This is a genomic window from Vibrio kyushuensis (genome assembly GCF_050337325.1).
In the GTDB taxonomy this organism is placed as follows: Bacteria; Pseudomonadota; Gammaproteobacteria; order Enterobacterales; family Vibrionaceae; genus Vibrio; species Vibrio kyushuensis.
In genome coordinates, this window is record NZ_JAKJSV010000015.1 from 1 (window position 1) to 57,671 (window position 57,671).

General features: G+C 44.1%; 58 protein-coding genes (1 of these 58 running past the window's edge). 37 read left to right on the forward strand and 21 right to left on the reverse strand.

The genetic code is table 11. The features are described from left to right. Positions 1-623: 623 nt before the first annotated feature. Positions 624-1,169 carry a gamma carbonic anhydrase family protein gene (locus L4D20_RS22490; RefSeq protein WP_428803820.1) on the forward strand — a complete coding sequence of 182 codons (546 nt, stop codon included), beginning with the start codon at positions 624-626 and terminating at the stop codon, positions 1,167-1,169. Position 1,170: 1 nt separating this feature from the next. Here the strand turns inward: L4D20_RS22490 and L4D20_RS22495 are convergent, their stop codons facing one another. From L4D20_RS22495 to tsaC, 4 genes are all read right to left on the reverse strand, one after another. Then, positions 1,171-1,437 (reverse strand): DUF1488 family protein, encoded by a 267-nt coding sequence (locus L4D20_RS22495; protein WP_428803821.1) that lies wholly within the window; start codon positions 1,435-1,437, stop codon positions 1,171-1,173. Next, positions 1,437-2,270 carry a shikimate dehydrogenase gene (gene aroE, locus L4D20_RS22500; RefSeq protein WP_428803822.1) on the reverse strand — a complete coding sequence of 278 codons (834 nt, stop codon included), beginning with the start codon at positions 2,268-2,270 and terminating at the stop codon, positions 1,437-1,439. Before aroE ends, L4D20_RS22495 begins: the two co-directional genes overlap by 1 nt. 108 nt (positions 2,271-2,378) lie before the next feature. Then, on the reverse strand, positions 2,379-3,296 hold the full coding sequence (hemF, locus tag L4D20_RS22505) for an oxygen-dependent coproporphyrinogen oxidase (RefSeq protein WP_428803823.1): 918 nt from the start codon (positions 3,294-3,296) through the stop codon (positions 2,379-2,381). Positions 3,297-3,344: 48 nt separating this feature from the next. Then, the gene (gene tsaC / locus L4D20_RS22510; RefSeq protein ID WP_428803824.1) at positions 3,345-3,902 is read right to left on the reverse strand and encodes an L-threonylcarbamoyladenylate synthase type 1 TsaC; all 558 of its coding nucleotides are present in this window, start codon (positions 3,900-3,902) and stop codon (positions 3,345-3,347) included. 201 nt (positions 3,903-4,103) lie between these two features. Here tsaC and purE point away from each other — a divergent pair, with 201 nt between their 5' ends. Together purE and L4D20_RS22520 are read left to right on the forward strand one after the other, a co-directional pair. Beyond that, entirely contained in the window at positions 4,104-4,589 is a 486-nt protein-coding gene (gene purE / locus L4D20_RS22515; protein ID WP_248010715.1) for a 5-(carboxyamino)imidazole ribonucleotide mutase, read from the forward strand. 3 nt (positions 4,590-4,592) lie between these two features. Continuing rightward, positions 4,593-5,723, forward strand: coding sequence for a 5-(carboxyamino)imidazole ribonucleotide synthase (locus L4D20_RS22520; RefSeq protein WP_428803825.1), 1,131 nt, complete (start codon positions 4,593-4,595; stop codon positions 5,721-5,723). 84 nt (positions 5,724-5,807) lie between these two features. On the opposite strand, the gene L4D20_RS22525 is transcribed toward L4D20_RS22520, so the two are convergent. The 4 genes from L4D20_RS22525 to L4D20_RS22540 are packed head-to-tail and all read right to left on the reverse strand — an operon-like array spanning position 5,808 to position 9,180. Then, entirely contained in the window at positions 5,808-6,368 is a 561-nt protein-coding gene (locus L4D20_RS22525; RefSeq protein ID WP_428803826.1) for a DNA topoisomerase family protein, read from the reverse strand. Positions 6,369-6,402: 34 nt separating this feature from the next. Then, the gene (locus tag L4D20_RS22530; protein ID WP_428803827.1) at positions 6,403-6,879 is read right to left on the reverse strand and encodes a DUF494 family protein; all 477 of its coding nucleotides are present in this window, start codon (positions 6,877-6,879) and stop codon (positions 6,403-6,405) included. A 2-nt stretch (positions 6,880-6,881) separates the two neighbouring features. Beyond that, complete coding sequence (gene dprA / locus L4D20_RS22535; RefSeq protein ID WP_428803828.1) at positions 6,882-7,994, reverse strand: DNA-processing protein DprA; 1,113 nt, start codon at positions 7,992-7,994, stop codon at positions 6,882-6,884. 10 nt (positions 7,995-8,004) lie between these two features. Further along, complete coding sequence (locus tag L4D20_RS22540; protein WP_428803829.1) at positions 8,005-9,180, reverse strand: LysM peptidoglycan-binding domain-containing protein; 1,176 nt, start codon at positions 9,178-9,180, stop codon at positions 8,005-8,007. Between the two features lie 139 nt (positions 9,181-9,319). Here L4D20_RS22540 and def point away from each other — a divergent pair, with 139 nt between their 5' ends. The 5 genes from def to L4D20_RS22565 all read left to right on the forward strand — a co-directional run bounded on the left by def (position 9,320) and on the right by L4D20_RS22565 (position 15,241). Further along, complete coding sequence (gene def, locus L4D20_RS22545) at positions 9,320-9,838, forward strand: peptide deformylase (protein ID WP_428803830.1); 519 nt, start codon at positions 9,320-9,322, stop codon at positions 9,836-9,838. A 75-nt stretch (positions 9,839-9,913) separates the two neighbouring features. Next, positions 9,914-10,861, forward strand: coding sequence for a methionyl-tRNA formyltransferase (gene fmt / locus L4D20_RS22550; protein ID WP_428803831.1), 948 nt, complete (start codon positions 9,914-9,916; stop codon positions 10,859-10,861). Positions 10,862-11,001: 140 nt separating this feature from the next. Further along, the gene (gene rsmB / locus L4D20_RS22555) at positions 11,002-12,303 is read left to right on the forward strand and encodes a 16S rRNA (cytosine(967)-C(5))-methyltransferase RsmB (protein WP_428803894.1); all 1,302 of its coding nucleotides are present in this window, start codon (positions 11,002-11,004) and stop codon (positions 12,301-12,303) included. A gap of 87 nt (positions 12,304-12,390) precedes the next feature. Further along, positions 12,391-13,767, forward strand: coding sequence for a Trk system potassium transporter TrkA (gene trkA, locus L4D20_RS22560; RefSeq protein ID WP_428803832.1), 1,377 nt, complete (start codon positions 12,391-12,393; stop codon positions 13,765-13,767). 28 nt (positions 13,768-13,795) lie between these two features. Beyond that, positions 13,796-15,241: a TrkH family potassium uptake protein gene (locus L4D20_RS22565; protein ID WP_428803833.1), complete on the forward strand. Its 1,446-nt coding sequence runs from the start codon at positions 13,796-13,798 to the stop codon at positions 15,239-15,241. Positions 15,242-15,262: 21 nt separating this feature from the next. Here the strand turns inward: L4D20_RS22565 and trhA are convergent, their stop codons facing one another. Both trhA and L4D20_RS22575 read right to left on the reverse strand, forming a co-directional pair. Then, positions 15,263-15,922 (reverse strand): PAQR family membrane homeostasis protein TrhA, encoded by a 660-nt coding sequence (gene trhA / locus L4D20_RS22570; RefSeq protein WP_428803834.1) that lies wholly within the window; start codon positions 15,920-15,922, stop codon positions 15,263-15,265. 89 nt (positions 15,923-16,011) lie between these two features. Beyond that, positions 16,012-16,806, reverse strand: coding sequence for a sporulation protein (locus L4D20_RS22575; protein WP_428803835.1), 795 nt, complete (start codon positions 16,804-16,806; stop codon positions 16,012-16,014). 346 nt (positions 16,807-17,152) lie between these two features. Here L4D20_RS22575 and L4D20_RS22580 point away from each other — a divergent pair, with 346 nt between their 5' ends. The 6 genes from L4D20_RS22580 (at position 17,153) to L4D20_RS22605 (ending at position 22,164) form a co-directional block, all read left to right on the forward strand. Further along, positions 17,153-17,320, forward strand: a complete 168-nt coding sequence (locus L4D20_RS22580) for a hypothetical protein (RefSeq protein ID WP_428803836.1) — start codon at positions 17,153-17,155, stop codon at positions 17,318-17,320. 125 nt (positions 17,321-17,445) lie between these two features. After that, the gene (locus L4D20_RS22585) at positions 17,446-17,712 is read left to right on the forward strand and encodes a YihD family protein (RefSeq protein WP_428803837.1); all 267 of its coding nucleotides are present in this window, start codon (positions 17,446-17,448) and stop codon (positions 17,710-17,712) included. Between the two features lie 270 nt (positions 17,713-17,982). Beyond that, entirely contained in the window at positions 17,983-19,401 is a 1,419-nt protein-coding gene (gene ccoG / locus L4D20_RS22590) for a cytochrome c oxidase accessory protein CcoG (protein WP_428803838.1), read from the forward strand. 57 nt (positions 19,402-19,458) lie between these two features. Further along, a complete protein-coding gene (locus tag L4D20_RS22595; protein WP_428803839.1) occupies positions 19,459-20,445 on the forward strand; it encodes a serine/threonine protein kinase in 987 nt (328 codons plus the stop codon). A 37-nt stretch (positions 20,446-20,482) separates the two neighbouring features. Beyond that, on the forward strand, positions 20,483-21,082 hold the full coding sequence (locus L4D20_RS22600; RefSeq protein WP_428803840.1) for a thiol:disulfide interchange protein DsbA/DsbL: 600 nt from the start codon (positions 20,483-20,485) through the stop codon (positions 21,080-21,082). 128 nt (positions 21,083-21,210) lie between these two features. Further along, positions 21,211-22,164 (forward strand): DUF2860 domain-containing protein, encoded by a 954-nt coding sequence (locus L4D20_RS22605; RefSeq protein WP_428803841.1) that lies wholly within the window; start codon positions 21,211-21,213, stop codon positions 22,162-22,164. A 36-nt stretch (positions 22,165-22,200) separates the two neighbouring features. On the opposite strand, the gene L4D20_RS22610 is transcribed toward L4D20_RS22605, so the two are convergent. Beyond that, a complete protein-coding gene (locus L4D20_RS22610; protein WP_428803842.1) occupies positions 22,201-23,724 on the reverse strand; it encodes a YifB family Mg chelatase-like AAA ATPase in 1,524 nt (507 codons plus the stop codon). Between the two features lie 466 nt (positions 23,725-24,190). On the opposite strand from L4D20_RS22610, the gene ilvG reads away from it, so the two are divergent. The 6 genes from ilvG (at position 24,191) to acuI (ending at position 31,724) form a co-directional block, all read left to right on the forward strand. Beyond that, positions 24,191-25,837 carry an acetolactate synthase 2 catalytic subunit gene (gene ilvG, locus L4D20_RS22615; RefSeq protein ID WP_428803843.1) on the forward strand — a complete coding sequence of 549 codons (1,647 nt, stop codon included), beginning with the start codon at positions 24,191-24,193 and terminating at the stop codon, positions 25,835-25,837. Between the two features lie 11 nt (positions 25,838-25,848). Then, positions 25,849-26,133, forward strand: coding sequence for an acetolactate synthase 2 small subunit (gene ilvM, locus L4D20_RS22620; protein WP_428803844.1), 285 nt, complete (start codon positions 25,849-25,851; stop codon positions 26,131-26,133). Between the two features lie 11 nt (positions 26,134-26,144). Beyond that, positions 26,145-27,095, forward strand: coding sequence for a branched-chain amino acid transaminase (locus tag L4D20_RS22625; protein WP_428803845.1), 951 nt, complete (start codon positions 26,145-26,147; stop codon positions 27,093-27,095). Positions 27,096-27,112: 17 nt separating this feature from the next. After that, positions 27,113-28,969: a dihydroxy-acid dehydratase gene (gene ilvD, locus L4D20_RS22630; RefSeq protein WP_428803846.1), complete on the forward strand. Its 1,857-nt coding sequence runs from the start codon at positions 27,113-27,115 to the stop codon at positions 28,967-28,969. Positions 28,970-28,973: 4 nt separating this feature from the next. Next, positions 28,974-30,521, forward strand: a complete 1,548-nt coding sequence (ilvA, locus tag L4D20_RS22635) for a threonine ammonia-lyase, biosynthetic (protein WP_428803847.1) — start codon at positions 28,974-28,976, stop codon at positions 30,519-30,521. A 222-nt stretch (positions 30,522-30,743) separates the two neighbouring features. Beyond that, positions 30,744-31,724, forward strand: coding sequence for an acrylyl-CoA reductase (NADPH) (gene acuI, locus L4D20_RS22640; RefSeq protein WP_428803848.1), 981 nt, complete (start codon positions 30,744-30,746; stop codon positions 31,722-31,724). A 133-nt stretch (positions 31,725-31,857) separates the two neighbouring features. On the opposite strand, the gene L4D20_RS22645 is transcribed toward acuI, so the two are convergent. After that, positions 31,858-32,802, reverse strand: coding sequence for a LysR family transcriptional regulator (locus tag L4D20_RS22645; protein ID WP_428803849.1), 945 nt, complete (start codon positions 32,800-32,802; stop codon positions 31,858-31,860). A 165-nt stretch (positions 32,803-32,967) separates the two neighbouring features. After that, entirely contained in the window at positions 32,968-33,153 is a 186-nt protein-coding gene (locus tag L4D20_RS22650; protein WP_428803850.1) for a hypothetical protein, read from the reverse strand. 150 nt (positions 33,154-33,303) lie between these two features. Between L4D20_RS22650 and tusA the strand changes: the two genes are divergently transcribed. Further along, the gene (gene tusA, locus L4D20_RS22655) at positions 33,304-33,552 is read left to right on the forward strand and encodes a sulfurtransferase TusA (RefSeq protein ID WP_428803851.1); all 249 of its coding nucleotides are present in this window, start codon (positions 33,304-33,306) and stop codon (positions 33,550-33,552) included. A 58-nt stretch (positions 33,553-33,610) separates the two neighbouring features. Here the strand turns inward: tusA and L4D20_RS22660 are convergent, their stop codons facing one another. Together L4D20_RS22660 and L4D20_RS22665 are read right to left on the reverse strand one after the other, a co-directional pair. After that, the gene (locus L4D20_RS22660; RefSeq protein WP_428803852.1) at positions 33,611-33,868 is read right to left on the reverse strand and encodes a hypothetical protein; all 258 of its coding nucleotides are present in this window, start codon (positions 33,866-33,868) and stop codon (positions 33,611-33,613) included. A gap of 165 nt (positions 33,869-34,033) precedes the next feature. Beyond that, entirely contained in the window at positions 34,034-34,588 is a 555-nt protein-coding gene (locus L4D20_RS22665; RefSeq protein WP_428803853.1) for a TMEM165/GDT1 family protein, read from the reverse strand. A gap of 442 nt (positions 34,589-35,030) precedes the next feature. On the opposite strand from L4D20_RS22665, the gene glyQ reads away from it, so the two are divergent. The 4 genes from glyQ to L4D20_RS22685 all read left to right on the forward strand — a co-directional run bounded on the left by glyQ (position 35,031) and on the right by L4D20_RS22685 (position 39,657). After that, a complete protein-coding gene (gene glyQ / locus L4D20_RS22670) occupies positions 35,031-35,951 on the forward strand; it encodes a glycine--tRNA ligase subunit alpha (protein WP_428803854.1) in 921 nt (306 codons plus the stop codon). 2 nt (positions 35,952-35,953) lie between these two features. Beyond that, the gene (glyS, locus tag L4D20_RS22675) at positions 35,954-38,020 is read left to right on the forward strand and encodes a glycine--tRNA ligase subunit beta (RefSeq protein ID WP_428803855.1); all 2,067 of its coding nucleotides are present in this window, start codon (positions 35,954-35,956) and stop codon (positions 38,018-38,020) included. Between the two features lie 218 nt (positions 38,021-38,238). Further along, on the forward strand, positions 38,239-39,486 hold the full coding sequence (locus L4D20_RS22680) for a valine--pyruvate transaminase (RefSeq protein WP_428803856.1): 1,248 nt from the start codon (positions 38,239-38,241) through the stop codon (positions 39,484-39,486). Between the two features lie 42 nt (positions 39,487-39,528). Then, a complete protein-coding gene (locus L4D20_RS22685; protein WP_428803857.1) occupies positions 39,529-39,657 on the forward strand; it encodes a hypothetical protein in 129 nt (42 codons plus the stop codon). 166 nt (positions 39,658-39,823) lie between these two features. On the opposite strand, the gene L4D20_RS22690 is transcribed toward L4D20_RS22685, so the two are convergent. From L4D20_RS22690 to dnaA, 6 genes are all read right to left on the reverse strand, one after another. Continuing rightward, a complete protein-coding gene (locus L4D20_RS22690; protein ID WP_428803858.1) occupies positions 39,824-40,213 on the reverse strand; it encodes a hypothetical protein in 390 nt (129 codons plus the stop codon). A 122-nt stretch (positions 40,214-40,335) separates the two neighbouring features. Continuing rightward, positions 40,336-40,770 (reverse strand): Hsp20 family protein, encoded by a 435-nt coding sequence (locus L4D20_RS22695; protein WP_428803859.1) that lies wholly within the window; start codon positions 40,768-40,770, stop codon positions 40,336-40,338. Between the two features lie 471 nt (positions 40,771-41,241). Continuing rightward, a complete protein-coding gene (gene gyrB, locus L4D20_RS22700; protein ID WP_428803860.1) occupies positions 41,242-43,659 on the reverse strand; it encodes a DNA topoisomerase (ATP-hydrolyzing) subunit B in 2,418 nt (805 codons plus the stop codon). A gap of 18 nt (positions 43,660-43,677) precedes the next feature. Further along, on the reverse strand, positions 43,678-44,757 hold the full coding sequence (recF, locus tag L4D20_RS22705) for a DNA replication/repair protein RecF (RefSeq protein WP_428803861.1): 1,080 nt from the start codon (positions 44,755-44,757) through the stop codon (positions 43,678-43,680). A 17-nt stretch (positions 44,758-44,774) separates the two neighbouring features. Continuing rightward, positions 44,775-45,875, reverse strand: a complete 1,101-nt coding sequence (dnaN, locus tag L4D20_RS22710) for a DNA polymerase III subunit beta (protein WP_428803862.1) — start codon at positions 45,873-45,875, stop codon at positions 44,775-44,777. Positions 45,876-45,948: 73 nt separating this feature from the next. Continuing rightward, the gene (gene dnaA / locus L4D20_RS22715) at positions 45,949-47,355 is read right to left on the reverse strand and encodes a chromosomal replication initiator protein DnaA (RefSeq protein ID WP_428803863.1); all 1,407 of its coding nucleotides are present in this window, start codon (positions 47,353-47,355) and stop codon (positions 45,949-45,951) included. 366 nt (positions 47,356-47,721) lie between these two features. Between dnaA and L4D20_RS22720 the strand changes: the two genes are divergently transcribed. The 12 genes from L4D20_RS22720 to L4D20_RS22775 all read left to right on the forward strand — a co-directional run. Next, the gene (locus L4D20_RS22720; RefSeq protein WP_428803864.1) at positions 47,722-48,468 is read left to right on the forward strand and encodes an amino acid ABC transporter substrate-binding protein; all 747 of its coding nucleotides are present in this window, start codon (positions 47,722-47,724) and stop codon (positions 48,466-48,468) included. Positions 48,469-48,593: 125 nt separating this feature from the next. Beyond that, entirely contained in the window at positions 48,594-49,265 is a 672-nt protein-coding gene (locus L4D20_RS22725; RefSeq protein WP_428803865.1) for an amino acid ABC transporter permease, read from the forward strand. After that, positions 49,262-49,999 carry an amino acid ABC transporter ATP-binding protein gene (locus L4D20_RS22730; RefSeq protein ID WP_428803866.1) on the forward strand — a complete coding sequence of 246 codons (738 nt, stop codon included), beginning with the start codon at positions 49,262-49,264 and terminating at the stop codon, positions 49,997-49,999. Before L4D20_RS22725 ends, L4D20_RS22730 begins: the two co-directional genes overlap by 4 nt. A 228-nt stretch (positions 50,000-50,227) precedes the next feature. After that, positions 50,228-50,362 (forward strand): 50S ribosomal protein L34, encoded by a 135-nt coding sequence (gene rpmH / locus L4D20_RS22735; RefSeq protein ID WP_004735800.1) that lies wholly within the window; start codon positions 50,228-50,230, stop codon positions 50,360-50,362. 45 nt (positions 50,363-50,407) lie between these two features. Further along, entirely contained in the window at positions 50,408-50,731 is a 324-nt protein-coding gene (rnpA, locus tag L4D20_RS22740) for a ribonuclease P protein component (RefSeq protein WP_428803867.1), read from the forward strand. Next, on the forward strand, positions 50,698-50,955 hold the full coding sequence (yidD, locus tag L4D20_RS22745) for a membrane protein insertion efficiency factor YidD (protein ID WP_428803868.1): 258 nt from the start codon (positions 50,698-50,700) through the stop codon (positions 50,953-50,955). The genes rnpA and yidD overlap by 34 nt, the downstream gene beginning before the upstream one ends. A 2-nt stretch (positions 50,956-50,957) precedes the next feature. Beyond that, entirely contained in the window at positions 50,958-52,580 is a 1,623-nt protein-coding gene (gene yidC, locus L4D20_RS22750) for a membrane protein insertase YidC (RefSeq protein WP_428803869.1), read from the forward strand. 170 nt (positions 52,581-52,750) lie between these two features. Continuing rightward, positions 52,751-54,112, forward strand: coding sequence for a tRNA uridine-5-carboxymethylaminomethyl(34) synthesis GTPase MnmE (gene mnmE, locus L4D20_RS22755; RefSeq protein ID WP_428803870.1), 1,362 nt, complete (start codon positions 52,751-52,753; stop codon positions 54,110-54,112). A gap of 49 nt (positions 54,113-54,161) precedes the next feature. Beyond that, positions 54,162-54,599, forward strand: coding sequence for an FMN-binding protein MioC (mioC, locus tag L4D20_RS22760; RefSeq protein ID WP_428803871.1), 438 nt, complete (start codon positions 54,162-54,164; stop codon positions 54,597-54,599). A gap of 495 nt (positions 54,600-55,094) precedes the next feature. Then, the gene (mnmG, locus tag L4D20_RS22765) at positions 55,095-56,993 is read left to right on the forward strand and encodes a tRNA uridine-5-carboxymethylaminomethyl(34) synthesis enzyme MnmG (protein ID WP_428803872.1); all 1,899 of its coding nucleotides are present in this window, start codon (positions 55,095-55,097) and stop codon (positions 56,991-56,993) included. Then, complete coding sequence (gene rsmG / locus L4D20_RS22770) at positions 56,990-57,622, forward strand: 16S rRNA (guanine(527)-N(7))-methyltransferase RsmG (protein ID WP_428803873.1); 633 nt, start codon at positions 56,990-56,992, stop codon at positions 57,620-57,622. The genes mnmG and rsmG overlap by 4 nt, the downstream gene beginning before the upstream one ends. 14 nt (positions 57,623-57,636) lie before the next feature. Then, positions 57,637-57,671 carry the 5' portion of a ParA family protein gene (locus tag L4D20_RS22775; RefSeq protein WP_428803874.1) on the forward strand. 739 nt of this gene lie beyond the right edge of the window, so 35 of the gene's 774 nt are visible here — the first part of the coding sequence; its start codon is at positions 57,637-57,639; its stop codon lies beyond the right edge, outside the window.

Genomic DNA, 57,671 nt, shown 5'->3' on the forward strand with positions numbered 1-57,671 from the left:
TCAATCTGAGCCATGATCAAACTCTTCAATTTAAGATTTTGTCGGCTCAATGAATACTGACTTCAAAACTAATATTTACCGAAGTAAATATGTAACTTTAAAGCTATTACCATTCCAACAGAATGGTAATGAATTGACTGTGCCAAATAACCGAAGTTATTCGTATTGGTCACTCAGTTCATTGAAGCCCAAGTGTTTCCGAAGAAACTGTTTTTACCAAGGTAAAAACATTTTGGATTTTCATCAACGAGTGCCCACACAGATTGATAGGTTTAAATTGTTAAAGAGCGTTGCTTGTTGAGTCATTCTTCCTAAGAAGAAGCTCTCTAAGCGGACGGTCATTCTAGCGATTTAAGTTTTAGTGTCAACCACTTTTTCAAATCTTTTTTAAGCACTTAGCTTAAGCTATCAAACCTTGCTAACTGGGCGCTTCAGAACCGAAGTAGTGATGCTTTCCCGTGTCAGCGAGGGGGCATTATAGAGATCGCGCTCACGTTGGCAAGTGCTTTTATTAGGTTTTTTTGCTTTTTTTAACTGCTTGGGTGTTTTTCAATCAACAAGTGTGTTTTTTGCTACTATTTCCGTCACATTTCCCGTTTAATCCTTATGAATAAGGAGAAATTATGAGTTCAATACGCAGTTATAAAGGCATTCGCCCTGAAATAGGTGACCGTGTCTATATAGATAGTAGTGCAGTTTTGGTTGGAGACATCAAAATTGGCGATGATTCGAGCATATGGCCTTTAGTCGCCGCTCGTGGAGATGTGAATCACATCCATATCGGTCAGCGCAGCAATGTTCAAGATGGTAGTGTCTTACATGTAACCCATAAAAACCCAGAGAATCCAGCAGGCTTTCCATTGATTATCGGCGATGATGTCACTGTTGGTCATAAGGTGATGCTACACGGCTGCACTATTCACAATCGAGTTTTAGTGGGTATGGGTGCAATTGTACTTGATGGTGTGGTAATTCAAGATGAAGTGATGATCGGCGCAGGCAGCTTGGTGCCACCGAATAAGGTGCTGGAAAGCGGTTATCTTTATGTGGGTAGCCCAGTAAAACAAGCACGCCCTTTATCTGATAAAGAACGCGCCTTTTTGCAAAAATCTTCTGATAATTATGTTCAGAATAAAAATGACTATATAGAAGAAGTAAAACCGGTGTAACTCAGGCCTTAATCTCAATAGAGCCTGAAGTATCAAACTCTTCTTGCTCTATTAACTCTTCTGCTAGTTCCTCAATATCAAATCGATACTCTTTGAAGATCTCTAATGCCAGCTGCGTTGAAACTATCTTTTTATCCGATAACCGCTCTAGTTGCGATACAGAGATTGAGCATTCAATTAACGCACCTGATTGTTGAGCCGAAAAACTGATCACCTTTTTCTCTTCATTCCAGTCTTGGATATCAGGAAATAAAATAGATTGATTCATTACATACCTTCTAGATTTTTGCGCAATTCTCTTAAGATCTGCTTAGAACCGGGTCTCAGACCTCGCCACAACATAAAGCTTTCCGCGGCTTGACCTACCAACATACCCAAACCATCGTAGACTTGTACAACACCGTGGTCACTCGCCCATTGATTAAAGGTTGTTTTCCCCGATCCATACATCATGTCATACACAACACTGAGTTCAGAAAAAATATTAGAAGAGATAGAAGGCAACTCACCACTTAAGCTTGATGAGGTCGAATTTATAATGACATCAAATGAGTCATCTATTTTTTCCATCTCAATCGCACTGATATTTCCATATTGGGAAAACATCTCGGTAAGATTGTGAGCTTTTGAATGGGTTCTATTAGTAACAATAATCTCAGCGGGGTTCTGATCGAGTAAAGGCTTAATAACACCTCTTGCCGCACCGCCCGAACCAATAAGTAAGATACGAGCGCCTTTTAACGGCACCTGATATTGAAGTAAGTCCTGAACTAAGCCTTCACCATCGGTGTTATCACCGATAATTTCTCCATCATCTAATTTTTTTAACGTATTAACCGCGCCAGCCAACTGCGCTCTCTCTGTTAACCGTGTAGCAAACTGATACGCGTCTTCTTTAAATGGCACTGTAATGTTGCAGCCTTTGCCGCCTTCAGAAAAGAAATCTGTTGCTGCCTGTTTGAAGCCACCTTTAGGAGGACAAGCCGTAATATAGGTGAGCGGTTGATTGGTTTGTCGAGCAAATAGAGTGTGAATGAAGGGAGATTTACTTTGTGCTATGGGATTGCCGAAAACGACGTAACGATCTATTTGCTGAGTCATATCCTTAACCTATCAGATAAAAAAGGGTCATATCAAAAGGCGTTTGCCTGATGTTATGACCCTATCACTATCTATATAGAGAAGAAAGCCTCTATATATAGGTAACAATTACCAATCGCGAGGTTTTAGGTAGTGATCGTAGAGCTCAGCTTCAGGAGAGCCACTTTCAACTTGGTAGGAATACTCCCAACGAGCGAGTGGTGGCATCGACATCAAAATGGATTCCGTACGGCCCCCACTCTGTAAGCCAAACAAAGTGCCACGATCGTACACTAGGTTAAATTCAACATAGCGCCCTCGACGGTACAGTTGGAATTGGCGCTCCCTGTCCCCAAATAAGGTCTCTTTTCTTCTTTGGACAATGGGAACGTAGGCGGTAATGTAACCCTCACCTACTGCTTTCATGTACTCAAAGCACTTATCAAACTCCCAGTGATTAAGATCATCAAAGAATAAACCGCCCACACCACGAGTTTCATCTCGATGTGGTAAGAAGAAGTATTTATCGCACCACTCTTTATGTTCCGTGTAGACTTCAGAACCAAACGGTTCACAGATTTCTTTAGCAGCGTTATGCCAATACTGGCAATCTTCTTCAAATGGGTAAAACGGTGTTAAATCAAAGCCACCACCAAACCACCAGATCGGGTCTTCACCCTCTTTTTCTGCAATAAAGAAACGAACATTAGCGTGAGAGGTAGGAATATAAGGATTCTTTGGGTGCATCACTAATGACACCCCCATTGCTTCAAATCTTCGCCCCGCGAGTTCAGGTCTATGAGCCGTAGCGGAAGCTGGCATTTTTTCGCCTAATACATGAGAAAAATTAACGCCGCCTTGCTCAAAGACATTTCCGTTACGCATTACGCGAGTACGACCACCACCTGCTAATCGCTCGGTCGGGCCTTTTTCCCAGTCATCATGTTTAAATAACGCTGTACCGTCGACTTGTTCTAATTCAGCACAGATCTTGTCTTGTAACGATAATAAAAACTGCTTTACCTTATTCTTATCAATACTTGCCATTATTTATTCCTACGCTGCTTTCGTTATCTTTATCATTGAATCGTTTTATTAGCCTTGTCTTAATACTTTAGAGGTCTTGGCATCGCGAATTTCACTCGGCTTATCACGCCCACCTGTTTTGCCATCTAAAATAGAAAATAGCTTATCACCCAATTGTACCTCGACCTCTTCAGATGTCATGCATGGATCAAGGCCAGTAAGGTTAGCACTGGTTGAGGTAATAGGCTTACCAAATGCGAGACACAACTCTTGCACTAATGGATGGTCAGTAACACGGACCGCAATAGAATCGAATTGCCCCGACACCCATGAAGAAGTTTTATCACTAGTTGGCATTATCCAAGTTACAGGCCCTGGCCAGGTTGCGTGTACCGCCATCAGTTGCTCTGCACTAAGCTGGCTTTCATCAATGTACGGCAATAACTGCTCGTAATTGGCAGCAATGAGAATCAAGCCTTTTTCAACCGGACGCTGCTTTAATTCCAGCAATTTTTGTATCGCTTCAGGGCTATCAGGGTCGCATCCAACACCAAAGACACCCTCGGTTGGGTATGCGATAACTTCTCCTTGCTGCAAGGCTTGGTTCACTTGCTCAATATTCTTCACGATGACTTCCTAGTTCTTATTTATCAGCGGTGATTATCATAAGTGTACAAATAATCACTATCAGTGCCTAAAGCTATTTGTTTATAAAATGTATCAATCTTCTACCAAGAGCAACGCAATCGTTTGCTTGATGCGATTTTCCCCGTATAATGCGCCCAAAATATCCGCTCACCAAATTATTGAAGCTTGAAGGAGTTTGAGATGAAAGTCGGCATTATTATGGGTTCTAAGTCAGATTGGCCAACAATGAAACTAGCAGCAGAAATGCTGGATCAGTTTGGTGTTCCTTACGAAACTAAAGTCGTTTCTGCGCACAGAACTCCTCAACTACTGGCGGACTACGCGACAAGTGCAAAAGAGCGCGGCATTAAAGTCATTATTGCTGGTGCTGGCGGTGCAGCTCACCTTCCAGGTATGGCAGCGGCATTTACAAGCGTTCCTGTATTAGGTGTACCAGTACAATCTCGCGCTTTAAAAGGCATGGATTCTCTACTATCTATCGTTCAAATGCCTAAGGGAATTGCGGTTGGTACGCTTGCTATCGGTGAAGCTGGCGCTGCAAATGCTGGTATTTTGGCCGCTCAAATTATTGGTACACACGATGAGAGTGTTATGGCTAAAGTAGAAGCGTTCCGTACAGAGCAAACGGATACTGTATTAGCAAATCCAAACCCTGCTGAGGACTAAATCATGCATGTATTGGTATTAGGTGCCGGGCAACTTGCTCGAATGATGTCACTGGCTGGCGCACCACTTAATATTGAGATATCCGCATTTGACGTGAACAGTGAAGACATTGTTCACCCTCTAACTCAGGCTGTGATAGGTCATGGGTTGGATAATGCGATTGCACAGGCCGATGTAATTACCGCTGAATTTGAGCACATCCCACATGATGTTCTTGATGTCTGTGAAAAAAGCGGAAAGTTTCTACCAAGCACTGAAGCCATTAAAGCTGGTGGTGACCGCCGAATAGAAAAAGCACTACTCGATGACGCTCAGGTGAAAAACGCGCCGTATTACATCATTAATACTCGCGAAGATTTTGATGCAGCAATTGCGCATGTCAAACTACCAATGGTGCTAAAAAGTGCGCTTGGTGGTTACGACGGTAAAGGCCAATGGCGTCTAAAATCTCTCGATTGTGTTGAGACAGTTTGGCAAGAGATGGCTGAATGTATCGCCGCCTCTCCAACCCAAGCTATCGTTGCTGAAGCATTCATAGGTTTTGACCGCGAAGTCTCATTAGTGGGTGCTAGAGCAAAAGATGGCAGTGTTTCAGTTTATCCACTCGCTGAGAACGTTCATACCGACGGTGTATTGAGCTTATCAACGGCCATCGATGATCTTGAGCTACAAAGCCAAGCCAAGCAGATGTTTACCGCTATTGCCAATCGCCTCGATTATGTGGGTGTACTTGCTCTTGAGTTTTTTGATGTGAATGGCCAGCTTCTAGTTAATGAGATAGCACCACGTGTGCATAACTCAGGACACTGGACTCAACAGGGTGCGGAAACTTGTCAGTTTGAAAACCACCTTCGAGCAGTAACAGGGCTTCCACTCGGTAGTACCAAATTGATACGCCCAACGGCAATGATCAATATCCTTGGCGAAGACTGTGTACCTGAAAGCCTACTTTCAACCGAAGGTTGCCATGTACATTGGTATGGAAAAGAGAAGCGTGCAGGAAGAAAGATGGGCCATATTAATGTATGTGCTCACTCTCAAGCAGAGCTTCAGCATACCTTATCTTCACTCGCTGATATTCTCGATAAAGATGCCTATCCTGCCATTCATGAATTGGCACAAAATATCAATTAATTAAGCTTATAAAGACGAATAAAAAATGACGCATTCGCGTCATTTTTTGTTTTCAAAATTTAGAATGCAAACATATCGCATGAGTTATGACTGAGTATGATGGCAGCGTCTATCAGCGCATTGAATTTTAATCCCACTCGCCAGCTTCTTCTCCACCAACAATGGGAAACCACACTCTTCACATCGACCTTTTACCGGAGGTAAGTTCACCGAAAATTTGCATTTAGGGTAGCATTCACACGCATAGAATAATTTGCCAAATCGAGTTTTACGCTCAATTAGATGACCTTTTCCACAATCAGGGCAAGCATATTGTGGCGCATTTTCATCTTCTTGCTCATCTAGCGATTCAATATGGTTGCATTCAGGGTAATGACTACACCCGATGAACATACCATATCGCCCCTGACGTAAGACAAGCTCATGCTCACACGATGGGCAAGCGACACCGAGCGGTTTGATTATATGGCCATCGTTTTGATGTAATGGACGAATATAGTCACAGCTTGGGTATTGATTGCACCCAAGAAAAGGGCCGTGTTTACCATGACGAAGCTGAAGTTCGCCATCACAATTAGGGCACGCTTCATGCTCTATTGCATGCTCATGACCTGAAAATAGTGTTTGATCGATTTTACTGCTCATCGGACTCTTAATCAGTGGTTAAATGAAAGAAAACTTAATGCAAAATACCTTGCTCAGTTGTGTATAACAGCTCTTCCATTAGCGTATAAGCATTTTCATTCCCTGGTACGTTAAACAGCACCATCAGAATAATCCACTTTAAGTCATCCAATTCAAATTCGTTCGTCTCTAAACCCATCACACGATCAATGACCATCTCACGAGTTTCAGTCGTCAGTACTTTAATGTGCTCTAGAAAAAGTAGAAAACCTCGGCTCTCTAAGTCTATCCGCTGCATCTCTTTTGCCGTATAAATACGGGTGGATGTCGCGGCACTGGTTGTAATTGCTGAGTGCTCGTCACTTTGTTGTAACGCCGCTAACTCTTCCAACCAATGAAGGGCTTTATAAATATCTTTTTCGTGAAACCCCGCTCGAAGAAGCTCGTCTTCTAGCTCATCTTGGTCCACTTGCAATTCTGCATCGCTATGGATATAGGTTTCGAACAAATACATCAGTATGTCCATCATCATAGCTAGCCCCTCCCATTACGAATATAGCCACCGGAAACTGCAACAACATGCCCTGAAAGCTCAAGCTCCAAGAGCTGCATCATGACTTCATGAACAGGTATATTGGTCCTGCTCGCGAGAATATCAACTGGCGTAGCCTCTATTCCTACGTTAGCTAACAGTTGAGGAAATGGCAATTCTTCTTCGTTATCTATTTTATCAAATAAATCCGCCTGAGTATTGGCTCTTTGATTAATAGACCAGTTTACCAAGGTATCAATTTCATCTAACACATCTTGTTCACTTTGAACTAAACACGCACCGTTTTTAATCAATGAGTTACCACCGTGACTCACTCCGCTATAAATAGAACCAGGAATAGCAAATACGTCTCTTCCCTGCTCTGCTGCATACCTTGCGGTAATTAATGAGCCACTTTTTTCCGCCGCCTCAACAACCAGTACGCCCACCGATAAGCCACTAATAATCCGATTTCTCCTAGGGAAGTGAGCCGGTCTTGGCTTAATGTGAGGTGCAAACTCTGAAACTAGCGCACCAGAATCAACTACTCGATGAGCCAGGTTTCGATGCCTTGCCGGATAAACTTCATCTAAACCAGAGCCTAATACAGCCACGGTTTGTCCTCCTGCATTCAATGCTCCGTCATGTGCATAACCATCAATACCTAGCGCGAGACCACTAGTAACAACCAACCCATGTTCAACAAAGCTTGTTGCGTATGATCTTGCTGTATTTAGCCCTTCAGTACTGGCATTTCGGCTACCAACCATGGCTATTTGTGGTTGAGCTAAACAATCAAGACGACCTTTAACAAACAAAACGGGAGGTGGAAATGAGATTTCTTTCAGTAAAGGTGGGTAAGTTTCATCAAGAGGGGTCAATATATGATGGCTAGTGCTTTGCGTCCATTGAAGGCAAGTATCAACATCACGCCGCGAGCCTTGTTTGAAATAGCTAACCTGAGAGGGAGATAAGCCAATCGATTGAAGGGATGTTATGTCACGCTCGATGAGTTTATGCGGCGCATCGATGGCAATTAAGCGAGCTAAGGTTTTACTGCCAATTTTAGGGGTAAATGATAATGCCAACCATGCTGCTAGCTCGCTCTCTGACATTAATGGCTCATTAGCTGTCTGGGTGTTCAGCAGCTATGGTATTAGTAGTTTCGACTAAACTTGCTTCTACAACGCCATTTGAATCCTTTAGCATCTCTTGGTTGAGTTGATAATCAGGTGAGACTAACAGTGACTCTTTGCTGATTGGGGCCTCACTGACCGTAATAAGTGCTAGGCTGAAGTATTGATATGGGCGAATCACCATCAAACTGCCAATGGCACTATCAGGCAACCGAACCGCTGGACGCTTAGAGTTATCTTTATAACTGAATTGACCTTTCTTCTCGTATACTGCTGCACCCGACTCAAGCAGCTTAAACATACTGCCCTGTTTAATTTGATCCTCTGAGCCTTTATCAATAATCACTATCTGATTTTTTACTGAGTATTCGCTGCCATTAAGCGCACCTAAAATATTTGCAGTGATCTCCACTGGCGATGGTGAAGGGTAAAATGTCATCGTCAAGCTCTCTCCATCAACAATAATATCGGGGAGCGCAATATCGTTTAACCAAATCTCTTGTCGCTGATTAATGAGCTTCAATTGCGTTAAATCTGAATCCGTTTGATGAAATTTTGCGCTCGCGATTCGTTTAAGCGCCACCATCGTCTTATCATCACGCTTGTATTCATTCGCTACTCGGTAGATGCCCCAGTCTACCTGTTTTTGACTACCCTCAGTATTTTGAGAGCCACTAATAAAGAGAGACTCTTCAGAGGTGAGAAATTTCTTACCACTGCTAGCACCAAGCACTTTACTGCTATTGTTCAATGCCTCTAAATCCAATAAGCGATCAGACTTTAGATAGGGAATCACAAGACTCTCTTTTACCGTCGGAACGGCTTGTTTTTCTAACATCCTCACTTTAGGGCTAAGCTTTACCATCGGCTTTAAACTAAGCACTGGCTGCCCATTTATCCAATACAGCGTCAGTCTATCGCCGGGGTAAATTAGATCAGGGTTATCGATGTAGGGATTATTTTTCCATAACTTTGGCCACAGCCACGGGCTATCAAGGTAGAGCTCAGAAATATCCCACAACGTATCGCCCTTCACCACCGTATAAGTTTTAGGTGCCCCTTCTTTTACACTAAGTGGCTGACTGTTCGTGGCGAAGGCAGAGAGCGAGTAAGTCATTAATGCAGAGAAAAAAAGCATGTATATAAGATGGATTGCACGTGGCATAGCCTAATTCCCTTAGTCTTATTTGTAATCAAAAACGCGATTATTCACGTTTGGATGCTGTCATTTAGGGTCTAAAATGTCTAGAATTGAGCCAACGAGATTTAGGCCGATTCGGCACAGTTCAACATTTAGAGTGTATATGTCTGTATTACAAGTATTAACGTTCCCAGATGACCGCTTACGCACTGTCGCTAAGCCTGTCGAAAAGGTAACACCAGAGATTCAAAAATTCGTCGATGACATGATTGAAACCATGTACGAAGAAGACGGAATTGGCCTTGCCGCAACACAGGTTGATTTCCACCAACGTATCGTCGTAATCGATATTTCAGAAACACGTGATGAGCCAATGGTACTTATCAATCCAGAGATCACTGAAAAGCGCGGTGAAGACGGCATTGAAGAAGGCTGTCTATCGGTTCCTGGAGCACGCGCTTTGGTTCCACGCGCCTCTGAAGTATCAGTAAAAGCACTAAACAGAGAAGGTGAAGAGATCGCTTTCGAAGCCGATGACCTTTTGGCTATCTGTGTACAACACGAACTTGACCACCTAAAAGGCAAGTTATTTGTGGATTATTTATCTCCGTTAAAGCGCAAGCGTATCCAAGATAAGCTAACTAAGATTAAACGCTTTAACGAAAAACAAGCCAACAAATAAAATGGTCTAGAGGTCATCACCTCTAGTACCCGCTATTTATAACTAGCGTCCATCACTTATAAAAGGAAGCCTACCTTGAGCCAGTCTTTAAGAATTGTCTTTGCAGGTACTCCAGATTTCGCCGCCCGTCACATGGCGGCGTTGTTGTCTTCGGAGCATGAAGTCATTGCGGTTTACACTCAGCCCGACCGCCCAGCCGGTCGTGGTAAGAAGCTAACCGCTAGCCCAGTTAAAAACATTGCACTTGAACACGATATTCCTGTTTTTCAGCCTGAAAACTTCAAGTCAGATGAAGCGAAGCAACAGCTTAAAGATCTCAATGCCGATCTAATGGTTGTGGTGGCTTATGGTCTATTGCTGCCACAAGCTGTTCTTGATACGCCAAAACTTGGCTGTATTAATGTTCATGGTTCGATTCTTCCTCGTTGGCGTGGCGCGGCTCCGATTCAACGCTCAATTTGGGCTGGAGATAAAGAGACTGGCGTGACCATTATGCAAATGGATATCGGTCTCGATACGGGTGATATGCTGCAAATCGCGACACTTCCAATTGAAGCTAGTGATACCAGCGCCTCTATGTATGAAAAGCTTGCCGAGCTTGGTCCTGATGCGCTTGTTGAGTGTATTGCGACAATTGCCGACGGCTCCGCTATTGCTGAAAAACAAGATGATGAACAAGCCAACTACGCGAAGAAGCTAAGCAAAGATGAAGCGCGTATTAGCTGGAATGATGATGCCACGCACATCGAACGCTGTGTTCGTGCTTTCAACCCTTGGCCAATGAGTCACTTTGAAGCCGCAGAGAATACGATTAAAGTTTGGCAAAGCCGCTTTGATGGTGAGTCTAGTGATAAAGCTTCAGGCACCATTTTGAAAGCCGATAAAACTGGCATCTATATCGCAACAGGCAACGGCGTTATCGTACTTGAACAGCTACAAGTTCCAGGTAAAAAAGCCATGTCGGTGCAAGATATTCTCAACTCTCGTGCAAGCTGGTTTGAAGTGGGTAGCGTATTGAGTTGATCACTCATCAAAAACCGTTACACCTCAAGCAACAAATTTGTTTTATCAATGACTTAATAAAAACAGCCTGAACTCAGGATAGGTAAGTCAGTACATTTTAGGAGGCAGAGATGCCTCCAATAACTTTTAAGGTATTCACCATGAATGTTCGCGCAGCCGCAGCTAACGTACTTTTCCAAGTCGTCGACAAAGGCCACTCGCTATCTCACGCTCTACCAGCCGCTCAAAAAACCATACGTCCTCGAGACCACGCGCTGCTACAAGAGATTTGCTATGGCGCATTACGCTACTTACCTCGTTTAGAGACGATAGCTAATGAGCTGATGGAGAATTCACTTAAAGGTAAAAAGCGTGTTTTTCACCACCTTATCCTAGTCGGAATATATCAACTTGGATTTATGCGCATCCCTTCTCACGCTGCTGTTGGGGAAACGGTCGAAGCGACCAATACACTTCGTGGTCCTAGTTTAAGCGGGCTCATCAATGCTGTATTACGTAACTACCTTCGCAACCAAGAAGAGCTAGATGCCATTTCGCTTAGCCACAATGCTGGAAAATACTGCCACCCTAGTTGGATCCTGAAAATGCTACAAGAGAGCTACCCTGAGCAGTGGGAAGCTATTACAGAATCCAATAACAGCAAAGCACCAATGTGGTTGCGTGTTAATCGCCAACACCACACTCGTGATGAATATCTTGAACTACTCAAAAATGAAGACATAGAGTTCACTACTCACCCTGAAGCCGCTGATGCGATAAAATTGGCGGTTCCGTGTGATGTGAGCAACTTACCTGGTTTTGAAAAAGGTTGGGTTTCAGTACAAGATGCCGCAGCGCAGCTTGCTGTTGACTACCTAGAACCACAAGAAGGCGAATTGATTCTTGATTGCTGTGCAGCGCCAGGTGGTAAAACAGCACACATCCTTGAGCATACTAAAGACACTGAAGTCGTCGCGATTGATTGTGATGCCAAAAGGCTTGATCGTGTTTACGATAACCTTGACCGATTGCAACTAAATGCGGATGTTATTTGCGGTGACGCACGTTACCCAGAAGAATGGTGGCAAGGTGAACAATTTGATCGTATTTTGCTAGATGCACCCTGTTCAGCAACCGGTGTTATTCGTCGTCACCCTGACATCAAATGGCTACGTAGAGCAACCGACATTGATGCACTTGTTGAGCTTCAAAGTGAAATCATGGATGCAATGTGGAAGCAATTGAAGCCAGGCGGCACTATGGTTTACGCAACCTGCTCGATTCACCCAAAAGAGAACAGCTTACAAGTCACTGACTTTTTGGCACGTACAGAAAACGCAGAATTAACAGGTTCTGAGCCATCAGCACCCGGTCGACAAATTCTTCCAAGTGAAGATGACATGGATGGCTTCTACTACGCTGTGCTAAAAAAGCGGTCGCCTAGTCAACTGACGAATCAATAATTTAATAGCTTAGTAAGACCGAATTGAATGAAAGCATCCAATGATGCTTTCATTTACGACTTAGAGCAGTAATAAAGAGAACATGGCATGAAAATCATTATTCTTGGCGCGGGTCAGGTGGGCGGCACACTGGCAGAAAATCTAGTCGGTGAAAATAACGACATCACCATCGTCGATAAAAATGGCGATCGCCTCCGCGAGCTTCAAGATAAATATGATTTACGTGTTGTAAACGGCTACGCCAGTCACCCAGATGTACTGCGTGAAGCGGGTGCACAAGATGCAGACATGTTGGTTGCGGTCACCAATATGGATGAAACCAATATGGCAGCATGCCAAGTCGCCTTTACTCTGTTTAATACACCCAACCGAGTCGCTCGTATTCGTTCTCCTGAATACTTAATAGAAAAAGACGCTCTGTTTAAATCTGGTGCGGTTCCGGTCGATCACTTGATTGCTCCAGAAGAGCTTGTCACCAGTTACATCGAACGCCTCATTCAATACCCCGGTGCACTGCAAGTGGTAAGTTTTGCTGATGAGAAAGTCAGCCTAGTTGCGGTAAAAGCCTACTATGGCGGGCCGCTAGTTGGTAACGCCCTTTCTGCACTGCGCGATCACATGCCACACATTGATACCCGTGTAGCGGCTATTTTCCGCCAAGGTAGACCAATCAGGCCGCAAGGCACCACGATTATAGAAGCAGATGACGAAGTATTCTTCGTTGCTGCAAGTAATCACATTCGCTCAGTAATGAGTGAGCTGCAACGCCTAGAAAAGCCTTATCGACGCATCATGATTGTGGGTGGCGGTAATATCGGTGCTGGTCTGGCGAAACGTCTAGAGCAAGGCTATAGCGTTAAGCTAATCGAGCGCAACTACAAGCGTGCTGAGAAGTTATCAGAAGATCTTGAAAATACGATTGTTTTCTGTGGAGACGCAGCCGATCAAGAATTGCTTACCGAAGAGAATATCGATCAAGTCGATGTATTTATTGCACTGACTAATGAAGATGAGACCAACATCATGTCAGCCATGCTCGCTAAGCGAATGGGTGCAAAAAAAGCGATGGTACTTATCCAGCGCAGTGCCTATGTAGATTTAGTACAAGGCAGTGTAATTGATGTGGCGATCTCTCCTCAGCAAGCAACGATTTCAGCACTATTAACACACGTTCGTCGTGCAGATATCGTTAACGTATCGTCACTTCGTCGTGGCGCAGCAGAGGCTATTGAAGCCATTGCTCATGGTGATGAAACAACCTCGAAAGTCGTTGGTAAAGCCATTGGCGACATTCGATTACCACCGGGTACCACAATTGGTGCGATTGTCCGTGGTGATGAAGTACTGATTGCCCATGATAGAACCATTATCGAGCAAGATGACCACGTTGTTATGTTCTTAGTGAACAAAAAATACGTCTCTGATGTTGAAGCACTCTTCCAACCAAGTGCTTTCTTCCTCTAATCATTTTGGCGACTAGGAGCATCATCACATGGTAAACCTACGTCCTATCTTATTCGTTATCGGGCTGCTTTTATCAAAGTTAGCCCTATTTATGTATATTCCAACGATTGTCGCCTTCTTTACTGGGACTGGTGGGTTCATCGAGTTTGGCCAGTCCCTTCTCATCACCCATGTTGTTGCTTTCTTATGTCTAACACTCGGACGTACTGCTAAATTCCAATTGAGCGTTCGAGATATGTTTCTTATCACCAGTCTTGTTTGGACAATAGCCAGTGCCTTTGCCGCATTACCTTTTGTCTTTATCAATCACATCAGCTTCACCGATGCTTACTTTGAAACCATGTCAGGCATTACTACGACTGGGTCAACAGTACTGAGTGGCCTAGATAGCATGGCACCGAGCATTTTGTTGTGGCGTTCTATACTGCAATGGCTGGGCGGTGTTGGGTTTATCGTTATGGCAGTGGCCGTTTTGCCAATGCTCAATGTCGGTGGTATGAAATTGTTCCAAACGGAATCATCAGACTGGTCAGATAAAAGCAGCCCGAGAGCGAAAACGGTGGCGAAGAATATCGTCGCGGTTTATCTCACTCTAACGTTACTGTGTCTGATTGGTTACCTTCTTACTGGTATGTCATTGTTTGATGCGATTAACCATGCCTTTACCACACTATCAACAGGCGGTTATTCAACCTCTGACGGCTCGATGAACAGTTTTTCTAACGGGTCACACTGGGTCGCTACTCTGTTTATGTTTCTTGGTGGATTACCATTTTTACTCTTTGTCACCGCACTTAAAAAACGCAAACCAGAAGCCCTATTAAAAGATGCTCAAGTGAGAGGCTTTAGTTATCTGTTTCTTGTTTCAAGCGTCGTAGTGGCCGCATGGCTCGTTATTCGAGATGGATACGCCATCTTAGATGCTTTCCGAGTGTCGATGTTTAACATCGTTTCGGTGGTCACTACCACTGGGTTTGGACTAGAAGACTTCACGGCGTGGGGCGCATTGCCAACCACTCTATTTGCATTTTTAATGATGGCTGGAGCGTGTTCCGGTTCTACCTCTGGCGGGATAAAAGTATTCCGTTTTCAAATTGCCTTTGCGCTACTCAATAAACAGATGATGAAGTTGATTCACCCTTCTGGCGTGTTTGTACAACGCTACAATCAGCGCCCAGTGAACGATGATATCGTTCGCTCAGTGGTGGCGTTTGGTCTGATGTTTTTTATTACCATTATATTTATTGCTGCGGGACTCAGTGCGATGGGACTTGACCCGATTACCAGTATTTCAGGCTCTATCACCGCGGTTGCCAATGTTGGTCCAGGCATGGGCTCTGTGATTGGCCCAACAGGAAATTTCGCCCCACTGCCAGACGGAGCAAAATGGTTACTGAGCTTCGGCATGTTAATGGGTAGATTAGAGATTCTTACCCTACTGGTTCTATTCTTTCCTGCATTTTGGCGACGTTAATATCCTGGTAAAACAAGAAAGTTAAGCTGAAACAGGTGTAACGTAGAGATAGATAGATAGAAAGTGGCAGACACTCCCGCCTAAAACAAACAGATGCCAAATAGCATGGTTGTAAGGGATACGCTTGATGACATAGAACACGACGCCTAACGAATAAATAAGCCCGCCCACAGCAAGTAGTATCAAGCCACCCATTTCTATATTTAACGCCAGCTGATAAATCACAACCAGCGACAACCAACCCATCGCTAAATAGGTGATCAGAGAAGCCTTTTTAAAGCGATAGACAAAAAACAGCTTCATAATGATGCCAACCAAAGCGATCAGCCAAATCACGATCATCAAACCGATTGCGAGTGGCGTTCTTAAACCGACCAATAAATAAGGGGTATAAGTACCTGCAATAAGGAGATAAATAGCGCAATGATCGAACGTTTTTAACCAACGTTTCGCTTTAGCGTAGGAGATAGAATGGTAAAGAGTAGAGGCAAGAAACAGGATGATGATGCTGGCACCATAAAGCCCCATACTGACAAACGTCAGTGTATCGGCTTGAGCAGCCATTGATTTTTGCAGTAATAGAACGAGCGCCACAATACCAAATAACACACCAAGACCATGGCTCACTGAGTTTGCGAGCTCTTCACGAGATGTATATTCAGTGCTAACCGAAGCTGTCATCACACCACCAACCTAGAATAATAATATCATTGGTTGGCAGTATGGCACATTTAAGCTTACACGTGTACGCTTAAATTATTAACTGTTCTCTAACAGCTACTTTCTAGGTATTCAAGAACCTGCTTTCCCGCCAATTCAGGATTGGTATCGAGAGGAATAATAAGCTCTCTTTTTAACTGTCCTAGCCCAAGAAGGCTCGCCAGCATTCCCTTCGCCCCTTCTCGATTTCTATCGACTTCAAACCAAAGCTTGATCGCATCACCTGTATGATGAGCAACGATTTCAACCTCTCGCCAACGACCATGATAAGGCCCCGTTGTCGGTACAAACTCGAATTCTTGCACAAAGGGCAACTCAAAGCCTTTTACCGCTTCACACTCTACCTGTCTAATTCGTAGACCTTGCTCTTCTAGCGCAGTAAAAATGCCATCCATTATCGGATCAGGTCGCACGGTGAGAATATCTTTGTCTGTTGGGTCGATAGCCATAGAAATATCTAAGCCAGTTTCGAGCCAAACTTTGGCATCACCAATGGTCACAGGCGTATTCAGTGGTACATCTAACTCAACATTAAAGTCTCGCTCTTCACCCGGTTTAATGGTGAAAGCATAGGGAAGACTCCAATTAGCTAAAGTATAAGTTTGATTAACACGGCGAGTACGTTCACCTTTCCCTTTTTCACCTTGATCGACAGGCACCTCTTCTACATAACGACAACAGAGTTTTAGCTCAATATTATCAATATCTTGCTCACTTGAACCGCCATATACATGAATGGTCACATTCACCCCTTGTCCGGGTAATAGCACTTCTTGTTGTAGTACCGAGTCGACCTTTGCCGAACCAATACCGAAACTTGCGAGGGTTTTCTTGAAAAACGACATACACACCTCCTTGATGAAGGTTCATAGTAACCATGAACCTTGTCTTAACTCAATCGAGCAACTGTGATTTCAACCACTGTTTCGATCGGTATTCGTAGACCAAACGGTAAGATTACATTTCGATCACATTATTATCATAATAACAAATCAAATCTACTGTTTAGATATCGACCAATGAAATGGTTGGTGCTAATCTAGTTTTGATATGTTCGCATATCATTACTCCTGAGTCGTTATTTGGATTGGCGAAAGCCAGAAGAGCCACCCTTCAAGCAATTGAAGCTCAACTCATAGCGATTTAGGCCATTAGATTGGCAATGGATGTGCCTGACCGTTAGGTAAATAAATGCGCCCAACACCCGTCAGGTTTGCGCACTCGAACCGTAGTGCGTCTCGTCGACGTAGTGGCTTTGCTACTGCTCCGACAGCTAAACCAGCAGCACCCGCTATGACGTTGGCGGAAAAGACAGCTCGCACAGTGTCAGATCCAACCAAAGAAATTAAAGCGGCTTAATAAAAAGCGCAGTGCTCACTGCGCTTTTTTACGCTTATAATTTATCAATCAAGCCTATCTAGCCTAGTAAAAGCCGCCATATTTGCTACATTGCCCATTCATAATGATAACAACGAGAGAAAAAAGTGAAGTGTCATCGAATTGAAGAATTACTTGAACTGCTAGAGCCTGAGTGGCAAAAAGATCAACAATTGAATCTATTACAATTTATTGTGAAGATTGCCCAAGAAGCGGGCTATGAAGATAAGCTAGAAGACCTCACTGATGACGTCCTCATCTATCATCTAAAAATGCGTAACAGTGAAAAAACGGAGATGATCCCGGGTCTAAAGAAAGACCAAGAAGATGATTTCAAAACGGCGATTTTACGCGCTCGGGGCATCGTTAAATAACGCCAATTATCTTTCCAAATTAAGCGACCTACTTAGGTCGCTTTTTTATTATTAGTCCTAAGTGTTTCATCTGTTATAGATTTTTTGTTATGAACTGTGGCTAATGTTAAACAATTAAATAGGCTATACACTGTATAATAACGCCCCTATAAAGACAGTGTTGGTACTGATTCATTTTCATACGCATCAGGCCATCCAAATAAATTGCAGTGTCGATAGAGTGTGAACATCAGAATTCGCACCTAATAGCCCCAGAAAAAGGATGACTTAATGAGTCAGGATAAGATCGATATTAAAGACGTGACCCCTAAAACGTTTAATCCCAAAACCCATAAAGGGAAGAAGGATCGATTTAACCCAAGTAGCGGAATTTATGTGCGCGAAAGTAAGGGGGCATTTCAAAAACTGCGTCGCTACGGCGGATGGTTTTTATTGGTTCTGTTCTCCATTATCCCTTGGATTCCTTACGGTGAACGCCAAGCCGTACTGCTCGATATTGCCGCGCAACAGTTTAATTTCTTTGGCACGACTCTTTATCCGCAGGATCTTACCCTACTCGCACTACTATTTATGATTGCTGCGTTTGGCCTATTCTTCCTGACCACCTTTTTAGGGCGAGTCTGGTGTGGCTATCTCTGCCCACAAACAGTATGGACCTTTATGTACATTTGGTTTGAGGAAAAGCTTGAAGGCAGTGCCAATAAAAGGCGTAAGCAAGATTCAGGAAAACTCACCTCAAAGTTAATAATGAGAAAAGCCCTTAAGCACTGCGCATGGATAGCCATCGCTTTAGCTACAGGCTTTACCTTTGTAGGATACTTCATTCCCATTAATGAGCTAATCGTTGGCTTCTTTACCTTTAGCGGTTCGTTCTGGCCAGTATTTTGGGTTCTATTCTTTGCTGGCTGTACCTACGCAAATGCAGGTTGGATGCGCTCTATCGTCTGTTTGCACATGTGTCCTTATGCCCGTTTCCAGTCAGCAATGTTTGATAAAGATACCTTTATTGTCGGTTACGATGCCAAACGTGGCGAAGATAGAGGCCCACGAGGTCGAAAAGCCAACCCTAAAGATCTCGGTTTAGGCGACTGTATTGATTGCGACTTATGCGTACAGGTTTGCCCAACAGGCATTGATATTCGTGACGGCCTGCAATACGAATGCATTAACTGCGGTGCCTGTATTGACGCATGTGACAAAACCATGGAACGCATGAAATACAAGAAAGGGCTGATCAGCTACACCACTGAGCATCAACTTGCCGGCCATAAGACCGACATAATGCGACCGAAGCTGATTGGATATGGCTTGATATTTATCGTCATGATCGGCTTATTCTTCGCTCAGATCGCGAGCGTTGAGCCTGCCGGTTTAAGTGTCATTCGAGATAGAAGTCAGCTATTTAGAGAAAATAATGCTGGTGAGATTGAGAATACGTACACCCTGAAAGTCATCAATAAAACTCAGCAAACTCAAAGCTATGACTTAGATGTTTCAGGCCTTGGCGATGCCACATGGTATGGTCGAAACACAATCCACGTAAAACCCGGTGAAGTACTGAACCTACCGATGAGTTTGGGTATAAATCCTGATAACTTAACCTCTCCTGTTACCACGATTCAGTTTATACTGTCAGACAGTGATGGTTTCAGAATAGAAGTAGAAAGCCGCTTCATTGGCGAGCTCTAACCGATATTCCCAAATTCAAATATTATGGAAAAGGCTCAGTAATGAGCCTTTTTAATTATGACCGAACAAGCATTTAACTTTAATGCACTTACTCCCGACTTCATGTGGTACGCACTAGAAAGTATTGGGATTCGTGCCGAATCTGGCTTTTTGCCACTCAACAGCTATGAAAACCGCGTTTATCAATTCACCGACGAAGAGCGCCAACGCTATGTGGTGAAATTTTACCGCCCAGAGCGTTGGAGTGAGCTTCAAATTCAAGAAGAGCATGACTTCACACTTGAATTGCACGACGCTGAAATACCCGTGGCCCCACCGTGCCGAATAAACGGCCATACAATGCATCAATACAAGGGCTACTTATTTGCTCTGTTTGTTAGTGTTGGTGGTAGGCAGTTCGAGGTCGATAACTTTGATCAGTTAGAAGGCGTGGGACGATTTTTAGGTCGAATTCACCAAGTAGGCCAGCAGCGAACTTTTGCTCATAGACCAACGATCAGTCTGGATGAATACCTTTATCAACCGAGAAAGCTATTAGAGAACTCGTCTTTTATTCCAATGCACTTAGAGAAAGCGTTCTTTAGCGATCTCGACCTACTAATCTCTCGCCTTGAAGAGCAGTGGCAACCCCAAGTCGATATTATTCGACTTCACGGAGACTGCCATCCTGGTAATATTTTGTGGCGAGATGGACCGATGTTTGTGGATCTGGATGACTCTAGAAATGGTCCTGCGGTTCAAGATTTATGGATGCTGATCAACGGCGATCGGGCCGATAAAATGGCCCAGTTAGATATCATTTTGGAAGCTTATCAAGAGTTTTGCGACTTTGATCACTCACAGCTGAAACTTATTGAGCCTTTGCGCGGTCTACGAATGGTCTACTATATGGCTTGGTTAGCAAAAAGATGGCAGGATCCTGCTTTTCCACTCGCTTTCCCTTGGTTTAATGATCCAAAATACTGGGAAAGCCAAGTCTTAGGTTTTAAAGAACAAATTGCGGCTTTGAGTGAACCTTCACTATCACTCACACCACAATGGTAATGGGCAATTGCCTGATAAATAGAATATGGAGATACCAATGAAGAAGCTGTTTGCACTTTTCGCGACACTGATGCTTAGCCTGACTACTCACGCGGCTCAATTTGAAGAAGGACAGCACTACAAAGTGCTGGATTTGGAGCCATCAAAAAAACCAATTGTGACTGAGTTCTTCTCATTCTACTGCCCTCACTGTAACTCTCTTGAGCCTGTGATTGAGCAGTTAAAAGAGCAACTTCCTGAAGGCGCAAAGCTACAAAAGAACCACGTTTCTTTCATGGGTGGATCGATGGGCGCTCCTGTTAGCAAAGCTTATGCGACCATGGTTGCACTAAAAATTGAAGATAAAATGGTCCCTATTCTGTTTAATCGCATTCATAACATGGGCAAGCCACCTAAAAACGAAGACGCACTACGCCAAATCTTCATTGATGAAGGTATCGACGCTAACAAGTATGACGCTGCCTATAATGGCTTTGCGGTAGATTCGATGGTACGTCGCTTTGATAAGCAGTTCCAAGACAGTGGTTTAACTGGTGTTCCGGCTGTGGTTGTTAACCATCGCTACCTTGTTCAAGCGCAGTCAATCAAAACAACGACTGAGTACTTTGAATTAGTGAACTACTTATTAACTAAATAGCTAATCTAGTTATTAAAATCAATCTAAGGGGAGCAATAATTTGCTCCCTTTTTCTTAAAAATAAATCATATACTCCCACAAAGCATACAGTATAGTTATGACACTCAATCAAGGTGACGGAGAACCTGATGAAAGCTAACTATTTACTACTAACGACACTATTAATAGCCACGCCAAGCCATGCGAAACTCTCAGACAGCAATGGTTTTAGTGGTGAAATATCACTCAACAGTGTCTACGCTTCGCAAGAGTCTCACCTTAGTACCGATGCTGATGCCACCCTCGAGAGCCTAGATCAATCAACAAAAAGCAGTGACTCCTTTATCGTCGCACCCTTAGGCAATCTTGCTTACACTTTTGGTCAATCAAATCAGCAGATCTATTTTGGTACGACTCGTGATGATATTGCAGTGGGTACTCTCGCACTTCAGTTGGGCTACAAATACCAACTGCCATCATCCACTATTATCGATCTTGCGTATCTACCGACTGTCATGGCTGGTAGCGTTTGGCAAGACCCGTATAATACTGATAATGATCGGAAAGAGACGGATGTTGATGGTAATGCCTATCGATTAAAACTCTCTAAAATTGCTGGCAGCCGAGTTTCAATTGATATGGCCTATGGAGATAAAGATGTAGAGCAAGATACGACGGATATTTCTGAACTCGCACGCGATGCGGAAACCTATTTTATTAAGGGACAGGTCGGTATTCCTCTTAGCCAAACAACAATTATTTCCCCTTCCATTGCCTATACAAAACAAAAATCAAAAGGGGAAGCAAACAGCTTTGATGGTTATCGTGGTGAAGTAAGCTTATTCCAATTTTTTGGAGCCCATCAAATAGCACTTACCGCTTCCTACTCACTACAGGACTATCAAGCGGTTAATCCATTATTTGGGCAAACTCGCTCTGAAAATACGCTCTCTTTTTTTGCCGCGTATGAGTACCAAAATCTAATGGGTTGGAAAAACTGGTCACTGATTTCATTTGTTGGCTATGATCAGACCGATGCTAATATCGATTTTTATGACGAGTCACAAACGATCGTAACATTCGGTGTTAACTATAAGTTTTAATCAGCACTTTTTAGTCGGCACTTACAGACCGTGAGATTACACCGCCTGTAACGTCAGTTGCTTTAGCAATCTATCCATCGCTCGATAGCCAAGCGCTTCTGCTAAGTGAGGTTTGGCTATCTGCTGTGCCCCGTCTAAATCTGCAATGGTTCTCGCCACTTTAATAATTCGATGATAGGCACGAATAGAAAGCCCAAGTCGATGCAAGGCCGTTTCTAGATATTGTGCATCGACCTTTTCTAACGGGCAGTATCGTTCGACCTCTCGACTACCCAATAACGCATTAACCACACCACTTCTTTGGTGCATGCGCTCCCTAGCAATCTCTACCCGCTGCTTAACCACCTTTGTGGGCTCACCTCTATCACCCCCTTCCGCTAGTACGCCTTTTGGTAAGACAGGGATCTCTATCGACATATCAAACCGATCCAGCAATGGGCCAGACAAACGGTTCAAATAACGCAAAATAAGCTGAGGGTTGGTCCGAGTATTATTGCCTTCATAATAACCCGTAGGGCTTGGGTTTAGCGCACCCACTAATTGGAACCGAGCCGGGAAGCGTGTTTTACCTTGAGCCCTAGAGATTATAATCTCCCCTGACTCTAAGGGTTCTCTTAATGAATCCAGTACCTTGCGTTCAAATTCGGGCATCTCATCTAAGAACAGCAGTCCGTTATGAGCCAACGATATCTCACCCGGGCGAGGGATAGAGCCGCCACCAACCAATGCCGCCATAGAGCTTGAATGATGAGGAGAGCGAAAAGGTCGCTGCTTCCAATTATTTTCATTGATCTCTTGCTGAGTTAACGAGGCAACCGATGCCGTTTCCATCGCCTCACTTTCCGACATTTCAGGCAATAAATCACACAACCGAGAAGCCAGCATGGTTTTTCCCGTACCGGGTGGACCCAAAAAAAGCAGGTTATGGTTTCCCGCTGCCGCTATCTCTAACGCTCGTTTACCTTGTTGCTGCCCAATAATATCTTGTAGATCACGTGTTAACTTCCGTTCACTAAACTTCGCCTTGGTTTGGAACAGATCGAGTGACTGTTGACCACACAATTCAGCGCACACCTCCAACAAGCTTTGTGCCGACTTATGAATTTCCTTACCAACTAACGCAGCTTGATCACCATTTAAGTGAGGCACGATTAAACAACGTTTAGCTTTATTAGCCGCAAGAGCCGCAGGTAACACGCCTTTTACAGAGCGAAGCTCACCAGAGAGCGCTAGTTCACCAATAAACTCCCGATCCGTCAGTTTATCGATTGGGATCTGATCTGAGGCAGCTAAAACCCCCAATGCAATTGGCAAATCAAATCGCCCGCCCTCTTTAGGAAGATCGGCAGGTGCAAGATTGACGGTTATACGCTTGGCTGGAAACTCAAATCGAGAATTAATGATGGCACTACGAACACGATCCTTTGCTTCTTTAACCGTGGTTTCAGGTAAGCCGACTAAGCTAAAACCAGGAAGCCCATTACTAATATGAACCTCAACAGTGACCTCTGGTGCTTCAACCCCAACACAGGCGCGACTATTAACTATGGCTAATCCCATATAACTTCCCTTTTGATAACTATTCACAGCCATTATTGAATGGCTATTATTTGAGTAAGGATGTTATATAACGTGTCGGTATGCTGATAGAATGTGAAAAAAGAATGAGTTTTTGCTTGTCATTTAACGGAAATATATGTTACCACTAGGTATACAAACAAATTTGTTCAATATTTAATAGAATTTAAGACAGACAAAAGAAATAAGATGAACTTCAAAGCCCGCATCAACACTCTGGTACTCCTGATTATCGTGGTCATTATTGACACCACGCGGGGGCTAGTGGGCAGCAGATAACCACAAGATTTTAAAAACCCCCGCACTGAAAAGTCCGGGGGTTTTTTTACAACTAATTAGACTGAAGCTCATCCTGATTGACTTAACATTAGACTAAGCAATCAGACATGACAGGAAGAATGGGAGCGCACATGAAGTGCAACAAACACAACAATATGGGAGGCATGTAATGACAGGTGCTGAATTAGTCGTTTCTGCTTTAACCCAGCAAGGAATCAAAACGGTATTTGGTTATCCAGGTGGCGCTATCATGCCAATCTACGATGCCTTATACGATGGCGGTGTTGAGCATATTCTTTGCCGACACGAGCAAGGCGCAGCAATGGCTGCAATTGGAATGGCACGCGCAACACAAGATGTCGCCGTATGTATGGCAACGTCAGGCCCGGGAGCTACCAACTTAGTAACTGGCCTTGCTGATGCATTTCTTGATTCCGTACCGATGGTTGCTATCACCGGTCAGGTCGCAAGCTCTCATATTGGTACCGATGCCTTCCAAGAGATGGATGTGATTGGTATGTCTCTCTCATGTACTAAGCACAGCTACTTAGTCACAGACATCAACGAACTCGCTCCAACCTTGGCGGAAGCCTTTGAAGTAGCTAAAACAGGTCGTCCAGGCCCTGTTATTGTTGATATCGCTAAAGATGTACAACTCGCACAAGCGCCTGTTTCTATTCTTCCTCCATTTACACCACCAGCAATACCAGTTGCTAGTGTTGACGATATCGCTAAAGCGCAAGAGGTGCTTTCACAAAGTACTCGCCCTGTTCTTTATGTTGGTGGCGGCGTTCAACTAGCCCATGCAACAGAAAGCGTTCGTGAGTTTTTACGCCTAAATCCAATGCCGTCAGTCAGCACATTAAAAGGGCTTGGCTCTGTTGAACGTCACGACCCACATTATTTGGGCATGCTAGGGATGCACGGCACCAAAGCCGCCAACCTAGTGGTACAAGAGTGTGACCTGTTATTTGTTGTCGGCGCTCGTTTTGATGACCGAGTAACCGGCAAGCTTGATACCTTTGCTCCTCACGCTAAAGTCATACACCTAGACATCGACGCGGCTGAATTTAACAAGCTGCGCACGGCAAATGCTTCTCTACGTGGTGACATTAACGTTATTCTTCCTCAACTGGAGCTAAGCCAAGATATCAACCCTTGGGTTCAGCACAGTGAAAGCCTACGTAAAGGTTTTAAGTGGCGCTACGATCATCCAGGTGATCTAATTTTTGCTCCACTGCTTCTTAAGCAACTTTCTGAAATGATGCCAGAGAGCAGTATTATCTCGACCGATGTGGGCCAGCACCAAATGTGGGCTGCACAGCACATTCAGCCGCGTAATCCGCAAAACTTCATCACCTCTGCAGGTCTGGGAACGATGGGCTTTGGCTTGCCAGCGGCAATGGGTGCAGCAGTTGGCAGACCCGACGATCAGTCAATTCTAATCTCGGGTGACGGTTCATTTATGATGAACATACAAGAGCTTGGCACATTAAAGCGTCGCCAGATCCCTGTAAAAATGGTGCTACTGAACAACTCTCGTTTAGGCATGGTTCGTCAATGGCAATCACTGTTCTTTGATGGCCGCCACAGTGAAACAATTCTGGATGACAACCCAGACTTCGTAATGCTTGCTAAAGCCTTCGATATTCCAGGTAAAACTATCACCAAGAAAGAAGAAGTTGAGCCAGCCCTGAAAGAGATGCTAGAAAGTAAAACCGCGTATCTGCTTCATGTCATTATTGATGAAGAAGAGAATGTATGGCCGCTAGTTCCACCTGGTGCGTCGAACAGCGAAATGCTAGAGAACACATAGGAAGCGCCAAAATGGAAAGATACTTACTCGACATCAAAGCGGATGATAAACCGGTACTCCTTGAGCGTGTACTGAGAGTCGTGCGCCACCGTGGCTTTGTTGTAAAACAAGTTGCAGGAACACAGAACCATGAAAGCAAGGTTGCGAGCGTTGAGATCATTGTCGACAGTGATCGCCCAATCTCTTTTTTGACCAATCAAATAGAAAAATTATGGGACGTTCGTAGCGTTGATGTCACGATTATCAGCAATGACGAACTGCCAAATAACAACTTACAACAAAAGATTAGTGCATAAGGAAGACAGCAATGACAGCTAAAACAGCAGACTACATTTGGTTTAATGGTGAGATGGTTCCTTGGGCTGAAGCCAATGTCCACGTTCTAACTCATGCTATGCACTACGGCACCTCGGTTTTTGAAGGTGTGCGCTGCTACAACACGCCAAATGGTCCGGTTATCTTCCGCCACCCTGAGCACGCTAAGCGCCTGAAGGACTCTGCAAAAATCTATCGTTTCCCAATTCCTTATACAGAGGAAGAGATCATGGAAGCGACCCGCGAAACTCTACGTCAAAACAAGCTTGATTCTGCTTACATCCGCCCACTGGGTTTTGTTGGCAATGTTGGCCTTGGTGTTTGTCCTCCTGAAGATTCGGTAATGGAGCTAATCATCGCTGCATTCCCTTGGGGCTCTTACCTTGGTGAAGAAGCGCTAGAAAACGGTGTTGATGCGATGATTTCAAGCTGGAACCGCGCAGCGCCAAATACTATTCCAACCGCAGCAAAAGCCGGTGGTAACTACCTATCTTCTCTACTCGTTGGTGGTGAAGCTCGTCGTAACGGTTACGATGAAGGTATCGCACTCAGTGTCGATGGTTATTTATCTGAAGGGGCTGGCGAGAATATTTTTGTTATTCGCAATGGCATTCTTTCAACGCCACCAGCAACCAGCGCAATCCTACCAGGCATCACTCGCGACACGATAATGACTCTTGCTAAAGAGCGAGGTTATGAAGTACGTGAAGAGAATATTGCTCGTGAAGCGCTATACCTTGCTGATGAAGTATTCATGACAGGAACCGCGGCAGAAATCGTACCGGTTCGTACAGTCGATAAGATAGAAGTCGGCACAGGTAAACGCGGCCCTATCACGAAAGTACTGCAAGCAGATTACTTTGGTCTATTTAATGGCACCACGGAAGATAAGTGGGGCTGGCTTGACTACGTCTACCCTGAGAATGCACCGTCAGCGAAATAATTGAAAAGGAAATTCCAATGTCTACGGCTCCAAAAAACAAGTACCGCAGTGCAACAACTACCCATGGACGTAACATGGCGGGCGCACGTGCATTATGGCGTGCAACAGGCGTAAAAGATGAAGATTTCGGTAAGCCGATCATCGCCGTTGTAAACTCATTCACTCAATTCGTTCCAGGCCACGTGCACCTAAAAGACATGGGTCAACTGGTTGCAGGCGAGATTGAAAAAGCAGGCGGTATCGCAAAAGAATTCAACACCATCGCGGTTGATGATGGTATTGCAATGGGTCACGGCGGCATGCTGTACTCATTGCCTTCACGCGAGCTGATCGCTGATTCGGTTGAGTACATGGTCAACGCGCACTGTGCAGACGCCATGGTGTGTATCTCTAACTGTGACAAAATCACTCCGGGAATGATGATGGCAGCGATGCGCCTTAACATCCCAGTAATTTTTGTTTCAGGCGGTCCAATGGAAGCAGGTAAAACCAAGCTTTCAGACCAAATCATCAAGCTAGACTTAGTTGATGCGATGATTCAAGGCGCTGACCCATCTATTTCAGATGAGCAAAGCGAGCAAGTTGAGCGTTCAGCATGTCCAACATGTGGTTCTTGTTCAGGTATGTTCACTGCGAACTCAATGAACTGTTTAACCGAAGCACTTGGTTTATCTCAGCCAGGTAACGGTTCAATGTTGGCGACTCACGCTGACCGTGAACAGCTGTTTATTAATGCTGGTAAACGTGTTGTAGAGCTAACTAAACGCTACTACGAGCAAGGCGATGATTCAGCTCTACCACGCAACATTGCAAACCGTGCAGCTTTTGAAAATGCGATGGCGTTAGATATCGCAATGGGCGGCTCAAGCAACACCGTACTTCACCTATTAGCTTCTGCTCAAGAAGGTGAGATTGAATTCGATATGGACGATATCGATGAGATGTCTCGCCGTGTACCTCACCTATGCAAGGTTGCCCCTTCAACACCTAAGTACCACATGGAAGATGTTCACCGCGCTGGTGGTGTTATGGCTATCCTTGGTGAACTAGACAGAGCAGGCTTACTTAACGGTGATACTCGTACTGTGCTTAACCTTTCAATGAAAGAGCAATTGGCGCAATACGACATCATGCAAACGGAAGATGAAGAAGTACTTAAGTTCTTCCGCGCTGGCCCTGCAGGTATTCGTACTACCAAAGCTTTCTCTCAAGATTGCCGCTGGGATCGCCTAGATGACGATCGTAAAGAAGGCTGTATTCGCACCAAAGAAAACGCGTTTAGCCAAGAAGGCGGACTCGCGGTTCTTTCGGGTAACATCGCAGTTGACGGCTGTATCGTAAAAACAGCTGGTGTTGACGAAGAAAACCTAAAATTCCAAGGCCCAGCCGTGGTATTTGAAAGCCAAGACGACGCTGTAGAAGGCATCTTGGGCGGAAAAGTAAAAGCAGGCGAAGTGGTTATTATTCGCTACGAAGGTCCTAAAGGCGGCCCTGGCATGCAAGAGATGCTGTATCCAACGACTTACCTTAAGTCTATGGGCTTAGGTAAATCTTGTGCACTTCTGACTGACGGTCGCTTCTCTGGTGGTACTTCGGGTCTTTCGATTGGTCACGCTTCTCCAGAAGCAGCAAGTGGCGGTACGATTGGCTTGGTTAATAGTGGCGATATCATCACCATTGATATTCCAAACCGTTCAATCACGCTTGATGTTGCAGAGGATGAACTAGCCGCACGTCGTGCTAAACAAGACGAACTTGGTTGGAAACCAGCCGATCGTCAACGTGAAGTGTCATTTGCTCTTAAAGCTTATGCAAGTATGGCGACCAGTGCAGACAAAGGCGCTGTACGCGATAAGTCTAAGCTAGAGGGGTAATCCCATGACTGAAGCTTTTTTAGCAAAAGAAGGCCATCAAACTGGTGCAGATTATCTGCGCCAGATCCTTCGAGCACCTGTATATGAAGTTGCTTCGGTAACACCACTGCAAGATATGCCTCGCTTATCTGAACGCATTGGTAACCAAGTACAACTTAAACGTGAAGACCGCCAACCTGTGCACTCGTTCAAATTACGTGGTGCTTACAACATGGTGGCAAGCTTATCGGAAGCACAGAAATCGGCAGGAGTGATTACAGCCTCTGCAGGTAATCACGCTCAAGGTTTAGCGCTATCAGGTACAAAGCTGGGCATCATCACAACTATTGTGATGCCAAAAACGACGCCAGATATCAAAGTCGAAGCGGTACGCAGCTTTGGTGGTAACGTTGTTCTTCATGGCAGCAATTTTGATGAAGCGAAAGCAGAAGCTGAGCGTTTGTCAGCTGAACATGGCTATACCTTTGTTCCTCCTTTCGATCACCCTTTAGTGATCGCAGGGCAAGGTACGATTGGTATGGAGATGCTGCAGCAAAATGGGCACTTAGATTATATCTTTGTTCCTGTTGGCGGCGGCGGTTTAGCGGCTGGTGTAGCTGTACTGATTAAACAGCTAATGCCTGAAATCAAAGTAATTGCGGTAGAGCCTGAAGACTCATCTTGTCTCAAAGCAGCACTTGATGCAGGAGAACCTGTTGTGCTTGACCAAGTCAGCATGTTTGCTGATGGCGTAGCGGTTAAGCGCATTGGTGAAGAGACCTTCCGCTTATGCCAAAAATACATTGATGGGCATATTGCTGTTTCCAGTGATGAGATCTGCTCTGCAGTCAAAGATATCTTTGAAGACACTCGTGCGATTGCTGAACCTTCTGGCGCTGTCGCGCTCGCTGGCCTCAAGAAGTTTACCGAACAGAACCAACTGAAAGACAAACAATTAGGGACAGTGCTGTCTGGTGCTAATACCAATTTCCACGGTCTTCGTTATGTTTCTGAACGTTGTGAACTTGGTGAGAAACGTGAAGGTCTTTTAGCTGTGACTATTCCAGAGCGACAAGGTGCCTTCTTTGAGTTCTGCAATATCATTGGCGGCCGTGCGGTGACTGAGTTTAATTACCGTTATAACGATGACAGCCTAGCGAATATTTTTGTGGGTGTTCGTTTGCAAGGTGGGCAAGAAGAGCTGCAACATATCATCAAAGACCTACGTGATGGCGGCTACCCTGTTGTCGATCTCTCTGAAGATGAAATGGCTAAATTGCACGTTCGCTACATGATTGGTGGCAAGCCTTCGAAACCACTCAAAGAACGTCTGTATAGCTTTGAATTCCCAGAATACCCTGGAGCCCTGCTTAAGTTCTTAAGCACCCTTGGTACACACTGGAACATCAGTCTGTTTAACTACCGCAACCATGGCGCAGATTATGGCCGTGTTCTCTGTGGTTTTGAGCTTGATGAAAGCGATTTAGCACAATTCTCAACCCACCTTCGTGAGCTTGGGTATCAGTGCAAAGATGAAACCGATAACCCGTCGTATCAGTTCTTTCTCTCTTAATTGCAGTTGAAGCCAATAATCGCCAAAGCCAGTCTCAATGACTGGCTTTTTTATCTTTTGTACTCACTGTAGAAAAAACAGACAAAATGCGTGATACGCATAGAGTTAATGCTAAAGTTTCATTTTAGTCATGATAGTTTAAAGACTAAACTAGCTGTAATTTCTTTGCTGTTTATATGAACTGTTGTCTATATGAACAATGCATCCTATTTGGAGAATCACATGTTTAACGCCTTAGTCCTAAACCAAGAAGAAAAACGCACCATCGCTAACGTCGAGCAGATCGATGTATCACAGCTGCCAGAGGGTGAAGTCCTGATTGATGTCGACTACTCATCACTTAACTACAAAGATGGCTTAGCAATTACAGGCAAAGGCAAAATTATTCGTAACTTCCCAATGGTTCCCGGCATTGATTTAGCGGGCACCGTTGTGAGTTCAGAAGATGGACGCTACCAAACAGGTGATAGCGTTGTTCTAACTGGCTGGGGCGTGGGTGAGAACCATTGGGGTGGCATGGCACAAAAAGCCCGTCTAAAAGCAGATTGGTTAGTACCACTAGCAAAAGGTCTTGATAGCAAAAAAGCGATGATGATCGGCACCGCTGGTTTTACTGCGATGCTATGTGTTCAAGCTATCGTTGATGCTGGCGTTAAACCAGAAACAGGTGAAATTCTTGTGACTGGCGCAAGTGGTGGTGTAGGTTCTGTTGCTGTAACCCTCCTTGCTCAGCTTGGCTATAAAGTTGCTGCTGTTACGGGCCGCGTTGAACAAAATGGTCCACTACTAGAAAAGCTTGGTGCAAGTCGTATTATTGATCGTACAGAGTTTGAAGAGCCTGCTCGTCCACTTGAAAAGCAGATCTGGGCTGGCGCGGTTGATACAGTAGGTAGCAAAGTTCTAGCAAAGGTTCTAGCGCAAATGGATTACAACAGTGCGGTTGCCGCCTGTGGTCTCGCGGGTGGTTTTGATTTACCAACGACAGTCATGCCGTTCATTCTACGTAACGTTCGTCTGCAAGGTATTGATTCAGTCTCTTGCCCAACAGAAAAGCGCATCGCGGCTTGGGATAAACTAGTAGAACTACTACCTGAAAGCTACTTTGAACAAGCATGTACTGAAGTAGCGTTAGCAGAAGCGCCAAAGTTTGCTGAAGACATAACTAACGGTCAAGTGACTGGACGCGTAGTTATTAAATTGTAAGGCTCACATTAAGCTATAACTCGATTTTTCAGCAATTAAATTGAGTTCTGTACCGCTTAAATAGCAAAAGGCTTTAGGGAGACCTAAAGCTTTTTTCGATCCAAAACGAACTGGTTTTCTATAGCATCAGCAACTAACCATCCAACCCCATATCTTCCACTCGCTTGGCAATCAAACGGCCACACTCCTCTTTGACAATACTTCGTAGCCACTCTTGTGCTGGTGAGTGTTCACATCGTGGATGCCAAATCATCGAGTAATCAAACGGGGTAAACTGGAATGGCAGCGGCTTAACCGCTAAATCGTAACGCTCCGCAACTAAGTAGGCTAAATCAGCGGGAACGGTAATAATGATAGGCATAGTATCAACAATCGCGAGCGCCGCTTCTAGATGATATGCGCGCAACACCATTTTAGGCTGTGGATTGCCAACAAGAGACTGATCAAGCAGCGCCTTCACCCCATCACTGATCGCAATCATCGCATGTGGATAGCTTAAATAGTCACGCAAGTTCATCTCTTTATCTGCAAGTGGATGCTGCTTTGAAAGCAAGCAAAGCACACCTACTCGACCTAGAACTTCACTGCGCAGCGGTTCAACAGTTCCTGTCGGGCGACAAATCGCTAAGTCAGCCCCTTCATAGGTGAGTTGATCAGAGAGCCTGTCGTGCTGAAGTGGCAAAAAATTAAACGACACATTAGGTGCTTCTTGATAAATACGCGGCAATGCAAAGGGAAGAATTGTCTGCATCGCGTAATCGGTAGTGGCGATTGAGAAGCTCTGATCGCAGCTTTGCGGTTCAAAATCCAGTGGTGAAAGTAGCTGACGAAGCGATTCCAAAGGCTCACCCAGTGAGCGATCAATCTCGAGTGCTTTTTCCGTTGGAATAAGGTGCTGGCCTTGACGGGTAAAAAGAGGGTCATCTAGTAGATGGCGAAGCCGGCCAAGAACACGGCTCATGGCAGATTGGCTGAGATTCAAACGAGCAGCGGCTTTACTCACGCTGCACTCTTCAATTAATACTCGTAATGCGACGAGTAAATTGAGGTCTTTCCGGTAAACCTCTTCTAATTCCACGGGTTGGCTCCACTACTATAACAATCTTTAGTGTAACCTCTGGGCAAAAAAAATCCCGCTTTTCAGCGGGGAAGCCCAAGAAAACTGGGGTAGTGTCGGAATGTATTCGTGTGTAGTCTTACAAGTGCGCAGTCTATGCTTAAGTGTAGAAAAGCCTAAACCGTGTTAATTTTTTTGCTCTTCAGATGTGCCCGTCCAACGGCGCATCTCAAGCCAAATCCCTAAAATCGTTGCACTTAAACCAAATAATGGCATTAAAGACGGTTCAGCTGGTGTACGTAGTACCAAAGCGCAAAATGAGATAAAACAAAGAACCGAGTAGATGGTCAATCTATCTAGTGCTGTCAACATATTAGCTCCCTGCTTATTTTGCTGAAATGGCATTTGTTACCAACTTGTTAACTAAATTAAAACATATTGATCGATTTGCCAAGAGAATATTGAATATTTTTTCTCCATTAGTATTATCTACCGCTCTAACGCTGTAATTGAGATATCACCATGACTTTTGATCCAAAACTTGCCACCCACACACTAGAAGCAGAAGGGCTACGATGCCCAGAGCCGGTAATGATGGTGAGAAAAACAATTAGGACGATGAAAGATGGCGACGTGCTACTAGTCAAAGCAGATGACCCTTCAACAACTCGTGATATTCCAAGCTTTTGCCGCTTTATGGATCACGAACTCATCTCATCAAAAGTAGAAGAATTGCCTTACCTGTATCTAATTAAAAAAGGCATCGCTTAACCTGATCAAAAAAGGGCACAACGTCAAACGCAGTGCCCTCTCAATTCAATAATTTGGTCTACTCTAATTCTTGCTCATGAACCCGAGATTGAAGTGTAGTGATCTGTTTTTGCATATTTCGCATCTCTTGATGCATTGGAATAATGTGAGCGACTCGAATCCACGACTCAACCATTAACCCTGTCATCAAAATTGCCCCAACCACCATTGGCAACCACATTTCAGTTAATACCACACCAAGTAGCGTGATCGCCAAACCAAATGTGAACAGATAGCTCTGACTTTGCGGTGTCATACCCATATAACGTGTCAGCATAATAGTGCCCTCTCGCTTTTAGGAATTGTTTACTTTTTACACTATTAAATTAGCATGAAAAATATGACATTTATGTGTCAAAGCGAGCGATATTGTCTAGGATCGAATCACTTATTGATCCAGTTCAATATCGCCTTCTATTCTCTCTTTTTCTGTTATTGATCTCTAAAATAGAGCTGCCGCGATAGCCAATCCAACAAATAGTATTGCGGTGACTTTTCGGATCAGAGCCAGAGGCATTTTATCTGCTGATAGCTTGCCGATGATCACCACAGGGACATTAGCCAGTAGCATTCCTATCGTTGTCCCCAAAATAACCCACATTAGCGCATCAGAATATTGCGCCCCAAGTATTGACGTCGCTATCTGAGTTTTATCACCAATTTCAGCGATGAAAAATGCGATAAAGCTCGCTACGAAAGGACCTCTGTTCGATATTTTCTCATCGTCATCGAGTTTATCAGGAATAAGAATCCAACCCGCCATGGCGATAAAGCTCACCACTAACACCCATTTTAAGACATCAGGTGACAGGTAATCAGCCACAACAACGCCGAGCCACGCGGCTAACGCATGATTGGCTAAGGTTGCAAAAAAGATCGCAGCAATGATTGGAATTGGTTTTCGGTATCGACTTGCTAAGAGTAACGACAGCAGTTGGGTCTTATCGCCAATTTCTGCTAATGCTACGGTGGTTATAGATATTGCTAAAACGCTCACGACATGCTCATTTGGGGTGAGGATTATTATAGTAACCAAAGACAAGCCTCGCGCCCCACCCCGGTTCACGATACTTGTCTATGGTCTTGCTAAACCAGCTATCGAAGTTTTCGATATATCGTCTCGAACGCCATGATGATTTTGCATCAATTATGTTGACGAACGAACTCATCCTGTTTGATGGATTTGGTTCCATCTGGATAAGCAAGCTACTCCCCAAAGACGGTGTGGATTCTATATCGCTATTAAATAAATTCAAGCAAACTCGGCACTAAACTGTTTCATTTAGTGAATTTACCCGCACGCTTAGCGACAAAAATTCATTAAAGGACATTTTAGAGCACTAATTAACCATGATTACCCCTACTCGCAAGCCTAATATGTCGCTATACTTGATGGTTATTTTTATTAAATCATTTAGAAGAATCGCGCGAACTTGACTATGCAAAAATACGATATCAAAACCTTCCAGGGAATGATCCTCGCGCTGCAGGATTATTGGGCTCAAAACGGTTGTACCATTGTTCAACCTTTGGACATGGAAGTAGGTGCTGGCACCTCTCACCCAATGACATGTCTACGTGCACTTGGCCCAGAGCCAATGTCTACGGCATACGTTCAACCTTCACGTCGCCCGACCGATGGTCGCTACGGTGAAAACCCGAACCGTCTGCAGCACTACTATCAATTCCAAGTAGCTCTAAAACCTTCTCCAGACAATATTCAGGAGTTGTACTTAGGCTCTCTTGAAGTGCTTGGTGTCGATCCATTGGTTCACGATATTCGCTTCGTAGAAGACAACTGGGAAAACCCAACATTGGGTGCTTGGGGTCTTGGTTGGGAAGTATGGCTAAACGGCATGGAAGTGACTCAATTCACTTACTTCCAACAAGTTGGCGGCCTTGAGTGTAAGCCAGTTACTGGTGAGATCACTTACGGTATCGAACGTCTAGCAATGTACATCCAAGAAGTAGATTCTGTTTACGACCTAGTATGGAACGTAGCACCAGACGGTTCTAACGTGACTTATGGTGATATCTTCCACCAAAACGAAGTTGAGCAATCAACGTACAACTTCGAACACGCAGACGTAGATTTCCTATTCACTTTCTTCGACCAGTGCGAAAAAGAGTGTAAAGAACTACTTGAGCTTGAGAAGCCACTGCCGCTTCCAGCCTATGAGCGCATTCTAAAAGCCGGTCATGCATTCAACATTCTTGATGCACGTAAAGCAATCTCAGTAACTGAGCGTCAACGTTACATTCTTCGTATCCGCAACCTGACTAAATCGGTTGCTCAGGCGTACTACGCGTCACGTGAAGCTTTAGGCTTCCCTATGTGTAAGAAGGTTGAGGAGAAGTAATCATGGCGAAGAATTTTCTAATTGAACTAGGTACGGAAGAGCTTCCACCAACAGCACTTCGTTCTCTAGCAGAAGCCTTTGCTTCTAACTTTGAAGCTGGTCTAAAAGGCGCTGAATTATCTCACGAAGGCGTGAAATGGTATGCGGCTCCTCGTCGCCTAGCACTTAAAGTAACAAGCCTTGCGGAAGGCCAAGCAGACAAAGTCGTTGAGAAACGCGGTCCTGCGATCTCAGTAGCATTTGATGCTGAAGGCAATGCAACCAAAGCCGCTCAAGGCTGGGCTCGTGGTAATGGTATTACCGTTGAGCAAGCCGAGCGTCTAAAAACAGATAAAGGCGAGTGGCTTCTTTTCAAACAAGAAGTAGCTGGCAAACCGGTTCAAGAACTGGTTATCGATATTGCTGCTAAAGCACTAGCGAACTTACCAATTCCTAAAGCAATGCGTTGGGGCAACTCTGATATTCAGTTTATCCGCCCAGTTAAAACACTGACAGTGCTACTTGGTGATGAGCTGATCGAAGGCGAAATCCTAGGCGTAGCATCAGCTCGTACTATTCGTGGTCACCGCTTCATGGGTGAGCAAGAGTTTACTATCGACTCAGCTGACCAATACCCAACTCTTCTAGAAGAGCGCGGTAAAGTCATGGCGGATTACGATGCACGTAAAGCGATCATCCTTGCTGATGCTAAAAAAGCGGCAGACGCAGTTGGCGGTATTGCTGACTTAGAAGACGATTTAGTAGAAGAAGTGACCTCTTTGGTTGAATGGCCAGTGGTACTAACGGCTAAGTTCGAGCAAGAATTCCTAAAAGTGCCGTCTGAAGCCTTGGTTTACACCATGAAAGGCGACCAGAAGTACTTCCCAGTGTATGACGCTGACAAGAACCTACTGCCAAACTTTATCTTCGTATCGAACATCGAGTCTAAAGAGCCTCGTCACGTGATCGAAGGTAACGAGAAAGTTGTACGCCCACGTCTTGCTGATGCAGAGTTCTTCTTCAACACCGACCGTAAGCGCCCACTGATCGACCGTCTCCCTGAGCTAGACCAAGCTATCTTCCAGAAGCAACTTGGTACTATCAAAGACAAGACTGACCGTATCACTGAACTTGCTGGCTACATCGCAGAGCAAATCGATGCTGACGTTGAAAAGTCAAAGCGTGCTGGTCTTCTTGCCAAATGTGACCTAATGACATCAATGGTATTCGAATTTACGGATACTCAAGGTGTGATGGGCATGCACTACGCAACGCATGACGGTGAAGATGAGCAAGTAGCCCTAGCGCTTTACGAGCAGTACATGCCTCGTTTCGCTGGCGATACGCTACCAAGCACTGGTATATCTTCAGCAGTTGCAATGGCAGACAAGCTAGACACTATTGTTGGTATCTTCGGTATTGGTCAAGCACCTAAAGGCTCTGATCCGTTTGCACTTCGCCGTGCATCGCTGGGTGTTCTTCGTATTATTGTTGAAAACGGCTACAACCTAGATTTGGTTGACCTAATTGGCAAAGCGAAAGCACAGCTAGGCGATAAGCTAACCAACGACAACGTTGAAGCTGATGTTATCGACTTTATGCTCGGTCGTTTCCGTGCATGGTACCAAGATGCTGGTTTCAGCGTAGATATCATCCAAGCCGTTCTAGCACGTCGTCCAACGAAGCCTGCAGACTTTGACCAACGTGTTAAAGCGGTTTCTCACTTCCGTGAATTGGAAGCAGCAGAAGCACTGGCTGCAGCGAACAAGCGTGTAGGTAACATCCTTGCAAAATTCGATGGAGAGCTACCTGCTGAAATCGATCTAACGCTTCTTCAAGAAGATGCAGAAAAAGCACTAGCGCAAAACGTTGAAGTCATGACCGAAGCACTAGAACCAGCATTCGCGACAGGTAACTACCAAGAAGCCCTAAGCAAACTTGCTGACCTACGTGAACCGGTTGATGCGTTCTTCGATAACGTAATGGTTATGGCTGATGACGAAGCTCTGAAAAAGAACCGTCTAACGTTACTGAATAATCTACGTAACCTATTCCTACAGATTGCTGATATTTCCTTGTTGCAGAAATAAGCACTATTTGGAATAAGCGTCGCGACAAGAGTAAACATTTACTCTAGGTAGCACCTTCTAAGCCCAACTCCTCGGAGTTGGGCTTTGTTTTTGGCTAAACTATAAATAAGCTTTGCCTCATAAAGTGATTCCGCGGTATGTTCAATGATTAGTCAAAACGGAATCATAATCCGTTTCTACATACAAAAGCACTCGCAATGAATCAGGTACAGTAAGCAATGCAATTTTCTAAGTTCGGTGAAAAGTTTAATCAATACTCCGGTATTACCCAGTTAATGGACGACTTAAATGATGGCCTTCGCACACCGGGTGCCATCATGCTCGGTGGTGGAAACCCTGCCGCGATTCCCGCCATGCTCGATTACTTTCGCCAAGCCAGTGAAGAGATGCTCGCCAGTGGAGAGCTGATTGCCTCTATGACCAACTACGATGGTCCTCAAGGTAAAGACGTTTTTGTTAAAGGACTCGCTAAATTATTCAAAGAGACCTACGGCTGGGACATTTCTGAAAAGAACATCAGCCTCACCAATGGCAGCCAAAGTGGATTTTTCTACCTGTTCAATCTATTAGCGGGTCAACAATCCGATGGTTCGCATAAGAAAATCTTACTGCCCCTTGCTCCTGAGTACATTGGCTATGGCGATGCAGGCATTGATGAAGATATCTTTGTTTCTTATCACCCTGAAATTGAAATGCTTGATAATGGGCTGTTTAAGTATCATGTCGATTTCGAGAAGCTAAAAGTAGACGACTCTATAGCCGCTATCTGCGCATCTCGCCCAACCAACCCAACGGGCAACGTTCTTACCGACGAAGAGATTCAAAAGCTTGATAAGTTGGCCCGTGAGAATAATATTCCACTGATCATCGATAACGCGTACGGACTACCGTTCCCAAATATCATCTTCGAAGATGTAAAACCGTTTTGGAATGAAAATACCATCCTGTGTATGAGCCTATCGAAACTCGGCCTACCGGGCGTTCGTTGTGGCATTGTCATTGCGAGTGAAGAAGTCACACAAGCACTGACTAATATGAACGGTATCATCAGCCTAGCACCGGGCAGTATAGGTCCTGCAATTGCCAGCCATATGATTGAGAAAGGCGACTTACTTAAACTCAGCAGTAATGTAATTAAGCCTTTCTATCAGCACAAATCTCAACGAGCGGTCGAGCTGCTACAAAAAGAAATTACTGACCCTCGCTTTAGAATCCATAAGCCTGAGGGGGCAATATTCCTTTGGCTTTGGTTTGATGAACTGCCTATCACTACCATGGAGCTGTATAAGCGTCTCAAAGCACGTGGCGTGTTAATTGTACCTGGTGAATACTTTTTCATAGGACAAAAGGAAGAGTGGGATCATGCTCACCAATGTGTTCGTATGAATTACGTACAGAGCGATGATATGATGAGTAAAGGCATCGCTATTATTGCTGAAGAAGTCACTAAGGCTTACTCGGCTTGATGGTTGATTTAGCGCACTAGAAATGAGTTAAGGAGGATTACGATGGGAACCATCATTGGTTTTTTCGTTTTAGCCGCGATTGCTTATGTGATCCACAAGCGTACAGGACTTTCTCTAACAAAGTTTGTTGAAAAGAAATACGCCGATCATCAGGCAAAAGCGAAGAAGTAATCAGACATCTTCTTACTTAATACTTAAAGCAAGAACAAACTAAAAAGAGCGTCTCCTTAACCAAGAGTGCGCTCTTTCTCTACCTTATTGCTGAAGAAGCTGAAAAGGCTTACCAAGCTAAGTAAGGCTTGAAACAGTCCAAAGCGTTGCTTTGGACTGTTTCATTTTATAATGCAGGAATCTTTTCACAATTAAAGAAAGCAGCTTCAACTGTAGAAGATCGCTCGTAAACACCACCAAACGACGATGAGCCAGCGAAGCCTCGATTAACATAGTTCGCACCCATTGCCGCGGCTTCTTCACCAAATGTTGAGTTAATTTTCTGCTCTTCGTCCATCTCACTTGAGCCAAGAGAGACAATCCCCAAAATACTTTGAGAATTTGGGTTAAACGCTGAGTGCCCTTTCAATTGGCAGTTCGCTGATTTTTCTAAATTAGAGTAAGCAATTCGAATTGTTTCACCATTAGTGGCGATATAATCCGACGCAAGTGGCGCTACAAGGCTTGAGCAACCAGAGACAGCAACTACTAATGCCGTCAATACAACCTTTCTCATTCCATTTACCTTATCAATGTATTTTCCGGTGCAGAAGGTACTGATTAGCGATGATGAGCACAATAAAAAAGAGCGCCAATATGCGCTCTTTCATCTTCCTATCTCAACACTGAGACAGACAATTAACCTTCGACTAGGTTACTACCGTTAATCGCAATTTTGCGCGGCTGCATTGCTTCTGGGATTTCACGGACAAGTTCAACATGAAGCAAGCCATTTTCCATTGTTGCACCAAGCACTTTTACATAATCAGCCAATTGGAATTTACGCTCAAAATCGCGCTCAGCAATCCCTTGATAAACGTAGTTTTTACCTTCTTCAGGTTTACGTTCACCACGCACAATCAGCATGTTCTCTTTTTGAGTAATATCGATTTGCTCATCAGAAAAGCCAGCCACCGCCATGGTAATACGGTAGTTATTTTCATCTTGCTGCTCGATATTGTACGGAGGGTAACCGCCTTGAGTATTCTTAGCGTTGCTGGTTTCCATCAAGTTAAACAGACGGTCAAAACCAATCGCATTACGGTATAAAGGTGAGAAATCTACGTTGCGCATAATACTATCCTCTTAAATTAAGCAATAGTCTCAGTCACTCAGCATAAGGCTGAAATGTACTGAGCAATTCAAACATCACTCCTCTGGCTCTATTAGCTCTGGGACATGAAATGAACCTTAAATAAAATTGTGTACTGCTTAAGTCTTCCTCTCTTGAGCGAAGCTAAGTCAGTGGTTTCCGAGGCCCTCTGTCTTTTCATTTAATGAACAAGCAAGGCATCCTCTTCACAAATAGATATGTGGACAAGCAAAAATGTTTTCAAGGGATTATTTGAAGATATTTTTATAGCTATTATTTTTCAATGCATTAGAAAGTAAAAAAGCACCATCCAAATGGACAGTGCTTTCAAAATTTTAGATTTTTGAGACGATGTAATTTCGTTTCAGTTCAAGGAAGAGGCGCGGAGCATACGAATGTATGTGAGCACCTCTGACACAGAAATGGAGCGAAAGAGCGAAGTATCAAACACTCTAAACGTCTAAGTTAGCTACTTTAAGCGCATTCTCTTCAATAAAATTACGACGAGGTTCAACTTGGTCACCCATTAGCGTTGTAAACAGCAGGTCAGCACCAACAGCATCTTCAATCGTTACTTGCATCATACGACGTGTTTCAGGATCCATTGTCGTTTCCCAAAGCTGATCTGGGTTCATCTCACCTAGACCTTTGTAGCGCTGTAGACTTAGACCACGACGAGACTCTTTAATTAACCACTCAAGTGCTTCAGAGAAGCTGTCGATTGGCAATGTGCGCTCGCCACGCTTGATGTAAGCACCCTCTTCAATTAGCCCGAAAAGCGCTTCAGATAGCGATGCTAGTCTGCCGTACTCTTTCGAGTTAATAAGGTCAATGCTAAGAACATGCTCATGGGTCACACCGTGAGTACGAACCACAATCTTAGGTAGGTTTAGACCTAGCTCTGCGTGCTGCTCAATCTCAAGGCTGTACTGACTTGCACCCACTTCTTTAGCATTAAGCTGTGAAATCAGCTGATTACCCCAAGCTTCCACAGCGGCAGCATCATGACACTGCTCTGCTGTTAAGCGTGGCGTGTAGATAAACTCATGAATTAGAGAGCGCGGGTAACGACGGCTCATGCGATCCACTAGTTTGATACCAGAGTTGTATTGTTGAACCAGTTTCTCTAGTGCTTCACCAGAAAATGCAGGTGCTTCAGCATTAACGTGCAATGATGCATTATCAAGCGCTAAAGATACTTGGAACTGACTCATCGCATCTTCATCTTTAATGTACTGCTCTTGCTTACCTTTCTTCACTTTGTAAAGTGGTGGCTGAGCAATGTAGATGTAACCACGTTCAATAAGCTCTGGCATTTGACGATAGAAGAACGTCAGCAGTAGCGTACGGATGTGAGAACCATCGACATCGGCATCGGTCATGATGATGATGTTGTGGTAACGCAGTTTATCTGGGTTATATTCGTCGCGACCAATACCACAACCTAATGCAGTAATTAGAGTTGCCACTTCTTGAGAAGAGAGCATTTTATCAAAACGCGCTTTCTCAACGTTTAGGATTTTACCTTTCAGTGGCAAAATCGCTTGGTTCTTACGGTTACGCCCCTGCTTGGCTGATCCGCCAGCAGAGTCTCCTTCCACAATATACAGTTCAGATTGTGCAGGATCTTTTTCCTGACAGTCCGCAAGTTTACCTGGAAGACCCGCTAAATCTAACGCGCCTTTACGACGAGTCATTTCACGTGCTTTACGCGCTGCATCACGAGCTCGTGCTGCATCAATAATCTTGGTACAAACAATCTTCGCTTCACCCGGGTTCTCAATAAGGAACTCAGACAGCTTCTCACCCATTGTTGATTCAACGGCTGATTTAACTTCAGATGAAACCAATTTATCTTTGGTTTGGCTAGAGAACTTAGGATCTGGCACTTTCACCGATACGATTGCCGTCAAACCTTCACGAGCATCATCACCAGAGGTCGAGGTTTTCGCTTTCTTAGAGAAACCTTCTTTATCCATGAAGCTGTTTAACGTACGAGTTAGCGCACCACGGAAACCAGCTAAGTGAGCACCACCATCACGCTGAGGGATGTTATTGGTGAAACAGTAGATGTTCTCTTGGTAACCATCATTCCACTGCATCGCAACTTCAACCGTAATACCGTCTTCACGTTCATGGTCGAAATGGAAGATTTTCTGGATGATCGGCGTTTTATTGGTGTTTAGATGCTCTACGAATGCTTGGATACCGCCTTCGTATTCGAAGTGATCCATTTTGTCTTCTTCACGCTCATCAATTAGCTTGATAGATACGCCAGAATTTAGGAACGAAAGCTCACGCAGACGTTTTGCTAAGATATCGTAATGGAATTCAATATTGGTGAAGGTCTCTTCACTTGGCCAGAAGCGAATCTCAGTACCTGTTTTATCAGTAGTACCCGTTACAGCTAAAGGCGCTTGAGGTTCACCATGGCAGTATGTTTGCTCATGAACTTCACCAGCACGAAGGATTGTCAACGTCACCTTCTTAGACAGTGCGTTTACAACTGAAACACCTACGCCGTGTAGACCACCCGATACTTTGTATGAGTTATCATCGAACTTACCACCAGCGTGAAGAACCGTCATGATAACTTCAGCAGCAGAAACTTTCTCTTCTGGGTGTAATTCTGTTGGGATACCACGGCCGTCATCTCGTACGGATACAGAGCTGTCCTCATGAATAGTCACAATGATGTCATTACAGTGACCTGCTAACGCTTCATCAATTGAGTTATCCACCACCTCAAAGACCATGTGGTGTAGACCGGTGCCATCATCTGTGTCGCCGATGTACATACCCGGACGCTTACGTACTGCATCCAGACCCTTTAGTACCTTAATACTCGATGAATCGTAATTTTCAGACATGAATTACTCTCTCGCTATTTATCCTTGCTCTATTGTGCCATGTTCCACATGAAACATCTTGCCGTTATTATCATGCATATCGGCAATTTGGCTTTCAGTAATAGAGCTTACAAAAACTTGTGCCTTGGTCTCTTTTAAGCAGTCGGCTAGACGCTTACGACGTTGGCTATCTAATTCAGAGGCAAAGTCATCAATTAAGTAGATGCATTGCTTACCGGTCTTTTGCGTTAAATGCTGACCTTGCGCAACTCGAAGCGCGCAAACCATCAACTTTAACTGACCTCGTGATAAAACATCCTCAACGGGCGTTCCATTCACTTTTATCTTTAAATCGGCTTTGTTTGGTCCACTAAAGGTGTAACCAAGCGCCTGATCACGAACAAAATTATCTTCCAGTATCTGCTGGTATGGTGTGGATTTCTCCCAGCCACGATAATAATTGACCTTGATATCGAACTCGGGCAGAAAGTCTTGGCAAATCTGCTCGGCGTGATTTTTTAGCTCATCGACATACTGCTGTCGCCAAGCGTTAATATTTTCAGCTAAGCGAGCCATCTCTTGATCCCAATAACTGAGTTCTCGATACGACGTCGCCGTTTTTAATAACGCATTTCGCTGTTTGTTGAGGCGCTTAAAACGTCCCCACGCATCATAAAAAGCAGGCTCGCTGTGAAACACACCCCAATCAATAAATGAACGGCGATGTTTCGGGCCATCTGTGAGCAGTTCAAACCCTTCTGTATGGATTAACTGCAACGGCAAAATCTGTGCAAGCTGTGCTAACTTTTGCCCAGATTGACCGCTTATTTTAACCTCTGTTGTCCCATCACGCTGCTTATTAATGCCAATTGGTAGCTCAAATTGATCCGAGTTCAAAAAACGACCGTGAACAAACAATTCATCGCACTCATTTTGAATCACTCGGCCAGTTAAAGAGCTCTTAAAAGAGCGACCGTGCCCGAGCAGATAAATAGCTTCGAGGACACTGGTTTTGCCACTTCCGTTAGGCCCGATAAGAAAGTTAAAGCCTGTAGATAGTTCAATATCACAGGCTTCAATATTTCTAAATTGTTTGATGATGAGACGATTTAATGGCATTTCGCAAGCGCTATCGTCTATAGACGAATCGGCATAACCACGTACATGGCACTGTCGTCTTCAGCATTTTCAATCAATGCACTGGCGTTGCCATCTGACATTGAGATTAGTACTTTTTCACAGCGCAATGTATTTAATACATCCAGTACATAGCTAACGTTAAAGCCGATTTCTAAATCTTCGCCCTGAAAGTCCACATCAAGTGTCTCTTCTGCTTCTTCTTGCTCAGGGTTATTGGCGGTAATACGCATCTCGTTATTGGCTAGATTAACGCGAACACCACGGAATTTTTCATTGGAAAGAATGGCAGCACGAGAAAATGCCTGACGCAGCTCATCACACTCTGTCGTAAGTGTTTTGTTGGTATTTTGCGGCAATACGCGGCGATAATCTGGAAAACGACCATCAACAAGCTTAGAGGTGAAGACGAAATTATTCACTTCAGCTCGTAGATTAGAGCTACCAATTTGCAATACAACCGGCTGTTCTGGCGCGTCTAATAACTTAGATAACTCTTGTACCCCTTTACGAGGCACGATGATCTGCTGCTTTTCAAACTCACCGACAAGTGTAACTTGAGAAACTGCCATACGGTGACCGTCAGTGGCAACAGAACGAATGGTCGTGCCATCAATTTCAAACAACATGCCGTTAAGGTAATAACGTACATCTTGGTTGGCCATTGAGAACTGGGTTTTTTCAATAAGACCTTTAAGCTCCGCTTGAGTTAGCGAAACCTCAACATCACTTTGCCAATCTTCAATGTTTGGGAAGTCACTAGATGGCAGTGTTGCCAATGAGAAGCGGCTTCGACCTGAACGAACTTGTACTCGGTCACCTTCTAGAACGACAGTGATTACCGAGCTATCTGGCAATCCACGACAAATATCGAGAAACTTACGCGAAGGAACCGTAATACTACCCGCCTCAAAGTCACCTTCTAATGTCACACGGCTAATCAGTTCAACTTCTAAATCAGTTGCCGTCATCGACAGAACGTTATCTTCCACTTTAATCAACAGGTTACCTAAAATAGGCAGTGTTGGTCGCCCACCTAAGGCTCCTGACACTTGCTGAAGTGGCTTAATTAAATGGCTACGTTCAATAGTAAATTTCATATCTAACTCTTAACGGTAGTTTGGCGCGATGCCATATTCTATCTATTCAGGTAAAACAAAACAGTAGTGTAAATTAAGAAGAAAGTGTGCGAATCAAATTCGAGTAATCTTCTTTAATATCGTGACTCTCTTCACGCAGCTGAGCAATCTTACGACATGCATGTAGTACCGTCGTATGGTCACGACCACCAAATGCATCCCCAATCTCTGGCAAGCTGTGGTTGGTCAGTTCTTTCGCCAGTGCCATCGCCAGTTGACGTGGGCGAGCAACAGAACGTGAACGACGTTTTGACAGTAGATCAGCCACTTTAATTTTATAGTATTCAGCAACGGTCTTTTGAATGTTATCAATAGTGACGAGCTTTTCTTGCAGCGCTAGTAAATCTCGAAGAGCTTCTCGAACAAAATCTATCGTAATTGGGCGACCAGTGAAGTTTGCATTAGCAATAACACGGTTAAGTGCCCCTTCAAGCTCACGTACGTTAGAACGTAAACGTTTCGCAATAAAGAATGCCACTTCATCAGCAAGATGAATTTGGTGGTCTTCTGCTTTCTTCATTAAGATCGCAACGCGCGTTTCAAGCTCAGGGGGCTCGATCGCAACAGTTAAACCCCAACCAAAACGAGATTTAAGGCGATCTTCTACGCCGTTGATCTCTTTAGGATAACGGTCAGAAGTCAAAATGATCTGTTGGTTGCCTTCTAGCAGTGCATTAAAGGTATGAAAGAACTCTTCTTGAGAACGTTCTTTATTAGCAAAGAATTGAATATCATCGATCAGCAATGCGTCAACACTACGGTAGTAGCGTTTAAATTCTTCAATCGCATTATTTTGCAGCGCTTTAACCATGTCTTGTACAAAGCGCTCAGAGTGCATATAGACAACTTTAGCATTGGGCTTGTTATCCACAATCGCGTTGCCTACTGCATGCAATAGGTGAGTTTTACCGAGGCCAGTACCACCGTACAAAAATAACGGGTTATAAGCAGAGCCAGGGTTATCCGATACCTGACGCGCAGCCGCTAAGCCCAGTTGGTTCGACTTACCCTCAACAAAGTTATTAAACTTATGTTTAGGGTTAACGTTTGAGCGATGGTTGATGTCCGCTAAAGTACTCGGTTCATCATCCCATGTTTTGTGCACGGGTTTACGAGCTTGCATGCGCGCTGGAGCCGATGACATCGCAGCCACATCTGCAGCAGTACGCGTCGGCGCGGCTTTTGGCGCCGCAACAGGCAGGCTACCAATTTCAAAGCGCAGGCTAGGAATGTCATTTCCACAATACTCTTGCAGTAAGCGATTAATACTATTGATGTATTTATCACGTACCCAATCAAGAACAAATCGGTTCGGGGCAAATAAGGTGAGAGTATTGTCATTGAGCTCCGCTTGTAACGGACGAACCCACATACTAAATTCTGTAGCTGGTAGCTCTTCTTGAAGCTGTTGCAGACATTGCAACCAAAGCGAAGATGACACGGTGCCCCCACTCGAAATATATAATCGGAAAAGACTGGCAATTTTACCTGTTGATAACCAAGATCACCAGCGATTGATCGACGATCCAGTGAATAAGATCGAAGTTATTCACAATTTTTACGCTCAAAACTGATAGATCAACACATCTTGCCCCTGTTTTACCCACATTTTGATCCACATTGTGGATGAAATAGCGAGATCCAGACATTGGTGATAACTCTGTGAATTAAATTTATATCCAACGATCGTTAACAGGACATAAATTCTAACTTATACCGCTTTCCTCTATTTTATCGCACTTAGTTATTTCTCTAATTGATAGCGTTACCAGTAGTATCTCCTCCTACATAACTATGGAGTTGTATTATGAAAAACTGGATTAAGGCTGCTATTGCCGTTATTGCACTATCAACAAGCACTGTTCAAGCTGCCACTGACGTAAAAGTTGGCATGTCTGGACGCTACTTCCCATTTACTTTTGTTCAGCAAGATAAGCTACAAGGGTTTGAAGTTGATCTATGGGATGAGATTGGTAAGCGCAATGACTATAACGTTGAATACGTAACAGCAAACTTTTCTGGTTTATTTGGCCTATTAGAAACGGGTCGTATTGATACTATCTCAAACCAAATAACCATCACTGACGCTCGGAAAGCAAAATATACTTTTGCTGACGCATACGTCGTTGATGGCGCACAGATTACGGTTCGCAAAGGCAATGATGAAATTCAAAGCATTGAAGATCTAAAAGGTAAGACGGTTGCAGTTAACCTGGGTTCTAACTTTGAGCAACTGCTGCGTAACTATGATAAAGACAACAAGATCACCATCAAAACCTACGACACGGGTATCGAGCATGATGTTGCTCTAGGTCGTGCGGATGCATTTGTTATGGATCGCCTATCAGCACTAGAACTGATTAAAAAAACAGGCCTACCATTGCAACTTGCAGGCGAACCATTTGAAACAATTCAAAACGCTTGGCCATTTGTGGATAACGAAAAAGGACAAGCACTTAAAACGGAAGTAAACCAAGCTTTATCGGCAATGCGTGAAGATGGAACGCTTGCTGATATCTCTCAAAAATGGTTTGGTGCTGATATCACTAAATAACTCTTAGTTGTTTACTCTATATAAAGGTGGGACGTCATGTTCCGCCTTTTCTTGTCTAGGTTGCTACATAACTGGCATTTACATAAACTTCGTTTACATCACCACTGTCGATATAAGGTCTCTTAATGGGTTTTGATTTTCATTATATGCTTGAGCTGATCCCAATTCTGCTTGGCTATCTTGGTACTACAATGGAAATGGCAGTATGGGGACTCTTCTTCTCACTCATCCTTGCTGTTGCACTTGCCAATATCCGCGTATTCAAAGTACCGGTACTGGATCAATTGAGTCAGCTTTATATAAGCTTCTTCCGTGGTACACCACTTTTGGTCCAACTTTTCCTACTTTATTACGGATTGCCTCAAGTCTTCCCAATTATGGTTGGATTAGATGCGTTTGGCGCAGCTGTCATAGGGCTTACTTTGCACTTTGCCGCTTATATGGCTGAAAGTATACGTGCGGCCATTATTGGTATCGATCGCAGTCAAATGGAAGCGAGCCTGTCTGTTGGTATGACGCGTTCACAAGCGATGATTCGTATTATATTGCCTCAAGCAACTCGAATTGCCCTGCCTTCTTTGATGAACTATTTCATCGACATGATCAAATCAACCTCTCTTGCCTTCACGCTAGGCGTGGCTGAAATCATGGCTAGAGCTCAAATGGAAGCGTCGTCTAGTTTTCGATTTTTTGAAGCCTTCCTCGCGGTTGCACTTATCTATTGGGGTGTTGTTCTGATATTAACCCGTATTCAAATTTTGGCTGAAGCCAAGCTTAATAAGGCTTACCAACGATGATCAAACTACAAAATATCCATAAGCGCTTTGGGGATACTGAAGTATTGAAAGGGATCGATATCGATATCAAGCAAGGTGAAATCATCGTGATCATCGGTTCTAGTGGCACGGGTAAGTCAACGCTGCTTAGATGCGTTAACTTCCTAGAGCATGCGGATCAAGGCACTATCACTATTGATGATGTCTCAGTGAATGCTCAATCTCACAATAAAGCGGAAGTTTTAGCACTGAGAAGAAAAACCGGTTTTGTATTTCAAAATTATGCTCTGTTTTCACATATGACTGCCAGACAAAATATTGCTGAAGGGCTCATTACAGTAAGAGGTTGGAAAAAAGATCAGGCCTTAGCCAAAGCTCAACAGATATTAGATGACATAGGGTTAAGCGATAAAGGCGATAGTTATCCCGCAGCTCTCTCTGGTGGTCAACAGCAGCGAGTTGGCATTGGCCGAGCAATGGCTTTGCAGCCCGAACTTCTTCTATTTGATGAACCCACTTCAGCATTAGATCCGGAATGGGTTGGTGAAGTTCTTAATTTAATGAAGCAGTTAGCCACCAAACACCAAACAATGTTGGTGGTGACACATGAAATGCAGTTTGCTAAAGAGGTCGCCGACAGGGTGATCTTTATGGCTGACGGACATATTGTTGAGCAAGGTTCTCCACAGGATATCTTTAATAATCCACAAGATCCTCAACTCAAGAAGTTCCTTAATCAAGTTGGTCTTGATTAAAGATCTAAGGTAGTGATCTAAAGATCCTTGAGATTTTATTTACACTACGTATAATCGGCCGACCGGAATTTAGCTAAACCCAATCATTGACTCTTTTTGTGACAGTGATTACAATTCCGCCTCTTTGTTGAGAGGCGTCGGTCGTACTTTCTACTTAATAGAGAAATACATTGTGCCCACGCCGGGTTAACAAGAACCTAAAACTACTGATCAGTAAAGGTATTTAAAATGAAACGCACATTTCAACCTACAGTTCTAAAGCGCAAGCGTACTCACGGCTTCCGTGCACGCATGGCGACTAAGAACGGTCGTGCTACAATCAATGCACGTCGTGCTAAAGGCCGTAAGCGTCTTTCTAAGTAATCTTTGATTATTTTGAATAAGCTAGCCTTCTGTCGGGAGTTACGTTTGTTAACTCCCGAACACTATCAAAAAGTCTTCCAGCAAGCTCATCGTGCTGGTTCGCCTCATTTCACCATCATCGCTCGCAATAATACTCTCTCTCATCCTCGTCTTGGTTTAGCTGTACCCAAAAAACAAATCAAAACTGCGGTTGGAAGAAATCGTTTTAAGCGTCTCGCTCGTGAAAGCTTTCGTAACAGTCAACACCAACTTCCTAACAAAGATTTTGTTGTTATTGCTAAGAAAAGCGCGCAAGATTTGAGCAATGATGAAATTTTCAAATTATTTGATAAATTATGGCTTCGCCTGTCTCGCCCTTCGCGTGGTTAGTTATTGGACTGGTCTATCTATATAGATGGATTATAAGCCCAATGATTGGTCCTCGCTGCCGATTTACGCCAACCTGTTCGCTCTATGCGATAGAAGCGTTGAAAGCTCACGGTTTTGTAAAAGGGTCTTGGTTATCAGGCAAACGTCTATTAAAATGCCACCCTTTGAACGAAGGGGGTTTTGACCCCATTCCACCAGTCCAAAAACAAGACAGAGATAAATAACGATGGATTCTCAACGTAATATCCTGCTAATTGCTTTGGCTTTGGTTTCTTTTCTACTATTCCAACAATGGCAAGTAGCACAGGCTCCAGCTCCACAAGCAGTTGAACAGGCACAATCTAGCGGCTCACTACCGGCACCATCTTTTGCTGATGATCTCGATCCAGCTCCAGGTCAATCGTCTGCGTCTGCGCAAACAATCACCGTGACTACGGACGTCCTAACTCTGTCTATCGACACGGTTGGTGGTGATGTTCTTGCTGCAGAATTAAATCAATACGATGAAGAATTCGATTCTGAAGAATCATTTGTGTTGCTACAAAATACTCAAGCGCATCAATTTATCGCTCAAAGTGGTTTAGTTGGTCCTCAAGGTATCGATTTAAGCAGCTCAAATCGTCCAAACTATGAAGTATCAGCTGATAGCTTCACACTTGCTGACGACCAAGACGAGCTTCGCATCCCAATGACGTTCCAAGCGAACGGTATTGACTACGTTAAAACGTTTATCCTTAAACGTGGTAGCTACGCTATCGACGTAACGTTTGATGTTGCGAACAACTCTGGCAATAACGCAACGGTTGGTATGTACGCTCACCTTCGTCAAACTGTGATGGATAAGGGTGGCAGCTTAACAATGCCAACTTACCGTGGCGGCGCATACTCAACTGAAGACACGCGTTACAAAAAATACAGCTTTGGTGACATGCAAGATCGTAACCTGTCTATCAGCCTGCCAAATGGCCAAGGTTGGGCAGCGATGATCCAGCACTACTTCGCAACGGCGTGGGTTCCACGTAACGAGCCAGGTACAAGCTTATACACTCGCGTTATCGGCAACCTAGCTGATATCGGCGTACGTATGCCAAACAAAACAATCGCTACGGGCGAAACAACTCAATTTGAAAGTACACTTTGGGTTGGTCCTAAGCTACAAAACGAGATGGCAGCGGTTGCACCAAGCCTTGATCTTGTAGTTGATTACGGTTGGTTGTGGTTTATAGCGAAACCACTGCATACACTTCTATCATTCATTCAAAGCTTTGTTGTGAACTGGGGTCTAGCAATCATAGTCCTAACGTTTATTGTTCGTGGTGCGATGTACCCACTAACAAAAGCGCAGTACACCTCAATGGCTAAAATGCGTATGCTTCAGCCTAAGCTGACTGCAATGCGTGAGCGTATTGGCGATGACCGTCAACGCATGAGCCAAGAAATGATGGAACTGTATAAGAAAGAGAAAGTGAACCCACTTGGTGGTTGTTTACCTATCTTCCTACAGATGCCTATCTTCATTTCACTGTACTGGGCACTAATGGAGTCGGTAGAACTTCGTCACTCACCATTCTTTGGTTGGATTCATGACTTATCAGCACAGGACCCGTACTACATCCTGCCATTGCTGATGGGTGCTTCAATGTTCCTAATCCAGAAGATGAGCCCAACTACTGTAACGGATCCTATGCAGCAGAAGATCATGACCTTTATGCCGGTTATGTTTACCTTCTTCTTCCTGTTCTTCCCATCAGGGTTGGTTCTTTACTGGCTAGTATCAAACATCGTAACGCTGATTCAGCAAACGTTGATTTATCGAGCGCTAGAAAAGAAAGGCTTACATTCTAAGTAAGACGACATAAAGAAATAAAGAAAGGCGACCAAAAGGTCGCCTTTTTGTTTTTCGCTGATTACAATTGCGTTAGCAAACTAATAGCGTTAACAACCTAAGAGCGCTAATTAGTGAATATCCAAATAGCACTTATGACTAACCGTGCTACTTACTATCGAAATGGCAAAACTATGACTACAGATACTATTGTTGCTCAAGCAACAGCTCCTGGCCGAGGTGGCGTTGGAATTGTTCGTGTTTCCGGCCCGCTTGCAACGCAAGTCGCCCTTGAAGTTACTGGCAGAGCACTTAAACCGCGTTATGCAGAGTATCTTGCTTTTAAAGCAGAAAATGGCACAGAGCTCGATCAAGGCATTGCGCTTTTCTTCCCGAACCCTCACTCCTTTACTGGTGAGGATGTGCTTGAGCTACAAGGACACGGTGGTCCTGTGGTTATGGATATGCTTATCAAACGTATCTTGAGCATTTCAGGAGTACGAGCAGCAAAGCCCGGAGAGTTCTCTGAACGTGCTTTTTTAAACGATAAAATGGACCTAACTCAAGCAGAAGCGATTGCTGATTTGATTGATGCCAGCTCAGAAGAAGCGGCAAAATCGGCACTACAATCTCTGCAAGGTGAGTTTTCCAATCGCATCAATACATTAGTCGATTCTTTAATCCATCTACGTATTTATGTTGAAGCGGCTATCGACTTTCCCGAAGAAGAGATTGATTTCCTTGCCGATGGCAAAGTCTCTTCTGATCTCCAAACTATCATTGATAACCTTGAAGCGGTGCGCAAAGAAGCCAATCAAGGTGCGATCATGCGTGAAGGGATGAAAGTCGTCATTGCCGGACGCCCTAACGCCGGCAAATCGAGCTTGCTCAATGCGCTTTCTGGTAAAGACTCAGCAATTGTCACCGAAATTGCAGGAACAACCCGTGATGTTTTACGCGAGCACATCCATATTGATGGGATGCCTTTGCATATTATCGACACGGCCGGGTTGCGGGATGCGTCTGATGAAGTGGAAAAAATAGGCATAGAGCGCGCTTGGGAAGAGATAAAACAAGCGGATCGAGTTCTATTTATGGTCGATGGCACCACAACAGATGCGACCGATCCAACGGAAATATGGCCTGACTTTGTTGATCGTCTACCAAAAGATATTGGCATGACAGTCATACGAAATAAAGCCGATCAGACAAGCGAAGATCTTGGGATTTGCCATGTCAATTCACCGACTTTGATCCGTTTATCAGCAAAAACAGGCCAAGGCGTCGATGCATTAAGAACTCACTTAAAAGAGTGCATGGGCTTTGCTGGCGGTCATGAAGGCGGGTTTATGGCTCGTAGACGCCATCTAGATGCCCTTGAGCGTGCCGCTCATCACCTCGATATTGGTCAGCAACAACTTGAAGGCTACATGGCCGGTGAGATTCTGGCAGAAGAATTACGCATCACGCAGCAGCATCTTAATGAAATAACGGGTGAATTCAGTTCAGACGATTTATTAGGACAGATTTTCTCTTCATTTTGTATTGGTAAATAATCACCACGCTCAACCATTATCTAGATAAAGAATAACAAGGAAAGTGTAAATGATTCATATAATTACAGGTAGCACGCTTGGTGGTACTGAATATGTAGGTGATCATATTTTTGACCACTTAGCCGCTGCAGGAGTCGAAGCCACGGTGCATAACCACCCAAGCATCGACACTATACCTGCCTCTGGAACTTGGGTAATAGTGACGTCCACACACGGTGCGGGCGACTATCCTGACAATATTCAACCCTTCATTCAGGCGCTTCAATCGACACCGCCTAAAATGTCAGACGTGAGCTTTGCGGTCATTGGAATAGGCGATTCGAGTTACGATACCTTCTGCTGCGCAGGTAAGCATGCTGACCATTTACTGGCTGATATTGGTGCAAATCGACTCTGTGATAGCCTACTAATTGATGTATTAAATACCCCAGTCCCTGAAGATGATGTCGATATTTGGTTAGAAAAACATCAGGATCAGCTTCGTTAATTTTAATTTTTCGCAAAAAAGTGGTCAACTATGGCCACTTTTTTTTGCTTTAAACTCTCTTCAACTGCAATTGTGAATAACTTAACGACCTAAGCAGCAGTTCAACCGAACAAAAAACAACCAAACCGTCTGTGGATAAATAGGTAGATATACGGTGATGATCCTATAGTTATCCAATGAACAACTTCATAGCCCGACCCCCCCTGTGCATAAGTAGCCATTTTGATCCCAGCTAATCCTCTGCTTGATCAATGCTAGATCACAACAAATGATCTACTTAAAAAGCATGATCTTGTTGATCATTTTCCAGTTATCCACAGAAAAGGGCTTCCTTAATAATAGATCTAATAAAAGATCTCTATATAGATCTTATATATATTAAGGGATCGACGAAAAATGAAAATTCCATAATTTCGTTTTCTCATTCCATTAAAAAAGGTAGAATGTCGCTCTTTTATCTATCCATAATTTCGTTTGATCACTTAAGGTTTATACATGCTCTATCACGAAAAATTTGATGTCATCGTTGTTGGTGGTGGTCATGCAGGAACCGAAGCTGCTCTTGCTGCTGCACGTACTGGGCAAAGCACATTACTGCTAACACATAACATTGATACCTTAGGGGCAATGTCTTGCAATCCCGCTATTGGTGGTATTGGCAAAGGGCATTTAGTCAAAGAAGTCGATGCTATGGGTGGATTAATGGCTCAAGCAATTGATCATTCGGGTATTCAATTTAGAACCTTGAACGCATCAAAAGGGCCAGCGGTTCGAGCAACACGTGCGCAAGCTGATCGAGCGCTGTATAGATCCTATGTTCGTCATGCTCTTGAAAACACGCCAAACTTAACCCTGTTCCAACAGTCGGTTGATGATCTTATTGTAGAAAATGATCAAGCCGTCGGTGTAGTGACTCAAATGGGGCTTAAATTCTACGCTCAATCGGTTGTGTTGACCGTTGGAACGTTCCTTGGTGGAAAGCTTCACATAGGTATGGAAAGCTTCTCAGGAGGTCGCGCAGGCGATCCTCCATCGATCGCATTAGCGAAACGTCTTCGTGAATTACCACTGCGTGTTGATCGTTTAAAAACAGGAACACCACCTCGAATTGATGCTCGAAGCGTCGATTTTTCTGCTCTTGAAGCTCAGCATGGTGATAACCCAACACCGGTATTTTCCTTCATGGGTAATCGTGAGCAGCACCCAACGCAAATACCGTGTTACATCACTCATACAAACGAAAAAACGCATGATTTAATTCGTGCCAATCTTGACCGTAGCCCTCTGTATGCTGGTGTGATCGAAGGAATTGGACCTAGATACTGTCCTTCCATTGAAGATAAGGTCATGCGCTTTTCTGACAAAGACAGTCACCAGATTTTTATTGAGCCAGAAGGGTTAACGACTCACGAACTGTATCCAAATGGAATCTCCACCAGCTTGCCATTTGATGTTCAAATTCAGATCGCTCGCTCAATGAAAGGGTTTGAAAATGCCCATATAGTTCGTCCTGGTTACGCGATTGAATATGATTTCTTTGACCCAAGAGATCTCAAGCAAACTTACGAAAACAAATTTATTGCTGGATTATTCTTTGCCGGACAAATTAATGGCACAACAGGCTACGAAGAGGCAGCAGCTCAAGGGCTTATGGCCGGACTTAATGCGAGCTTGTACACCCAAGGCAAAGAGGGCTGGAGCCCACGTCGTGATCAAGCTTACATGGGCGTATTGATCGATGATCTTTCTACCATGGGGACGAAAGAACCCTACCGTATGTTTACCTCTCGTGCTGAATATCGCTTGCTGCTTCGTGAAGACAACGCTGATTTACGTTTAACCGAAAAAGCTCGTGAATTTGGTTTAGTTGATGATGAGCGTTGGTCTCGCTTCAACCAAAAAATTGAAAATATTGAAAAAGAACGTCAGCGACTAAAAGATCAATGGATCAATCCTAAGTCTGAAGGCGTTGATGCACTTAATGAATTACTGAAAAGCCCAATCTCTAGAGAAGCGAGTGGTGAAGATCTACTTCGTCGACCTGAGATCACTTATGCACAGCTAACCAGTTTGGATCATTTTTCTCCCGCTCTGGATGATCAGCAATCAGCAGAGCAAGTCGAGATCCAAGTGAAATACGAAGGTTATATTCAGCGTCAGCAAGATGAAATCGAGAAATCGTTGCGCCATGAGCACACTAAAATTCCTGCTGATTTCGATTACAGTGGCATATCAGGTTTATCTAACGAAGTAATTTTAAAACTTTCAAATTCAAAACCAGAGACTCTCGGTATTGCGTCACGAATTTCAGGGATTACCCCTGCCGCTATCTCTATTTTGTTGGTTTATCTAAAGAAAAAAGGTCTATTGAAGAAGGGTGAAGAATCACAATGAGTGACTTAAGAACAAAGCTTGATGTACTTGTTAGCCAAACCAATTTAGAGGTATCGTCAGAAAAAGCGGATCAACTGATTGGCTATGTTGAGATGCTGCATAAATGGAATAAAGCTTACAATTTGACGTCTGTTCGTCATCCTTCAGAAATGATCGTTAAACATATTCTTGATAGCATCGTGGTCGGTGAACACCTTGAAGGGGATCGTTTTATTGATGTGGGAACGGGTCCTGGTCTTCCTGGTATTCCTTTAGCGATCATGCACCCTGATAAAGAGTTCTATTTGCTTGATAGCTTAGGAAAACGAATTCGTTTTATTAAGCAGGTGGCACATGAGCTTGGCATTAAAAATGTGACGGCGGTCCAAAGTCGCGTTGAAGAGTTCCAGCCAGAAGATAAATTTGATGGTGTACTTAGCCGTGCATTTGCTTCAATGTCCGATATGGTTGAGTGGTGTCACCACCTCCCTAAACCAGATTCTGGAGTTTTCCTAGCACTTAAGGGGCAATTGCAGAAAGATGAAGTTGAGCAGCTACCAGAATGGTGTTCTGTGAACTGTGTCAAATCTTTGAACGTTCCTGAATTAGAAGGTGAACGTCATCTTGTAATCTTATCCCGCAAGGGATAACAGCGAGGCAGACCGTGGGTAAAATAGTAGCAATAGCCAACCAAAAGGG

Coding starts and splice junctions, on each gene's coding strand:
- L4D20_RS22490 (WP_428803820.1), top strand. CDS start 624: ATGAGTTCAATACGCAGTTATAAAGGCATTCGCCCTGAAATAGGTGAC.
- L4D20_RS22495 (WP_428803821.1), bottom strand. CDS start 1,437: ATGAATCAATCTATTTTATTTCCTGATATCCAAGACTGGAATGAAGAG.
- aroE (WP_428803822.1), bottom strand. CDS start 2,270: ATGACTCAGCAAATAGATCGTTACGTCGTTTTCGGCAATCCCATAGCA.
- hemF (WP_428803823.1), bottom strand. CDS start 3,296: ATGGCAAGTATTGATAAGAATAAGGTAAAGCAGTTTTTATTATCGTTA.
- purE (WP_248010715.1), top strand. CDS start 4,104: ATGAAAGTCGGCATTATTATGGGTTCTAAGTCAGATTGGCCAACAATG.
- L4D20_RS22520 (WP_428803825.1), top strand. CDS start 4,593: ATGCATGTATTGGTATTAGGTGCCGGGCAACTTGCTCGAATGATGTCA.
- L4D20_RS22525 (WP_428803826.1), bottom strand. CDS start 6,368: ATGAGCAGTAAAATCGATCAAACACTATTTTCAGGTCATGAGCATGCA.
- L4D20_RS22530 (WP_428803827.1), bottom strand. CDS start 6,879: ATGATGATGGACATACTGATGTATTTGTTCGAAACCTATATCCATAGC.
- dprA (WP_428803828.1), bottom strand. CDS start 7,994: ATGTCAGAGAGCGAGCTAGCAGCATGGTTGGCATTATCATTTACCCCT.
- L4D20_RS22540 (WP_428803829.1), bottom strand. CDS start 9,180: ATGCCACGTGCAATCCATCTTATATACATGCTTTTTTTCTCTGCATTA.
- def (WP_428803830.1), top strand. CDS start 9,320: ATGTCTGTATTACAAGTATTAACGTTCCCAGATGACCGCTTACGCACT.
- rsmB (WP_428803894.1), top strand. CDS start 11,002: ATGAATGTTCGCGCAGCCGCAGCTAACGTACTTTTCCAAGTCGTCGAC.
- trkA (WP_428803832.1), top strand. CDS start 12,391: ATGAAAATCATTATTCTTGGCGCGGGTCAGGTGGGCGGCACACTGGCA.
- L4D20_RS22565 (WP_428803833.1), top strand. CDS start 13,796: ATGGTAAACCTACGTCCTATCTTATTCGTTATCGGGCTGCTTTTATCA.
- trhA (WP_428803834.1), bottom strand. CDS start 15,922: ATGACAGCTTCGGTTAGCACTGAATATACATCTCGTGAAGAGCTCGCA.
- L4D20_RS22575 (WP_428803835.1), bottom strand. CDS start 16,806: ATGTCGTTTTTCAAGAAAACCCTCGCAAGTTTCGGTATTGGTTCGGCA.
- L4D20_RS22580 (WP_428803836.1), top strand. CDS start 17,153: ATGCGCCCAACACCCGTCAGGTTTGCGCACTCGAACCGTAGTGCGTCT.
- ccoG (WP_428803838.1), top strand. CDS start 17,983: ATGAGTCAGGATAAGATCGATATTAAAGACGTGACCCCTAAAACGTTT.
- L4D20_RS22595 (WP_428803839.1), top strand. CDS start 19,459: ATGACCGAACAAGCATTTAACTTTAATGCACTTACTCCCGACTTCATG.
- L4D20_RS22600 (WP_428803840.1), top strand. CDS start 20,483: ATGAAGAAGCTGTTTGCACTTTTCGCGACACTGATGCTTAGCCTGACT.
- L4D20_RS22605 (WP_428803841.1), top strand. CDS start 21,211: ATGAAAGCTAACTATTTACTACTAACGACACTATTAATAGCCACGCCA.
- L4D20_RS22610 (WP_428803842.1), bottom strand. CDS start 23,724: ATGGGATTAGCCATAGTTAATAGTCGCGCCTGTGTTGGGGTTGAAGCA.
- ilvG (WP_428803843.1), top strand. CDS start 24,191: ATGACAGGTGCTGAATTAGTCGTTTCTGCTTTAACCCAGCAAGGAATC.
- ilvM (WP_428803844.1), top strand. CDS start 25,849: ATGGAAAGATACTTACTCGACATCAAAGCGGATGATAAACCGGTACTC.
- L4D20_RS22625 (WP_428803845.1), top strand. CDS start 26,145: ATGACAGCTAAAACAGCAGACTACATTTGGTTTAATGGTGAGATGGTT.
- ilvD (WP_428803846.1), top strand. CDS start 27,113: ATGTCTACGGCTCCAAAAAACAAGTACCGCAGTGCAACAACTACCCAT.
- ilvA (WP_428803847.1), top strand. CDS start 28,974: ATGACTGAAGCTTTTTTAGCAAAAGAAGGCCATCAAACTGGTGCAGAT.
- acuI (WP_428803848.1), top strand. CDS start 30,744: ATGTTTAACGCCTTAGTCCTAAACCAAGAAGAAAAACGCACCATCGCT.
- L4D20_RS22650 (WP_428803850.1), bottom strand. CDS start 33,153: ATGTTGACAGCACTAGATAGATTGACCATCTACTCGGTTCTTTGTTTT.
- tusA (WP_428803851.1), top strand. CDS start 33,304: ATGACTTTTGATCCAAAACTTGCCACCCACACACTAGAAGCAGAAGGG.
- L4D20_RS22660 (WP_428803852.1), bottom strand. CDS start 33,868: ATGCTGACACGTTATATGGGTATGACACCGCAAAGTCAGAGCTATCTG.
- glyQ (WP_428803854.1), top strand. CDS start 35,031: ATGCAAAAATACGATATCAAAACCTTCCAGGGAATGATCCTCGCGCTG.
- glyS (WP_428803855.1), top strand. CDS start 35,954: ATGGCGAAGAATTTTCTAATTGAACTAGGTACGGAAGAGCTTCCACCA.
- L4D20_RS22680 (WP_428803856.1), top strand. CDS start 38,239: ATGCAATTTTCTAAGTTCGGTGAAAAGTTTAATCAATACTCCGGTATT.
- L4D20_RS22685 (WP_428803857.1), top strand. CDS start 39,529: ATGGGAACCATCATTGGTTTTTTCGTTTTAGCCGCGATTGCTTATGTG.
- L4D20_RS22690 (WP_428803858.1), bottom strand. CDS start 40,213: ATGAGAAAGGTTGTATTGACGGCATTAGTAGTTGCTGTCTCTGGTTGC.
- L4D20_RS22695 (WP_428803859.1), bottom strand. CDS start 40,770: ATGCGCAACGTAGATTTCTCACCTTTATACCGTAATGCGATTGGTTTT.
- gyrB (WP_428803860.1), bottom strand. CDS start 43,659: ATGTCTGAAAATTACGATTCATCGAGTATTAAGGTACTAAAGGGTCTG.
- recF (WP_428803861.1), bottom strand. CDS start 44,757: ATGCCATTAAATCGTCTCATCATCAAACAATTTAGAAATATTGAAGCC.
- dnaN (WP_428803862.1), bottom strand. CDS start 45,875: ATGAAATTTACTATTGAACGTAGCCATTTAATTAAGCCACTTCAGCAA.
- L4D20_RS22720 (WP_428803864.1), top strand. CDS start 47,722: ATGAAAAACTGGATTAAGGCTGCTATTGCCGTTATTGCACTATCAACA.
- L4D20_RS22725 (WP_428803865.1), top strand. CDS start 48,594: ATGGGTTTTGATTTTCATTATATGCTTGAGCTGATCCCAATTCTGCTT.
- L4D20_RS22730 (WP_428803866.1), top strand. CDS start 49,262: ATGATCAAACTACAAAATATCCATAAGCGCTTTGGGGATACTGAAGTA.
- rpmH (WP_004735800.1), top strand. CDS start 50,228: ATGAAACGCACATTTCAACCTACAGTTCTAAAGCGCAAGCGTACTCAC.
- yidD (WP_428803868.1), top strand. CDS start 50,698: ATGGCTTCGCCTGTCTCGCCCTTCGCGTGGTTAGTTATTGGACTGGTC.
- yidC (WP_428803869.1), top strand. CDS start 50,958: ATGGATTCTCAACGTAATATCCTGCTAATTGCTTTGGCTTTGGTTTCT.
- mnmE (WP_428803870.1), top strand. CDS start 52,751: ATGACTACAGATACTATTGTTGCTCAAGCAACAGCTCCTGGCCGAGGT.
- mioC (WP_428803871.1), top strand. CDS start 54,162: ATGATTCATATAATTACAGGTAGCACGCTTGGTGGTACTGAATATGTA.
- mnmG (WP_428803872.1), top strand. CDS start 55,095: ATGCTCTATCACGAAAAATTTGATGTCATCGTTGTTGGTGGTGGTCAT.
- rsmG (WP_428803873.1), top strand. CDS start 56,990: ATGAGTGACTTAAGAACAAAGCTTGATGTACTTGTTAGCCAAACCAAT.